Raw genomic sequence first — 57,671 nt, 5'->3', positions numbered from 1 at the left:
GATATTTTAATTTCAGATGGGGTTATTAAGCAGATATCCAATCATATTGCTGCCGAAGGGGTAGATAAGGTGCTAGAAAATACTTATATATCACAAGGTTGGACGGATAGCAGTGTTTGCTTTGGCGAACCAGGCTTTGAAGAGCGGGAGACCTTAGAGAATGGAATGCTTACGGCACAGAGAAGTGGTTTTACACACGTGCTCGTCAATCCGCTTACTCACCCGGTAGCCGACAACAAGCAAGCTGTAATGTATATCAAAGAAAAAACGAAGCATTTTGCTACTACCGCTCACCCTATTGGGGCACTAACGGTAGAAAGCAAGGGGGAATTTCTTGCCGAGCTTTACGATATGCAAAATGGAGGGGCTGTGGCTTTTGGCGATTATAAGAAGCCTATGCACAACAGCAACCTGCTGAAAATAGCCTTGCAATATACACAGCCTTTCGGTGGTATTGTTATTTCTTTTCCTAACGATGCTAAAATTATGGGTAAAGGTGTGGTGAATGAGCATATAGAAAGCACACGATTAGGACTAAAAGGCATTCCTGCTTTGGCTGAAGAACTGTGTGTAGCGCGTGATTTGGCTATATTAGAATACGCAGGGGGGAAGTTACATATTCCTACTATATCCACAGCAAAATCGGTAGCGCTTATTGAGGAGGCAAAAAACAAAGGATTGGACGTGACTTGTAGCGTAGCTATCCATAATATTCAGTTTACTGACGAGGTTTTAGAAGGGTTTGATACCAATTACAAGGTGTTGCCCCCTTTGCGCGATACTGAAAATGTAAAGGAACTAAGAGACGCCTTACAAAGAGGAGCGATAGACTTTGTTACGTCTGACCATAATCCGTTGGACATAGAACTCAAATTTAAAGAGTTTGACCTTGCCTCGTTTGGAACTATTGGGCTGGAGAATGTGTGGGGTGTGCTGAGTCAGTATACAACTGTTGAAAGAGCGGTAACACTGCTTACCTCGGCGCGCAAACGTTTCGGGATACCTACTACGCCCATAGCTGAAAATACAGAAGCTGACGTTACTATCTTTACTCCCGAAGGAGAGACTGTTTTTACCAAAGAGATGATATTATCGGCTTCGAAGAATAGTGCTTTTATAGGTGCCACGATGAAAGGAAAAGTATTGGGGATTATTGCCCACAGACAAGCAATATTGAACGATGGAGTTTAAGAAATGTCTTACCTTTGTTATAGGGAGCTTGATTTTATTATTTACAAACTGTTACTTTAAAACAAAGAAAAAAACAATGGAAACACATAAAAAACTACCTTTAGAATACGTAATTCGCGAACCACAGGTAAGGACTAAACGTTCGCCTGTAATATTTATGTTGCACGGTTATGGGAGCAATGAGGAAGACCTTTTCTCCTTTGCCGATGAATTACCCAAAGAATACACGATTATATCATTGCGTGCGCCTTATAATTTAACCTCATTTGGTTATGCGTGGTATATGATTAACTTTGATGAAGACCAAGCCTATTGGAGCGATAATGAGCAGGCTATTGAATCGCGTGAATTAATAATGAGATGTATTGATGAGGCTTGTAAGGTATATGATTTGGATACTAGAAACATAAACCTTTTAGGATTCAGTCAGGGGAGTATATTGAGTATGGCTATTGCGATATCTTATCCTAAGAAAATACGCAGAGTAATAGCACTGAGTGGTTACTTAAATGAGGATATCTTGAAAGACGGATATAAGAAAGAGAACCATTCGGCTACGCACTTTTACGTATCGCACGGCACCAGTGACCAAGTAATACCTGTGGAATGGGACAGGAAAACGCCTGAGTTTTTAAAATCGATAGGGGCTAAATGCACTTATGAAGAATTTCCGATAGGGCACGGTGTATCACCACAAAACTTTTATTCATTCCGTGAATGGCTTAGTAAATATTGATTTATGGACAAAGCAGCACTTAAATCAGAATATAATATATTCAAGCAAAAGGCTTATATTATTATCTATGGGACGAATACACGCTTAGGTAAACTATTTGACCTTGTGTTGTTGTCGCTCATTACTATCAGTGTGATAATGGTAATGCTTGAAACCGTAAAGGGTGTTGACTACCATTTGCACGGTTTGTTAGTGTTTATGGAGTGGGTGATAACCGTTTTCTTCTCACTTGAATATATCTTGCGTATTATTACCAATAAAAAGCCTTATAAATATATTTTTAGTATGTATGGCATTATAGACCTCATTGCTATTTTGCCGATGTACATATCTTTCTTCGCTCCTGGTGCAAAGGCAATATCAGTAGTTAGGGCTTTGCGCTTATTGCGTATTTTCCGTATCTTGGATTTAGCGAGTTTTATGAAGCAAGGGGAGGAGCTGAAAATGGCTTTGCGCACTAGCCGAGACAAAATTCTTATCTTCATTTATTTCATATCGGTGATTTGTATACTCTTAGGGTCAGTAATGTATGTAGTGGAAGGACACCAGAACGGGTTTAGCAGTATCCCACGCGGTGTTTACTGGTGTATTGTAACAATGACTACCGTAGGCTTTGGAGATATAGCTCCGCAAACTACATTGGGACAGCTGATAGCTTCGTTTGTAATGATATTGGGTTATGGCGTTATTGCGGTACCTACGGGTATTGTTACTGCTGAATATACCCATATGAAAAAGAAACATTCTATTGAGGGGAGCAAAAAGCAACACGAAGAGAATGAGGTTGCTGGAAAATTAGTTTGCAAACGATGTTCTTTTGATAAACATTTGCAGGGGGCTAAATATTGTAGCCAATGTGGTAGTGAGTTAATACTCCAAAAGAACAATCATGATGAAGCATAAAAAAATACTTTTGAGTGTGGTAGGACCTACTGCTATTGGAAAAACACGAATGGCTATAGCCTTAGCACAACACTTCGGTACTGAAATCATCTCTTGCGACTCACGACAGTTTTTTAAGGAGCTTTCTATAGGCACAGCGGTTCCTTCGCCCTATGAATTGGCTCAGGCAAAGCACCATTTCATTCAGCATAAATCTATTTTTGAGCCTTATTCGGTAGGCGATTTTGAGCGCGATGCTATTAGCTTGCTCAACACACTTTTTAGAACTCACGATGTGGTAGTAATGGTAGGAGGAAGTGGGCTTTATGCTAATGCAGTGCTCAGAGGGTTAGATGATTTTCCTGAAACCGATGAACAGATAAGAAAAGAGCTGAATGCGCAGTATAAAGCAGAAGGCATTGTTTTTTTGCAACAAAAGCTAAAAACTTTAGACCCTGTGCAATACGAGAAAATAGATACAAATAATCCGCAACGAATGATACGCGCCTTAGAAGTGTGTATGGTAGCAGGGAAGCCTTATTCGTCTTTTTTAAACAAAAAAGAAACGGTGAGAGACTTTGAGAGCATACAAGTAGGACTTACGGCAGAACGAGAGGTGCTTTACAATCGCATTGATGAGCGAGTAGAGCAAATGCTCGAAGGTGGGTTGCTTATAGAAGCACAAGATATGTTTCCGCACAAGGAACTCAATGCTTTGCAGACAGTAGGCTACAAGGAGTTATTTGCTTTTTTTGAAGGGAAGACCTCGTTTGGCTTTGCGATAGAGGAAATTAAGAAGAACACCCGTCGATTTGCCAAGCGACAATTTACGTGGTTTCATAAAGATAGTTCTATACATTGGTTTGATTATAGGACAACGGTGGAGGAAGTTCTTCAGAAAACCACAATGCAGAAATGCCAATTATTGAAGGTAAAAGATAAAAGGTAAAGTGCGAGGTCGTAGCGCGATAGGCAGGTGCGAGCCGCACAGGCAGATAAAGAAAAGACGAAGAAAAGACAAACAAAAGACGAACAAAAGACGAACAAATAACGAACGATGAACGAAGAATGAACGAAGGGAAGGCAGAGTTAAAACAAGCCTAAGAAGGAGGATAGAGGGAGATATTTTTAAGTAAGAAAGGTGCGTTTGATTTGAGGAATGATAGAAGTATTGTAAAAAATATTATCTTTGCACCAAAATTTGTAATTGATAACTAATGAAAAAACTGATTTTATTAGCTTTTGCGCTACTGGTATTGCAATCTTGTAGTGTAACGAATACCTTTACATTTCATAAAGATGCTACTATTTCTACGGATATGGCAGTGGATATGAGTGAAATGCTTGCTATGCAAGCAAAGGCAAAACAAGGAGAAAACAGTTTGAAAAACGTGAATATGCCCGAATTTCCGAAAGAATGGCAATCGGTTTACGACTTTCAAAAAACAGTAGAAAAGGATAGCATTCCTGCTGATAAAGCCGAATTGCTGAAACGCGCAGCTATTAAAGGACTTTTTAAAGACAATAAGGAAGTAGGTTTTCAGGTTAGGTTCGACCATTTTGCGCCTGAAGAATACGCTTCAATCACCGCCACTATTGATAGAGGGACACGCAATAACAACCCTTTGAGTATTTCGGCTTTTAAATGGGACGGCAAGGAGTTGCGCCTCAATATCGCTGCTTTGGAACAAAATACAGATGATGAAGAGCAAGCAGAGCGCGTAGCACAGATGAAGAAGATGTTTAATATTGATATCAATAATACGCTTGTATTTGAGGGCAAAATAAAGAAGATAAAAGGCAAACACCCTTATATTGAGAAAATAGATGCTCATACCGTGAAAATTGATTTAAAAGCCACTGATGGCAAAAAGAAAAAGAGACGCGATAAAGAGATTGTAATCGTTATCAAATAGTTCTTATCTCTTACCACTTAACTATTACTTAAAATGTTATATTATTTATTAGAAAACCTTGAAAAATATTACGACTTTCCAGGGTCGGGGCTTTATAAATACTTATCGTTTCGCGCAGGCTTGGCTTTAATGCTTTCCTTGCTTATTTCTACCATCTATGGGAAGCGTATTATTCGCCTCCTACAACGCAAACAGATAGGCGAGACGGTGCGTGACTTAGGGCTTACGGGGCAGAATGAGAAAGCAGGCACTCCTACTATGGGGGGGATTATCATTATTCTTGCCACGCTTATTCCTGTACTGCTGTTGGCTAAGTTAGATAACGTATATACCCTATTGTTACTCATCACTACTGTGTGGATGGGAGCTATTGGCTTTGTCGATGATTATATCAAGACTTTCCGCAAGAATAAAGACGGACTGAAAGGACGTTTCAAAATATTAGGACAAATAGGCTTAGGAATTATCGTAGGAGCGACGCTCTATTTCAATGATAATGTAACTATTAAGAGTGAGAAAACAGGTATTGGGCGAACACGTACTGAAGTAGTAGCAGAAACAGCCACAGAGAATTTTGTTCCAGAAGTGAAATCGACGAAAACTACTATTCCGTTTGTGAAGAATAACGAGTTTGACTATGCTGACCTCATTGCGTGGGCAGGAGATAATTATCATCATTATGTGTGGCTGGTGTTTATTCCCATTGTGATTCTTATTGTTACAGCGGTTTCTAACGGTGCGAACCTTACTGATGGTATAGACGGATTGGCAGCGGGAAGCTCGGCTATTATAGTCCTAACATTAGGGCTATTTGCGTGGATTTCGGGTAACATTATCTTCTCGGAATACTTAAACATTATGTATATCCCAAGAGTAGGGGAGATGACGGTATTCATAGCTGCTTTTGCAGGAGCTTTGGTGGGCTTTTTGTGGTATAATACCTATCCTGCCCAAGTGTTTATGGGCGATACAGGAAGTTTGACCATAGGCGGGATTATAGCTGTAATAGCCATAGCAGTACGCAAAGAACTCTTGTTGCCTGTGCTCTGTGGTATCTTCCTCATTGAAAACTTATCGGTGATATTGCAAGTGTTTTACTTTAAATATACGAAGAAAAAGTATGGTGAAGGTAGACGTATCTTCTTGATGTCGCCTTTACACCACCATTACCAAAAGAAGGGCTATCACGAGAGTAAAATAGTGATGCGCTTTCTTATTGTAGGGATTTTTTTAGCGGTGATTAGCATTGTAACGCTGAAATTGAGATAAGAGCTCTATTAAAAGCTTGGATATATTGGAGAATAAAAATGTGAAAAGCGCCTAAATAATCTGATTATTTAGGCGCTTGACTTTTATATTGAAGTTATTGCGTCTTTGAGTTGAGCTAAGGCTTGCCTTACCACACTACGCGGACAAGCTAAATTGATGCGCATATAGCCATTGCCTTCTTCACCATAAATACTACCGTCATTTAAGGCTAAGTGCGCCCTATTGGTACATAGAGCGACTATATCTTTTTGGTTGAGCTGTAATGCACTGAAATCAATAAACACTAAATAAGAGGCTTGAGGTATGATGACTTTTAGTTGAGGTATGTTTTCCTTGATATAACTTACCACTTCATCAATATTACCTTGAACGTAGGTGAGCATTTGTTGTAACCATTCTTCGCCTTTGTTATAGGCTGCTACAACGGTATTAAAAGCAAAGACATTGCCGGCAGCCAATTCGTTCCCTTCTACATAGCTCTCGAAGCGACGGCGCAGGGTAGGATTAGCAATTACCGCATAAGAGGTAGCTAAGCCTGCCATATTAAAAGCCTTACTGGGAGATGCAAATACAACGGAGTTCTGTTTAGCTTCTTCGCTTACTGAGGCAAACGGAATGTGCTCGTAGGGAAGTAAGGTAAGGTCGGCGTGGATTTCGTCAGCTACTATTATTACGTTGTTCTGAGCACAGATAGTTGCTACTTTTTCGAGTTCTTCGCGCGTCCATACACGTCCGCCAGGGTTATGAGGGTGACAGAAGAGGAAGAGTTTACAGCCTTTTATCTTTTTTTCAAAGAGTTTAAAATTGATATAATATTGCCCATCTTTCAGCTCTAATGGACAGTTTACTAATTCGCGATGGTTATTGCGGATTACCTGAGCAAAAGGATTATATACAGGTTGCTGAATCATCACCTTTTCACCACGCTGAGTAAATGCCTGTACTGCCATTGCCAAAGCAGGTACTACGCCAGGTACGAATGAAATCATTTCTTTGGTAATCGTCCACTTATGACGGCGCTTTTGCCAACTGATAATGGCTTCATACCAACTTTCGGGCTTCGCTGTGTAGCCAAACACTTCACATTCCATACGTTTTTTCATCACTTCCACTATGAAAGGAGGTGTTTTAAAATCCATATCGGCTACCCACATAGGAAGCAAATCGGTGCGTCCCCAGCGGGGGGCTAATGCCTCTAACTTGAGAGCATCGGTGTGTTTTCTGCAAACTACTTCGTCAAAATTATAATTCACTTTTTAATAATTAATGTTTAATGGTTAATGATTAATATGTTACGTGTTATCGGATATCTATTAGGAAACTCTTACTATTTGGGCACCGAGGGCTTTGAGTCGTCCGTCGATGTTTTCGTAACCACGGTCTATTTGTTCTATATTGTAAATGGTAGAGGTGCCTTTGGCTGAAAGAGCTGCAATAAGCAAGGCTATACCAGCACGAATATCAGGCGAGGTCATTAGGGTTGCGCGCAAAGGTGAACGGAAATCATTACCGATAACGGTAGCGCGGTGAGGGTCGCATAGTATAATTTTAGCACCCATATCTATGAGTTTATCGATAAAGAATAGCCTACTCTCAAACATCTTTTGGTGAATAAGCACTTCCCCACGTGCTTGGGTAGCGACTACCAGGACGATACTGAGTAGGTCGGGGGTAAAACCAGGCCAAGGGGCATCAGCTACGGTTAGGATAGAGCCATCAATATAATTTTGGATTTCATAGCCGTTAGTATGAGCGGGGATATGAATATCGTCGTTTTTCTTTTCGAAGGTAATACCTAATTTCTGGAAGATAGTAGGCATAATACCCAAATGCTCCCAGCCTACATTCTTAATGGTAATTTCACTGCGGGTCATAGCAGCCAAGCCTATCCAACTACCTATTTCAATCATATCGGGGAGGATAGTGTGTGTACAACCCTCTAAGCGTTCTACCCCGTTGATAGTAATGAGGTTGGAACCGATACCTTGTATATCGGCTCCCATAGCGTTGAGCATACGGCAGAGTTGTTGTACATAGGGCTCGCAAGCTGCGTTATAAATAGTTGTAGTACCTTCGGCTAATACGGCAGCCATAATAATATTGGAAGTACCCGTAACTGAGGCTTCTTCTAAAAGCATATAGCTTCCTTTTAGTTTCTTGGCTACTACGCTATAAGTAAAGTTATTCTCATCATATTCGAAGTGGGCACCTAATTTGATGAACCCTTCGAAGTGGGTGTCGAGGCGACGGCGACCTATTTTATCACCTCCCGGTTTAGGAATATAGCCTACTCCAAAACGCGTGAGCAGAGGGCCTACTATCATAATAGAACCTCGCAGGGCTTGCCCTTCGGTATGAAAAGCCTCGGACTTTAAATAGTCTATATTGATATCGTCGGCTTGAAAGCTATAAGTACCTTTCCCGAGCTTTTGGATTTTGACGCCTAAATTCTCGAGCAAAGAAATCAGTTTATTCACATCTTGAATATCGGGAATGTTGTGAATGGTAACTTTTTGGTCGGTGAGTAAAACCGCACAAAGTACTTGTAGTGCTTCGTTTTTAGCTCCTTGTGGTGTGATACTTCCTTTGAGGGTATGTCCACCTTCTATTTTAAAAACGCCCATTGTTATTTTTTTTATTGGTTGAGAATATTCTTTTAGCTTGCTGAGGTTGCGGTTGAGGAGTGCGTTTAGTTAGATTTTGCTTCGTGCGGATAAGGTCACGACTATTAGTAAGGTCTTCGTTAGCCTTTCTCAAATCAATTTGCCCGTTACTCAGTTCGTATAGATGTTCAAAAACTACACTATCGTCTACGCTTTCCTTATTCCAAGTGAGGAAGCATTTCTTCATATGGTTAGCGATAGAATACTCTAAAGCTTCACGTAGGTCGCCTTTTTCCCAATTTACGCAAGTGTTTATCATACGAATAATTACGTTGCCGTAGAAGCGGTAGCGGGGATGTGCTTGAGGGTATCTAAGTCTTTCGGGGTGTTTATGAAGTGTGGAAGGCGTGGGTTTTTCATAAGGGGAATCGACGTCTAACTGAAAATTGGACATTATAAAGAGCTGGTCCCAAAGTTTATGTTGGAAATCAGGGACGTCGCGCAAGTGAGGGAATAAGTTTCCCATTACGGCGACGATACTTCGAGCCGTTTTATTACGTGTATCGCGGTCTTTAAGGAGTACCGCTTTTTCTATCATTTTTTGAATGTGTCGCCCGTATTCGGGGATGATTAAGTGAGGGCGTTCGGTGTTATATTCTAAGGTCGTCATAATGATAATATTCCTTTTACTTTACCAGCTTCTTTGTAATAGGCAATTACCTCATCGGGGTTTTTAACGGTAAGGCTTACCGAAACACCTGTGTACTTATCGTTAGACGATGGGCGTGTGGTGATTTCGGCATCGGTATTTTTGAATACCTCTTTGAGCTGATTGAGTTTGGCTTCATCAGTAGGTATTACAAATTTATAGAGATAACGGGTGGGGAAGAGCGAAGTCTCGATGAGTTCATTCTTTAAGCGCTCGTAAAATTCGGCTAATTCTTGTTCTGTTTTCATTGAGTTGATTACTAATATTCGTATTCTGTGGTTTCTTCTAACTTACCGTTAGAGTCGTATTTTTTAATTTCTCTTATATTACCCTGTGCATTGTATTGGTATTCCCTGCGATATTCGCTAATAGAATCCTCTTTGCCTTCTTCTTTTGAAATGTGTCTCATTAAGGTAAGACAATTTTTAGAGATAAACTCTTCGGGGTAGAGCAAGTCGCCTAAATGACCATAAGCTTGATTGGGTTTATCGTTGTATTGATACTCCCAAATTTCGGCAGTTCGAGTGAATTTTTGTTCACTTTTCAACTTATTCCAATGGCTGTCGAAAGTAATTGTTTCAGTATGTCCGCCTACAATAGCAGCTGAAACAGTAGTGCCTGTATAAGTGTAGTTTGTTTCTCTAACACTTGGTTTAGAATCTGTGTATTGTAGCGAAGAGTAAATATACTTTATGAGCTTACCTTCAGAGTCGTAAGAATAGTTATGAGTATTCGTTCTAACGCCCCCTTCTACAATTTTAATCTTTTCTACCAATCTTTTATTTTCAAAGCGGTAAGTTTCTTTCTCATCGAGTATAGTGCGCCCCTTACGTGAGGTGGTGATTTCGGTAGGGTAACCATTAGCATCGTACTTGTAATCAATGATATAAGTAGTAACATTTCCGTTTTCTAAATCAGTTACTTTCTGAATAGATTTAGTAACCTTACCATTGACAATAGTAGACTCAGCAACCAATTGCTTTTTTCTTAAATGCTGGGTAGTAGTTACAATGCGAGGATATACCCCCACAGTAGGTTCAGGAGCTGGCTTAGGTTCTAAAGTAACGGGAGGCTTCTTGTCGTCAGGAGCCTCGTTGTCATTTTTACTACACGCAGTCAAGCAAGCAGTAACTAATAGGGAAAGAATTATTCTTTTCATTTTTTTGAAATTAAAAACTTGGTGCAAATATACAAAATAAATTTTAATTAACAATTATTTAATGCCAATAAACTAATAATGCCAGAAATACCGATAATTAACTTTGCCAGTGGAAAATGAGGAAATGAGGGAATTAGAAAATGAGAGAATTAGGAAATGGGTAGTGATAAGAATGGTTTTTTGACAGGTCTGATTTGTCGGACAAATCGGATAGGTTAGAGAGAGCGAAAGAAAACGGAGATTTTCAGAAGAAGGTTAAGAGCATTTTTAGTGAAAAAAGGCTATGAGGAGGGTGGGGTTAGCTTATAGAGAGCTTATAGGAAGCTTATACGAATCTTGGACGATTGGTATAGAAAGGGTATATAAATAGTTGATTCATAATATCATACAACAATGCAAAAAATGTTAAAAACGGGGTTTCGAGGCGAAAGAAAAGAGAAGAGGCACTAGGCCTTAGGCCATAGGCACTAGGGAGAAGTATGACGGAAAATCAAAAGAAACCTCCCCCTTTACACATACCCAGCTATTGCTGGCTACCTCAGAGAGGGGGAATGTGGGGAGTCGTTTATTCGGTAAGCCCCCGAACCCCCGAAGGGGGACAAGCTGGAAAAGGAGGCAAACCTCCCTCCTTACACATACTCTGCTCTCGTGGTGCACAGACCGAGCTATTGCTGGCTACCTCAGAGAGGGGGAATGTGGCGAGGGAAAAGTAAAGGTAAAATGGAGGTAAAATAAAAGAGGAAGGGATACAAGCTATTTGATTTTTTATTATCTTTGCGTGTTATAACTAAATAAAACAGTGATGAAAAGAATATTATTAGCGAGTACTTCTACTGTATATGGGGGTACTTATCTTTCTTATTTACAAGATGAATTGATTGATTTCTTTACAGGAATTGACGAAATATTGTTTGTGCCTTATGCACGCCCCAGTGGTATTACGCACGATGAATATACTCAGATTGCGCAACAGTTTTTCAATAGAGTAGGGAAGAGGATAGTGGGCTTACACACATTCGCTGACCCTAAAAAGGCTATTAGGCAGGCAAAAGCGATTTTTACAGGCGGAGGTAATACCTTCGTGCTGGTGAATCAGTTGTACGGATTGGAAGTGATGGACGTATTGCGTGAAGCAGTAGAAAATGGGACGCTTTATATGGGAACAAGCGCAGGGAGCAATATCGCTGGACAGACAATGCAGACTACTAATGATATGCCTATTGTTTACCCGCCTTCGTTTAAAACCTTAGGGCTTGTGCCTTTTAATATCAATCCTCATTACCTTGACCCAGACCCCAAAAGTAAACACAAGGGAGAAACTCGCGAAACGCGAATTAAGGAATTCCACGTTTTTAACGATACTCCTGTGATAGGTTTGCGCGAAGGTAGTTGGCTACGTATGGAAGATGAGAAGGTTAGCCTTAAAGGCGATTTGACGGCTAGAATCTTCCTAAAAGGGCAAGAACCTTACGAAAGTACGGAAATTTTGTTGTAGGCAAAGGAAGGAATGTACTACACTTATAATCAGATTGTTATATAAGAGGTTTGACGAAAAAGAAAATTAGGAGGGAATATTTTTACGAAGAAAAAGTGTTATTTATTTTTGTAAATCAATTTTTTGTAATACTTTTGAGCCGTAAAAACACTTATTAGACATTTAATTATGAAATTTTACTTTTGTTTTTTAGCCTTATCATTGGCACTTGTAGCGTGTAACGACAATGGTAACCAACTCACTCCTGAGCAGAAAGAAGCAAAATTGCAACATAAGTTGGACTCGATAGCTGAAATAAAATTCTCGGAAATAGTGAAGGAAGACGTAGACTCTTATCCTATTTTCAGAGGGGTATGTGATACAGCAACGACGAAGATAGGACAGAAAGAATGTTTTGAGAGGACTTTTACAACCCTTTTTCAAGAGCGTTTGAAAAAAGCCCCTTATGAAGTAACAGAGCCTGTTACCGATCGTGTATTACTGAATATAAAAGTGGATAATACAGGTAAAATAGTGCTTATAGATATAGAAGCCAATGATAAGACAAAAGAATTACTAAGTACTGATAGTGAAACCTTTGAAGACTCATTACGCGCTAATTTATCGGCACTCTCAGAGCAAGATGCTATCGTACCAGCTACCAAGAACGGACTGAACGTGAGTACGCAATTTAATTTGCCTATTGAAATTAACGTTAAATAATTGGTCTTAGCTTTTGGAACGCATTATTTTAGGTATCGACCCAGGCACTACTATTATGGGGTTTGGGCTTATTCAGGTGGAAAGAGATACTATGAAGCTCTTACAGCTGAATGAGCTTCAACTTAGTAAATACAGCAATCACTACTTAAAACTAAGTGTGATTTTTAATCGCACTTTGGAGCTGATAGATACCTATAAGCCTGATGAATTGGCTATTGAAGCGCCCTTCTTTGGCAAGAACGTACAATCGATGTTGAAACTCGGAAGAGCGCAGGGAGTGGCGATGGCAGCGGGGCTATCGCGTGAAATTCCTATTACTGAATACGAACCTAAAAAGGTGAAAATGGCTATTACGGGTAATGGTAGTGCCTCCAAGGAACAAGTAGCTAAAATGCTTCAACAACTTCTGAATATAAAAGAACTCCCCAAACACTTTGACGCAACTGACGGTCTGGCGGTGGCTGTTTGTCACTTTTTTAACGGAGGCAAGTCGCAAAAGCAACAAAGTTATAGTGGTTGGGACGCTTTTGTAAAACAAAATCAAGACCGTATAGGTTAAAAAATACTTCATTTTGTATAGCTTATACATTCATATTCCCTTTTGTAGGCGTGCTTGTTATTATTGTGATTTCCATTTTTCGACTACTCTGAAAAGAAAAGGAGAAATGGTAGATGCCCTTTGTGAGGAACTCATTTTCCGCAAAGGGGAAGCCGTAGGTAGTGAGTTACAGACTATCTACTTAGGAGGAGGGACGCCCAGTATCCTTTCGTATGAGGAATTACAACAACTTTTTCGCACCATCTTCACACATTACAAGGTAAATACCACAGCTGAAATTACCTTAGAAGCCAATCCTGATGACTTTTTTAGAGCTACTTCTCCCGAGCAATTTTTGGAACAATTACGCTCTTTGGGTATCAATAGGCTCAGTTTAGGAGTGCAGTCGTTTTTTGAAGAGGACTTGCGATTGATGAACAGAGTGCATACGGTAAGCCAAGTAGAAACTTTATTACAAATAGCTCCACAGTATTTTAATAATATCACGATTGATTTGATTTACGGCATTCCCCGAATGAGTGAGGAACGCTGGCAGGAGAATATCAATAAGGCACTGTCTTTCGATATTCCGCATATCTCAGCCTATGCGCTTACGGTAGAAGAAAAAACAGCTTTGTACAAGTTTATTGCTACGGGGAAAATCGCGCCAATAAGCGATGAGCAGGCTTACACTCACTTTCAAATGTTGATAGATACTCTGGAAGCAGAGGGGTTTATACAATACGAATTTTCAAACTTTGGCAAAGAAGGGTATTTTAGCAGGAATAACACGGCTTATTGGTTTGGCAAGCTCTATATGGGAATAGGTCCTTCAGCCCACAGTTTTAACGGGAAGGAGCGTAGTTGGAATATTGCTCATAACATTAAGTATATACAACAAATACAGCAAGGGATTTTGCCACAGGAAAAAGAAGAACTTACCCTTAATAACCGATATAACGAACTCATCATCACGCGTATACGCACGATGGTAGGGATTGATTTAGAAGAAGTGAGAACAGTATTTGGGGAAGGTTACCGCCAATATTTGTTACAACAAGCACAGAAGTACCTTGCCGATGAGCTTTTAGTTATAGAGGAAAACCATCTGAAAGTAACGCGCAAAGGCAGATTCCTCTCAGATGGTATAGCTTCGGATTTATTTAGGGTGGATGACCTCACTTAGTGGTTTGAAGGTAGGGTTTAGATTTCCGTCGATATGGTATTCCAAAAGTAGGTCACCCCACAATTCACCATCAGTAAATTCACAAATCACCCACTTTTCATTCAGTATTCTTATTTTATTAAACAAGAACTTCCCATTGCTTTCAGATTTGATGTAAGGGTTTTTAGTGTCCTTTACGTTCATCTCCATTAAAGCATTGACAACAATTTGTGAAGGATTGTCAATTTTCAAATCTTCGAAATACTGTTGTGCTAACTCGTTTGTTTCGAGGCTGAAATTAAGCGCTTCGACGCGTTGTTCATCGAGTTTCTTGATAGAATCGGTGAGTTTTGAAATCTTCTCAGCTGATTCTTTCATCGCTGTAACATTTGCATTGCTATCTGTTTGGTTGCAACCGGCTAAAAGGGCAAAGGCTCCTAAAAGCGTAATAAAAATTCGTTTATTCATTATGATAAGGTTTTTGTTCGCTTAGATTTAGCACTTTTACTTTGGGTTTTCGACGCAAGTAAGCGTGCAAAAGGTGACGGTTTATTAATGAATTGGGTAAAGGAGTGATGAGGTTTTGTAACATCTCTAATTGAGTAAGCTGGAAATTTAGATTAAAGAAGGCATAGCCTTGAATATTGCCATCGACTACTAAAATAATGCTTTTCTCGCCTATTACTCTACCTTTATCTACAATAGCTACGTTTCGGTGCACAAGTCCGTATTTTGAAAGTACCTCAGAGGCGCGTGTGTTATACTCCTCTACGGTTTCGTTATTGAAATCTACTTCGTTTAAATGGTACTCTTCAGTGATTTGATTTAAAAAGTGCTCGGCTTGTTCTTTGGTTTCAAAAGTAGTGATAATTTCGTTTTGAGTGGATAATAATTCTATTGAAAAACAAAGATATCCCTTAGTATTAAAGTGAGAAGTGAGTGCATAAGTGATATTTATTTCTTTTTCAGGATTTCGCCTATTACATTTTGGGAGGTTGAGGTGTATTTCTTCTAACCTTTTTAAAGTAGCAATGAGTTCATTGCCTGTTTCTTGATAAGTAACTCGATAAGTATGACGTTGCAAGTATCTATCGCGTTTGGAAGGAGAAGTGAAGAGCCTGTTTACTTGTTGTTTGATATTTTTGTGTTTCCCGATGTAAATGACCTTACCTTCTTCGTTATGCATATAAAAAATCCCTAATGTTTCAGGGAGAGTGTCGAGTATTTTCAGATGACGAGAAGCCATTTCTAAACGAATATCTTGCTTGACAGAGGTAGTAATGATATCCTTTTTGGTGTCCTTTTCGAGTAGGTATTTAAAGAGTTTTAGGGTAGCCAAGGCATCACCAGAGGCGCGATGCCGGTCGCTTACAGGAATACCTAAGGAGCGCACTAACTTACCTAAACTATATGATTCTTTATTGGGAATGAGTCGCTCGGATAGTTCTACGGTGCAGAGCGTTGTACGGACAAAGTCGTATCCTAAGCGGCGAAATTCAGTTTGCAAGATGCGGTAATCGAAGGCGGCATTATGACCTACGATAATGCAATCGGTGGTAATTTCGACAATGCGTTTGGCAACCTCATAGAATTTAGGAGCATTGCGCAACATTTTGTTGTTGATGCCTGTGAGTTTAGTAACGAACTCTTGAATGGGGCGTTCGGGGTTTATCAATGATATGAACTGGTCGGTTATTTCGTGCCCGTTGAACTGATAGATGGCGATATCGGTAATGCCCTCTTCATTGTATTTACCTCCTGTGGTTTCTATGTCGAGTATTGCGTACAAATGCTTAGGTGTTAGGTTTTATGGATTAGGTATTAGAAAAGAAAAAAGCAAAGAGGAAGGAAGGTCTTACTCTTTGCTTTTATAAGTTTGTTTAACTGATTAGCGAACTTCTTTAATACGGGCTTTTTTACCAGTAAGTCCTCTAAAATAGTAAATGCGAGCACGTCTTACTTTACCTTTTTTGTTTACTTCAATTTTTTGAAGGGCAGGCATATTGATAGGGAAGATACGTTCTACACCTACAGTTCCTGACATTTTACGAATAGTAAAAGTAGCGGTTACGCCGTGACCTTTGCGTTGAATAACAACGCCTTTAAAAAACTGAGTACGTTTTTTATCACCCTCTTTAATCTCGTAATACACAGTGATAGTATCACCAGCTGAGAAATCGGGGAAGTCTTTTTTCTCGATAAAGTTGTCTTGTACGTACTTTAATAATGGTTCCATAAAAAATATAAATAATTATGTTATCAATGGGCAACATTCACGACTCTCGCCAGAGGTTACTCCAAATCGGGGGCAAAGGTAGTACTTTTTTTTGAATTAGCAAGATACCTGTAAAAGAAAAATTTTGTAATGTGCTAATGAGATGTGATAAGTTACTTAAAAAAGCAAATGTACTACTGGGGGTGCTAATACAGCGGTAAAGATGCCGTTAAAAATCATTCCTAAACTAGCATATACTGCGTATTTTTCACTTAGGTTGAACGCCGCCATAATACCCAAAGCGTGAGAAGCGGTACCTAATGAAATGCCTTTAGCCATAGGGCTTTTGATGCGGAACCAATTCAGGAAGGTAATACCAAAAAGATTCCCTAAGAAACCAGTGGTCATTACCGCCATTACTGTAATAGGTTCAATGCCATTGAGCATACGCGATACTTCTAACGCAATGGGGGTAGTAACTGATTTTGGGGCTAATGAAATGGCGATATCGTCTTCGAGCCCTAACCATTTGGCTACCAAACAAACTGTAAGTACCCCTACTAAACTACCTACAAACTGAGAGAGCACTAAGGGTATCAGCTGTTTTCTTATCTTAGAGAGCTGTAAATAGAGAGGTACGCCTAAGGCTACAATAGAGGGTTTGAGCCAAAAATCGATATACTTACCGGCTTCTTCGTATTTTTCAGGAGAAATGCCAAAGATTATTAGATAAGAAATAAGCACTAAAACAGTGATTAATACGGGATTTAAAAGAACCGAATTATATTTGCGTTGCAAAAGTAATACGCCATAATAGAGGATAAAAGTAATAGCCAAAAGGAAGGCTTCGTTTTCTACAAAAGGTTTCATTATTTTAATTTTTTACGGAAGAATTGATATACGTGACCAGTTATAATAATCACTACTATGGTACTGATGATAATAGAAAGGAAGATAGCTAAAAAGTTTTCACCTATCTGTTTAAAGTATGCCATAATGCCAATACTTGGGGGTACGAAAAACAATCCTAAATTAGAAATTAATAAATCTGAAAGAGCTTTTATAGACTGTAATTTCACCCAACCAAGCTCTAAAAATAGGGTGAGAAAGAGCATTCCTATGATACTTGAAGGAAAAGGAATGTGTGTGAGAGCAACGATGAGTTCTCCTAAGCCTAAACAGCCGAAAACGATTGCAAAATAACGTATTAACATAATAATTTTGTACTTAAAAAACGGTTGCAAAAGTACTATTTCTTTTTTTAATAGTGTTAAAAAAAATATAAAAATTTGCTTGTTATATATTTTTTTACCTACATTTGCGGAGTAAAAATCATAAGTTATGAGTAATAATTACGACAAACCTATTTTTATGGACTCAGCGTCCAATGGAACAGATGGAGGGCAATCGTATCCTTCATATCCCAATGATGATGACAGACCGAGAGGTGGTGTTTTATCGAAAATTTTAATTGCTATTTTGGCTTTGGTAGCAGGAGGCTTAGGTTATTATACCTATTCTCTTAACAAAAACAAAGAGGCAACGGAAGCAGATCTTAACTCTCAGAAAGAGCAAGTGCTTAAAGATTTGAACGCTTTGAAAGGAAGCTACGACAAAGTAGTGGACGATAACAAAAACGTGAATCAGGATTTGCTTGATGCGCGTGACAAGATTGGCAAGTACATCGATTCATTGCAGAATATGAAACTTAATGTTTCGGCATTGGCTCGTTTTAAAAACCAAGCGTTTGCTCTTGCCAAAGAGCGTGATTTCTTAATCAGAAAGAACGACTCATTGGCACGTGCCAACACTGCTATCAGAAAGGATTTAGACAGTGTGTCAGTAAAATTAGACGACACAAGTGCTAAAGCCGATTCACTTGCTCGTCAAGCCAATAGCTTAAAGAAAGTGGTAGAAGCCGGTTCTGCACTTCAAATTAGCAAACTTACAATAGAAGCTGTAAAAGGCACTAAGAACAAAATTACCGAAAGAGGTCGTGCAGCTGAGAAATTAAGAGTTTGCTTTACTGTAGGAGCTAACAGAATAGCAAAATCAGGCTCAAGATACTTCTATGTGAAAGTAGTTTCACCATCGGGAGTTACCTTAGGAGCTAACGACTCTACCTCAGAGGGAGAAAACACAGTGAATTATAGTACAGCTACTCACTTCATCTACGACAATAAGAATGTGGATGTGTGTGACTTTATCAGCAGAACAGGAAAAGAGTTTGATAAAGGCACTTATAAAGTAACTGTTTATGATGACCGCCTCAACGAAGTAGGTTCAGCAAATTTATTATTGAAATAGCAGTTTCTTAATATAAAAAATAAAAACAGTTCCATAAATAGTATGGAGCTGTTTTTTTTGAATAATATTTGGAAGTACCCTACTTGTTTTGTACTTTTGCGACATCTTAATAAAAAATATACCAATCTTATGAGAACCAACTTATTAATTATGTTATTATTTTTAGGAACGCTACTCAAAGCACAACCTCAAGATGTATCAGTAGTGTTTCATAAACCAGCAAATCATTTTACTGAAAGTATCCCTATTGGGAATGGACGTTTAGGAGCTATGCTCTTTGGAAAGACTGATGTAGATAGAATTGTACTCAATGAAATCTCGTTGTGGTCAGGAGGGACACAAGATGCTGATGACCCTAATGCACACAACTATCTGAAAGAAATTCAGAAATTACTTTTAGAAGGGAAAAACTTAGAAGCACAAGCACTCTTACAACAGCATTTTGTAGCCAAAGGGAAAGGCTCTTGTTTGGGGCAAGGAGCTAACTGTAGCTATGGTTGTTATCAAGTATTGGCAGAACTGCTTTTAGATTGGAAAACCACGTCGCCGATTCAAGATTACAAACGAGTATTACGCCTTGATGAAGCAACAGCTGTTACTTCGTTTAAACGAGATAATAACTCAATAGAACAAACAGCTTTTGCTGATTTTAAAAACGATGTGATATGGGTGAAAATAAAAGCTACCTCACCGCTTAATTTAGATATTTCACTCTTCCGCAAAGAGAATGCTACAATTACCTATCAGAATAATAAAATCAGTCTTAATGGTGTGTTACCCAACGATGGTAAAGAAGGAATGCACTTTGCATCGGTAGTTGATGTACAAACTGATGGAAAGATAGAGAGTACCCATAAAGCTATTGCTATACAGTCGGCAAAAGAAATTACTTTAAGGATAAGTGCTGTAACTAATTATAACTTTAACAAGGGAGGACTTTTGGATATTTCAGTAACTAAAAAGGCTAATGAGTATTTGCAAAAAGCCCCTATGAGTTTTGATAAAGCGAAAGCTGAGAGTAGTATTGTTTTTCAGCGATTGTTTAACCGCAATCGCTGGTATGGAAAAGCGAATGCCAATACGGAAGGTCTTACTACTTTTGAGCGATTGGAACGCTTTTATAAAGGTGAGCAAGATGCTTTATTACCTATTTTGTATTACAATTTTGGACGCTATTTGCTTATCTCCTCTTCACGTGAAGGGCTTTTGCCTGCCAATTTGCAAGGTTTATGGGCTGAAGAGTATCAAACGCCTTGGAATGGTGATTACCATTTAAACATCAATATACAGATGAATTATTGGCTTGCTGAGCCTACCAATTTGTCGCAGCTTACTGAACCTTTACAAAGGTTTACTAAAAATTTAGTACCCAATGGAAGCAAAACAGCGAAAGCCTATTACAATGCTAATGGGTGGGTGGCTCACGTTATTAGCAATCCTTGGTTTTATACTTCGCCAGGTGAATCGGCGACGTGGGGTTCTACTCTTACGGGAGGCGCTTGGTTATGCGAACATATTTGGCAACATTATCTCTTCACTAAAGATATTAACTTCCTAAGAGAGTATTACCCTGTGCTTAAAGAAGCTACAACCTTCTTTGAGAGTCTGCTTATTAAAGACCCCAAAACGGGTTATTGGGTAACAGCCCCTTCAAACTCTCCTGAAAATGCTTATGTATTACCAGAACTGAAAGACGGTAAAAAACAAATAGGAACTACTTGTGTGGCTCCTACTATGGATATGCAAATAGTGCGAGAACTATTTACTAATACAAGTGATGCTGCTAAGATATTAGGTTTAGACAGTAAGAAACGCACAGAGTGGGAACGTATCAGCAGAAATACAGTTCCTAATCGCATAGGTAAAGAAGGAGACCTTAACGAATGGCTTGACGATTGGGAAGATGCTGAACCACAACATAGGCACGTTTCTCATCTTTACGGCTTATACCCATATGATGAGATTACTCCTTGGGATACACCAGATTTAGCCAAAGCCGCTAAAAAGACATTAGAAATACGGGGTGATGCAGGTACGGGGTGGTCACGTGCGTGGAAGATAAACTTTTGGGCACGACTACAAGACGGCAATCACGCATTACTTTTGTTGCGCCAATTATTACACCCTGTAAACCCTAATATAACTGACGGACAAGGAGGAGGCACTTATCCTAATTTGTTTTGTGCGCACCCTCCGTTTCAAATAGATGGGAACTTTGGGGGTACAGCGGGCATTGCTGAAATGCTCTTACAGAGTCACGGGAAGGGTAATGTTATTCGCTTTTTACCTGCTCTTCCTTCTCACCCCAATTGGGAAAACGGCGTTATGAAAGGTATGAGAGCTCGCAATGGTTTTGAAGTAAACTTTGAATGGCAACAATTCAAATTGGGGAAAGCTGAAATTACTTCGCTAAATGGAGGAGAATGCAGTGTGTTATTACCTGCTAATAAGAATGTTTATAGTAAAGGAAAGATGATTGTAAAAGGAAGTAATAAAGATAAAGTGATAACGTTCAGAACAGAGAAGAACAAAACATATAATATTTATTAAAAGAGCTCAATAAAAGGAAAAGAGCCTGTACAAAAAGTTTTGTTTTGTGAGGACGATTTGCCAATCGCCCCTACAATATAACTAAAAGAAATTGATTATTGAGGTAATCAACTTTGCCAAAGGTGCGAGCCACACAGGTAAAAACTTTGGCAAAGTGTAGCGACGCATAAAAGAAAAATACGCACTAAGATTTTCTTAGTGCGTATTTTTTATTTGTATATCTATATCACGAGGTGAGCGTTGAGAGGGTGTTTTATGACTTCCTTTTTATTTTGTGTAAAAGTCTACTATTTTGCGAATAGCACGTTCACACACGGGGCAGAAGCCTTTTGGTTCGTTAGATTTCATACGACAGTCTTGTGCAGGACTGTAAATGCCTTTACTGGTGTAACCTCCTCCTTCGAAAGCACCTACAACATCTTTATATTTAGGAGTGCGAGGAGTAGGGATAGGAGTCTTCTTTTTTACCATATCCTTCCATTTGCTCTCAAAATTCACCAATGAGGTAATGTTTTCTTCCCAAGGTTCAATTTTAGTATTGTACATCTCTTGAAAAGTGGGATCCCAATCGTAGTAATATTCATCGGCGAGACCTACAAAACCGTGTCCGAACTCGTGTATGTATACCTTTTCAGAAAGGTCGTTATCAGCAGTGCCTAAATTTAGGTGATTGTAGAAACCACCGCCACCATAAGTTTCAGTATTTACTAAGATATAGAGTTGGTCGTAAGGGACTACTGAGGCAGCATCGGCTATTTCACAAATACTGTTGGTGGTGAGGTAGCGTTCTTGATTGAAAGTGTAGAAGGAAGAGTTAAATGCAGTGTTTTTAAAAATGTTTTTTCCAGGTACATCGGTGCCACTTTCTTGAGAAGGTACGGCTATGGCATATACATTGAAATTGTTTTTGAGTTTATCGAAAGGGGAAATGGTGAACATATAGTCGGTCATACGTTGCGCATCGGCATAGAATTTCTCGGTTTCGGCTTGGGTGTATCCTTCTGCTAAGATGGCTATATCTACTTTTTTGGAAGCCTCACCATTATACAGTATTTTCTTCACAGGGAAGGCAACGGTCTTTTCTTCTTTTATAAAATAGTCGTTAGGGTCAATCTCACGAGAAGCAATCGTTTCGAAAACGCCTTCGCGGTTTCGTTTATCGATGTGCAGAGACAGTTTCTTTTTAGGAAAAGGAATTTGCATAGCGTGATAAAAGAGTCGTTTTTCAGTCTTGGCTTCTTCAATTTCCATCCACTCATCGGCGAGGGAGTTGAAGCCTTTTGAGAAGACAAGAGTTTCGCCGTCGAATAGTTGAAGGCGCAGGTTTCCTAAGTTCGGAAAAACAAAGTGAGTGTGCGAGCCTCCCCAATGAGGTTCACTTTTGAGCTGTTGAAAAATTACCTCTATACGCTGGGCATTGGCTAATAGATTAAAGTCGATTCTAAGGCTTCGGGAGCAATCGAAAACGGTACTATTTTGAGCGAAAGCAGACTGTACGATAAAAAAAACTAAAAATAAGTGTTTCATATTATAAAATTTTACTACATTTGCATATCCATTAACAATTTTCAATCTCAATAATAAGGCAAGAGAGAAGGGGGATACCATACAGAAAAATATACTATCTTATAAGTACCTTATACAAACCTTATACGAATCTTGGAAGATAGACGAAGGCATAATGAACCAATTCCGAACCTTACTTATCTATAAATCGAAGATAAGATAGAATAATATTCTATTTTCACTAAATGAATTAGCAAAAACAACTTTATCAAAGGTATCTTTTCTATTGAGAAGCCAAAGGTACTAATAAAACTTTAAATACCAAAACAAAATGGAACATTTAGCTATTTTTAGAATGTCGGCGATGGGAGATGTAGCCATTAGTGTGCCGGTTGTAACAGCTTTTTCGGAGCAATATCCCGATGTAAAAATCACTTACCTCACGCGACCGTTATTTGCACCGATGTTTTCACATATTCCTAACTTGGAAGTATTCACTCCTGAAATTAATGGAAAACACAGTGGTTTATCGGGGCTGTACAAACTGTATAAGGAATTGATGGCGAAGGGAATTGACGGTGTGGCAGACATTCACAATGTGTTGCGCACTAATGTACTGAAATTCTATTTTAAGGGTAGCAAAATACCTTTCAAGCAAATAGACAAAGGACGTAGAGAAAAGAGAGCACTTACCAGCTATAAGTGTAAAGTTTTTGAGCCTTTAAAGCCTTCGTATGAGCGGTATGCTGATGTGTTTGCTTCTTTGGGTTTCCCGATTGACCTAAGTGAACCATATATTTTACCGCCAGAAGAACCGAGTGAAACGGTACAGAAATTACTGTGTGAAGGAGTGCATATAGGGGTTGCTCCGTTTGCGTCGTACATAGGTAAACAGTATCCATTTGAAAAGATGTGCGAGGTGATAACGGCACTTTCTCAACGGTATGACAGTGGCAAGATTTACATCTTTGGAGGAGGAAAAGAAGAGGAAGAGCAGGTGAGCAAAATAAACTTACCTAATGCTGAAAATATGGTAGGGAAGCTCTCGTTTAAACAAGAGTTGGAGCTCATTTCGCACTTAGATATAATGATAGCAATGGACAGTGGGAATGCGCACCTATCGGCGATGTATGGAATTCCGACGCTTACCTTATGGGGAGTGACGCACCCTTATGCGGGGTTTTATCCTTATTTGCAGCCTAAGGAGAATGCTCTTTTGGCAGATAGAGAGCGGTATCCACTCATTCCTACTTCGGTATATGGGAAGAAATACCCAAAAGGTTATGAGAAAGCCATAGAGACTATTACGATTGAAGAGATTATGGCGAAGACAGAAGCTATACTAAGTGACTTAACAGAAGAGAAATAATTAAAACAGATGAAATATATGAAAAGAATAATTACATTTATCCTTGTAACATTAGTTGTAGGCATAGGATACAGCCAAAAGAAGACAGAAAAAAGCAAAGAAGTTATCACCGAAGACAGAAAAGTAGCGAATTATGACGCCATAGAAGTTTCGGGAGCTTATAACCTTGTGCTTACAGAAGGAGAGGTAGGCAAAATAAAAGTGAAAGGACAGAAAGAGGTACTTTCGTATTTAGAGACCAAAGTCTTCAACAATGTGCTTTATATAAGCATTGATAGGAAATACTCACTCAAAACCTCTATTACTGTGTACGTACCTATCGACACTCGTTTAAAGAGAGTAATAGGGAAAGGGGCTGTGGATATATCTACAGAAAAGAAGTTGCAAGTGGGTTCTTTGTTAGTAAAATTAGAGGGTAGTGGAGACCTTGAAGCATCGATAACGGCTACTTCACTTGATTTACAAGTGGCTGGAGCAGGAGGTATAGACATTGCAGGAGAAACCAAAAACCTAAGTGTATACGTGAAAGGTGCTGGCGATGTAGATGCTGATGAGCTTAAAGCTGAAAAAGCTACTTTGCGCATAGCAGGAGCAGGAGGCATATCGGCTTATGTAACGCAAGAGGTAGATGCTTCTATCGCAGGAGCAGGAGGCATTACTGTGAAAGGAAATCCGCCTGTATTTAAGAAAAGTGTGAAAGGGATAGGGCGTATTAAAATAGAAGAATAACGTAGATATGAAGAAAATTATCATTATCAATGGCCCCAACTTGAACCTGTTGGGCATTCGAGAGCCTTCGGTTTATGGCAATCAGACCTTTGAGGATTACCTAAAAGAATTGCATAGGAAATATCCGGATATTGAATTGTATTATTTCCAAAGCAATTACGAGGGGGCACTGATAGACAAGTTGCACCAAATAGGTTTTGAGTATGACGGTATTATATTGAATGCAGGAGCCTATACGCATACCTCGATAGCCGTTGCTGATGCGGTGGCAGCCATTACAACGCCCGTAGTAGAAGTGCATATTTCTAATACTTTTACCCGTGAAACGTTTAGACATCAGTCGTTTTTATCGCCGGTGGTGAAGGGTGTAATAGGAGGTTTTGGCTTGAAGAGCTATGAATTGGCACTACAGAGTTTTATAGATTAAACGGATTAGGCTTTTATTGTTTTGATGAAGAAGTATATCCTCAAAAGTTTAAAGATATTGGGTGTGCTGATAGCATTGCTATTGGCATTCATTATCATTTTTCCAATGGTGTACCCTGAATACGTAACTGAGAAAGTTAAGAAGCTTGCCAATGATAATCTGAACGGAGAAATCAACTTTTCTAAAGCTAAGTTATCTTTCTTTACCCATTTCCCATCGCTTACGCTTAACCTTGATAACTTCTTGATGAAGGGCTCTAAACCCTATGAGAATGATACGCTTGTGGCAGTAAAGCAAATTTCTTTGGGGATAGACGTAAAGGATTTGTTGTTCTCTAAGAAGATAGACATAGAGGAGATATACCTTAAAAATGCTTTTGTGCATATAAAAGTAAACAAACAAGGCGAGGCTAATTATAACGTTTACAAATCGTCGGGAGAAGAAAGTACCTCGGAGAGTGATGATACACGGGTGAATTTACAGCGTATTGAGCTGAGAAATACCCGACTGATATACGATGATAAATCGACAGAGATTTACCTTCAAGCCAATGGTTTTAATTACTTAGGAAAAGGAGGCTTAGAGGCTTCTATCTTCGATTTGCGTACCAAAGCAGAAATACAATCATTGGATTTTCTTTTTGCAGGGGAAACCTACTTTAAGAACAAACACGTAAGCGCAGAGCTAATTACCCAGATTAATACAAATTCATTGGCTTTTATCTTTCAGCAAAACAACTTAAAGATAAACCGATTGCCTGTGGATTTTAAAGGGAAGCTAAACTTTTTAAACAATGGGTATGATATTGACTTAGAAATACAATCTAAGGATAGCAACCTTGATGACTTCTTTACCGCCTTGCCTCCCCAATTTACACAATGGCATAAGAAAGCCACTCTTAAAGGAAAGACCGATGTGTTCTTTTCGATGAAAGGGCAATATATAGCCTCACAGAATTTAAGTCCCGATATTTATCTAAAAATGAAGGTAAGAGATGGTTATGTAGGCTATAAGCGAGTACCAGCTCCGGCTGAGAATGTGTACTTGAACATAGAAACGAGATTGCCTTCGCTAAACGTAGATAAAGTGGCAGTAAAGCTCGATTCGGTTTACTTTGATATAGGTAAGGAGTATTTCTCGGGTATTGTAAGTCTTGATGGGATAAAGCCTCCTGTAATTGATGCTAAAATGAGAGCAAACATCAATGTGGAGAATGTGATGCACTTGATGGATATGAAGGACTTCCAACTGAAAGGAATGCTCTTGGCAAACGTGAAGAGTAAGGGTACTTATGCTCCTGAACAACGATTGTTCCCTATCACGAAAGGGCTTTTGGAGTTCTCCGATGGTTATGTAAAGACGCCTTACTACCCTAATCCGGTTACTGATATTCACTTCAAAGGGAATATTGAGAACACTGATGGCTCGATGAAAACTTTGGCAGTAAATGTGTCTCCTGCGACGTTCTTGTTTGAAGGAAAGCCTTTTACGGTGAATTTATCGATGGAGAATTTCGACGATATCCGATATGATATACAAGCCAAAGGAGAGTTAGACATAGCCAAAATTTATAAAGTATTCTCACAAAAAGGCTTGGAATTAGAAGGTTATGCCAAAGCCGACCTTACCTTACAAGGCACTCAGAGCGATGCCACTAATGGGCGTTATCATCTTTTGCACAATAAGGGAGTGATAGAACTGCGTAATATCAAAACTACTACAGAATACTTGCCTAAACCGTTTATCATTCAGCAAGGGGTCTTTCACTTCAATCAAGACAATATGCACTTTACTGACTTCCGTGCTACCTATGGGAAATCGGACTTTTTGATGAACGGACGGATGAGCAACGCTATTAACTTCTTCCTATCAAACAACCAAGTGCTGAAAGGAAACTTTACGGTAAGCTCTAACTATCTTGATGTAGATGAGTTTATGTATACTTCCGCCCCTGCTCAAGAGACAAAAGAAGCGAAGGAAGCAACGGTTACCAATGATACTCCAACTGAAAAGGGAGTGGTGATTGTACCTAAACTTTTTAACTTTAATTTAAATACCAATCTTAAAAATGTAGCTTTACAAGGGCTTACTATTCATAATTTGAGAGGTAATACTCAGCTTAATAGAGGAACCTTAGCTTTACAAAACGTGAGTTTTAATATTATAGGAGTTTCTACACAAATAAATGCTAAATACGCAGATGAAACACCTAAACGCGCTAATTTTAGTTTTAAGATTAAAGCCAAAGACTTTGACGTGCAAAGAGCCTACAAAGAAGTGAAGATGTTCAGAGAAATGGTGGCAATGGCAAAAGATGCCAAAGGTATTATTTCATTGGATTACGCCGTAGAAGGGAAGCTGAATGATGAGATGTTACCTATTTATCCTTCAATAAAAGGAGGAGGAGTGCTATCGGTGAAGAACGTGCAACTAAAAGGGTTTAAGCTTTTTAATGTTATCAGTGATAGAACTGGTACAGACGGACTGAGAGATGCTAATCTTTCGACTATTGACATCAAGAGTAGTATAAAGAACAATCTTATCACGGTAGAGCGGTTTAAGTTTAAGGTTTCAGGGTTTAGACCACGTATAGAAGGGCAGAGTAGCTTTGACGGTAGATTGAACTTTAAGATGCGTTTGGGCTTACCACCCTTGGGGATTATTGGAATTCCTATAAAAGTAACGGGAACACAAGAAAACCCTAAAATAGGTTTAGGCAAAAAGTCCAAAGATTTAGAAGAAACGGAATACGACCCTAATAACACAGAAGCTATCAATGAAGAAGAACAAAATGGTGAAACTATACAAAAAGAGAATTAACACCCCCATAGGTGAGATGCTTGCCATAGCTACTGATGAGGCAATTTGTATGCTTGACTTTGTTGATAGTAAAAACTGGCTTAAAGACCAAGAAATACTCGTAAAGCATTACGGGGCAACACAAGTAGATGAGGATAGTTTGTTGTTATCGGAGTTGGAGAAACAATTGAGAGAGTACTTTGCCAAAGAGCGTAAAGAGTTTAGTTTACCGCTGGCTTTGGTGGGGACTTCTTTTCAAGAGGAAGTATGGAAAGTGTTACAAACTATTCCGTATGGGGAAGTGCGTTCGTATAAAGAACAGGCTACGGCTGTGGGGAATCCCAAAGGCGTGAGAGCTGTTGCTAATGCCAATGGGAAAAACCGTATTTCAATCGTTATTCCTTGTCATCGTGTTATAGGTTCAGACGGGACACTTACAGGCTATGCTAGTGGAATTGAGAGGAAGCAATTTCTGTTGGATTTAGAAAGGAGTAACGTTTAATTATTTTATCGTTATGGAATTTAGAACTATTGTGCCTATACCCAAGACTACTAAAAGCATTACTTATCACTCGCAGATACTGAGTATAGGTTCTTGCTTTGCTGTGAATATGGCACAAAAGTTTAGTTATTATAAAATTCCTGTTACGGTAAACCCTTTTGGGATACTCTTTCACCCCTTAGCTATTGAAAATGTGCTTAACAGAGCAATAGAACACACTCCTTATGAGGCTGAAGATTTCTTTTTGCACAATGAACTTTGGCACAGTTTCGACTTTCATTCGGATATGAGCAAACCGAATTTAGAGGAAGCTGTTCATCTTGCCAATATACAACAAACAGCACTTTATAACGCACTACAAAAAGCCGATTTCTGTTTTATCACTCTTGGTACAGCTTGGGTATACATCTATAACAGTACTGATAAGATAGTGGCAAATTGTCATAAAGTGCCTCAACAACACTTCTCAAAACGACTATTATCAGTAGAAGAGATAGGGGAGAGCCTTACCCATATTATAGCACTGTTGAAGAAGGTGAATAAGGACTTGCAATGTGTTTTCACTATTTCGCCTGTACGACACTTGAAAGATGGTTTTTTAGAAAACCAAGTGAGCAAAGCACATTTGCTGGTAGCACTTTATTCGGTACTTTCATCAGAGGAGTGCACTTATTTTCCAGCCTATGAATTGCTTTTAGATGAACTTCGCGATTACCGCTTTTACGCTAATGATATGGTACACCCATCGGAAATAGCCATAGACTATATTTGGGAACGCTTAGTAGAAACCTATATAGATAAGGCTACTCAGGCAGATATGAAACAAGTAGATGCCATACAGAAAGGGTTGCAACATCGTCCGTTTAACCCTAAAACAGAGAGTTATCGGCAGTTTCAAATACAATTACGACAGAAAATAGAGGTTTTTAAAAAGAAATACCCTCATATTGAGATATAAAAAAGCTATCTAATAAGAACTATTAGATAGCTTTTTGTTTATTGTTATGTAAGCCCATTACAATACTTGAATTTCATCGATGAAGAGGAAACCAGGTTTACCAGCTGCTCCTTGATGGAAAGAAGGAATTTTGTTTACTCCATTTATCTTCACTTTTAGATAGGTTACTTCTTTTTCAGGGAAAGAAAGAGAGTAAGTTTTTATTTCTTTGAGAGGTTCCTTAGGAAGCGCATAGTTTTCTTTAGCGAGTAAATCATAACTTTTACCGTCCTTAGACCCCGATACTTCAAAGCTGGTTGGAGGGTAAATCCAATCACCTGTTTCAATAAGAGCATTGAAGCGCACTTCTTTTACAGGAGTATTTTCTTTTAGGGTAATCACCACTTCACAAGGTGCTTCACTAAAACCTAACCATTCTCCAGAGCGTGAATTAGTACCCCCTTTTCTACCATCAACTAAGGTAATAGCGCCCCCAAAAGTATAGTTGTAACTAGGTTTACTGAGGAACTCAATAGGGCGTACGGTTGCTTTGTTGAAAAGGAACTGTTGTTCGAAGCTACTTTCGGTTTCCTGACCGAATACTTTAGCTTTTAGATGTGTATCTTGAGTGAGTTTTAAAGGTTCTTTATACACGTTAGAACTCTTAGTAGGTTCACTCCCATCGGTAGTGTAATAGATAGGTGTGTCTTGTAAACAAGAGAGTGTTACTTGTATATCACCTACCTCAGGTTTTACTTCGGCACGAAGATCGAATATGTGTTTAGCATAGTTATAACCTTCTAACTGGTAGATAGGAAGTAAGCGCATTAAGCGTTGTAAAAACTGATTGTAGTCTTTAGGTTTTGCAGGGTCTTCCCATTGTACTTCGGCTAAGGCTGCAAAACGAGGCAATACCATATATTGTACGTGTTTGAAAGTCTTGATATACTCTGTCCAAACATTGGCTTGTACTCCTAAGATGTGTTTTTGTTGTTCTTTATTAAGCGCATCGGGGTAAGGATTGAAAGAGTAAACACGTTCTACCGGTACATAACCACCAATAGCAAGAGGTTCTTTATCGGTTTTATCTGTTTGATAATAGTCGAAGTAGCAATAAGAAACAGGGGTCATAATAGCATCGTGGTTAGACTTGGCTGCTTCTATAGCGCCCCCGATACCTCTCCAAGACATTACAGTAGCATTAGGAGCTAAACCTCCTTCAAGGATTTCGTCCCAACCAATGATTTTGCGACCTTTTTTAGCTAATACATCTTCAGCGAATGTAATTATGTGACTTTGTAAGTATTCTTCGGCTGTGTGTTTAGCATCACCTTTAATACCTAACTCTTTTATCTTAGCTTGGCATTTAGGGCATTTCTTCCAGCTATCTTTAGGACATTCGTCACCTCCTATATGGATATATTCTGAAGGGAATACTTCAGTTACTTCTTCTAATATATTTTTAATGAAATCATAAGTTTCGGGGTTGCCAGCACAAAGTACATCTTCGGCTATGCCCCAAGTTTCTCTTACTTTATAAGGGCCTCCTGTACAGCCTAATTGTGGATAAGTAGCCAAAGCAGCAACCATATGTCCTGGGAGGTCTATCTCAGGAATAACGGTAATATTGCGGTCGGCGGCATATTTTACAATGTCTTTCATTTCTTGCTGAGTATAGAAGCCTCCGTGAGGTTTACCATCGAAGGTGTCCCACTGTTTGTTTACCATAGTTTGGCTACGAGTGCTTCCTACCACAGTAAGTTCGGGGTATTTTTTAGATTCAAAACGCCAACCTTGATCATCGGTGAGATGCCAATGGAATTTATTGATATTGTGGAGTGCTAACATATCGATATAAATGCGCACAGAGTCGGCATTAAAAAAGTGACGGGCACTATCTAAATGTGCACCACGATAAGCGAAATAGGGTTTATCGGTTATTTCTTTGGCAGGGAAGATGACTTTGCCTACTTTTTGTACCGGAATGGATTTTCTCAAGAGTTGTACTCCATAGAAAGTACCCGCTTTAGAAGCTCCATTTACAGTAATGTTCTTGGCATTCACCACTACTTGGTAAGCCTCTTTGTTGTTGTTTTGGTAATTTTGCAACAAGGCAATAGTGTTGGTCTCATTGTTTTGGTTAGGAGTGATATTCACTTCAATTCCTGCTTGTTTTTTGATATACTCTTGCAAGAATCCAGCGTACTGCTGTAAAGAAGCATCACCTTCTGGATAGGTGATTTTGGTATCAGCCGTAAGCACGAAAGGTTTATCGGCATCAGCTTGGGGAGTGGTAATCATTTCGGGTAGTGGAATTACCTCATAATTAGCAGTACTCTCTCCTTGATTGTTTGTAGTTGATTTACACGAAATAATCGTTATCAATAACAAAAGTGCGGAAGTTAATTTTATCTTCATTACATTTAAAATTTGAATTAATGGGACAAAGGTATAAAATTTTTTTTGAATATTTTTTGGTTAGGTGATATTTTTTTTGCACCTTTGCAAATATTTTTGGAAAGTGATTTAAAACTGCTCAGAAAGCTAATAGGTAAAAGCTGAAAAGTTTAATACCATAATGCCAAAAATGCCAATAATACCAAGTTAATGACGGTGCGAGCCACACAGGCAGTCGTAATTAGCAAATTAGCAAATTTGAGAATTAGCAAATGAGAAATGAAGTGTAAAAAGTTTTTATAAGAAGGGAATAAGGTTGAAAATCGAAGGCTATTTGAAGCTAAGACGGACAAATGACGGTGCGAGCCACACAGGCAGATAAAGAAAAGACGAACAAAAGACGAACAAAAGACGAACAAAAGACGAACAAAAGACGAACAAAAGACGGTGCGAGCCGCACGGGCAGATAAAGAAAAGACGAAGGAAGAGTCAATTTAAGAGGGACTCATAGCGGAACATAATAGAAAATATACTATTGTAAGAATACTAATAGACTTTTATATACATCAAAAAACCAATGAAAAAATTTGATAAAGAAGTGTACCTAAAATGGTACGAGGATATGCTTTTTTGGAGGAAATTTGAAGATAAACTCGCTGCAGTTTATATTCAACAAAAAGTAAGGGGGTTCTTGCACCTATACAACGGTCAAGAAGCGGTGGCTGCAGGTTGTTTGCACGCTATTGACCCTACCAAAGACAAAATGATTACTTCTTACCGTTGCCACGTACATCCCATAGGTTTGGGCGTAGACCCTAAACGTATTATGGCTGAATTGTACGGTAAAGGTACAGGTACTTCTCTTGGATTAGGAGGCTCTATGCACATCTTTTCGAAAGAACACCACTTCTATGGTGGTCACGGTATCGTAGGAGGACAGATTGCATTGGGTGCTGGTTTGGCTTTTGCCGATAAGTACTTCAATAGAGAGGCGGTTACACTTACCTTTATGGGTGATGGTGCGGTGCGCCAAGGAGCTTTTCACGAAACAATGAATATGGCTATGTTGTGGAAATTGCCTGTGGTTTTTATTGTAGAAAACAATCACTACGCAATGGGTACATCGGTAGAAAGAACTGCTAACCACGTGGATATTTGGAAACTCGGGTTGGGTTACCAAATGCCTTGCCAACCCGTAGATGGTATGCACCCTGAAACAGTAGCCGAAGCGGTGTATGAAGCAGTAGAACGCGCTCGCCGTGGAGAAGGACCAACTTTGCTTGACATTCGTACTTATCGTTATCGTGGACACTCAATGTCGGATGCGCAACACTACCGTACTAAAGAAGAGGTGGAAGAGTACAAAAAACAAGACCCAATCACCAATGTACTTGCGGTTATCAAAGAGAAGAAATATGCTACCGATGCTGAGTTAGAAGCTATCGACGAACGTGTGAAAGAACGTGTGGCTGAGTGTGAGAAATTTGCAGAAGAATCACCTTATCCAGAAACACATATTATGTATGATGTGGTTTACGACCAAGAAAATTACCCTTTCTTGCCCAGTAGATTATAATAAAAAAGGAAACACTAATTAAATATAACAACATAAATGGCAGAAATTATTACTATGCCACGCTTGAGCGACACTATGGAAGAGGGTGTTGTAGCAAAGTGGCTTAAAAAAGTAGGCGATAAAGTAAATGAAGGCGATATCTTAGCAGAAATCGAGACGGATAAAGCTACAATGGAATTTGAATCATTCCATACAGGAACCTTATTGTATATAGGTTTAAAAGAAGGAGAAAGTGCTAAAGTAGATACCTTATTGGCTATCATAGGTAAAGAGGGTGAAGATATTTCGGCACTTATAGCTGGAGGAGCTCAAGCATCGGCTCCTAAAGCTGAAGAAGCTAAACCTGTTGCTGAGGTAACTACGGCTCCTGTTGCTGGTGCTACTATACCAGCAGGAGTAGAAGTGGTAACAATGCCTCGACTCAGTGATACAATGACGGAAGGTACTGTGGCTTCTTGGCTCAAAAAGGTAGGTGATACTGTAAAAGAAGGTGATATCTTAGCTGAAATTGAAACCGATAAGGCTACAATGGAGTTTGAATCATTTTACTCAGGTACTTTATTGTATATAGGTTTAAAAGAAGGAGAAAGCGCAGCAGTAGATTCATTATTGGCGATTATAGGCCCTGCGGGTACTGATGTGAACGCAGTTTTGGCAGCCGTGAAAGCTGGCGGAGCTTCAACTTCGGCTCCTTCAACTCCTAAGGCTGAAAGCAAACCGGCTGAAACAGCCACATCAGCTACTACTTCGGTAGCTAATGCAAACGACCGCGTATTTGCTTCTCCTTTGGCTAAGAAAATAGCACAAGATAAAGGTATTAACCTTACTGAGGTGAAAGGAACAGGTGAAAATGGACGTATTGTGAAGAAAGACGTAGAAAACTTTACACCAAGTGCTAAGGTTGCTACGGCTACTACGGCTACACCTGCAACCGCTAGCGCAGCTATCCCAACTGTAATTCCTGTGGGAGTGGAAGTAACTGAAGAGGTGAAAAACTCACAAATGCGCAAAACGATTGCGAAACGTTTGGCAGAATCTAAATTTACTGCACCTCACTACTATTTGGCAATAGAAATTGATATGGATAACGCGATGGAATCTCGCGCTCAAATCAACAATTTGCCAGACACCAAAATATCTTTCAACGATATGGTAGTGAAAGCCTGCGCAATGGCACTTAAAAAACACCCTCAAGTAAATACTTCTTGGAAAGGCGATACCACCCTTTACAACAAGCACGTGAATGTAGGGGTGGCTGTGGCTATTGAAGATGGCTTGGTAGTACCTGTTATCAAGTTTACGGATACTTTAACGCTTACTCAAATAGGCGCCTTGGTAAAAGACTTGGCTGGTAAGGCACGCAACAAGAAACTTACTCCTGCCGAAATGGAAGGAAGTACTTTCACTGTGTCTAACTTGGGTATGTTTGGGGTAGATGTATTTACTTCTATCATCAATCAGCCTAACTCTGCTATTCTTTCAGTAGGAGCTATTGTTGAGAAACCTGTAGTGAAAAACGGACAAATAGTAGTAGGTCACACTATGCAAGTAACTCTTGCTTGCGACCACCGTACTATCGACGGGGCTACTGGAGCTCAATTCTTACAAACACTCAAAGCTTATATTGAGAATCCTGTAACAATGCTCGCATAACGAGTGTTGGGGACAGCATATTACAAAAGGGTTACCTATGTGGGTAGCCCTTTTTTGTTATGAGAATAGATGAAAAAGGTAACACTGCAATAGATTGATAATTAATATGATAAAAAGAAGAACGTAAAATAATAATCGATTTCTTTACGAAAGATTTTGAAAGTATAGAAATCTTATTTATCTTTGCTATAAGAAAACAAAAAAAATAATTGCAATGAGTGTATTAGTTAATAAGAATTCAAAAGTAATAGTACAAGGTTTCACAGGAAGCGAAGGTACTTTTCACGCTGAACAAATGATTGCATACGGCACTAATGTGGTAGGAGGAATTACCCCTAATAAAGGAGGTCAAACACATTTAGGAAAGCCAGTGTTTAATACGGTAGCCGATGCTGTGAAAGCAACAGGAGCTGATGTATCTATTATTTTTGTGCCACCCGCTTTTGCAGCTGATGCTATTATGGAAGCTGCTGATGCAGGGATAAAAGTAATTATCACTATTACAGAAGGGATTCCGGTAGCTGATATGGTGAAAGTAGCAGCCTACATAAAGAATAGAGATTGCCGCTTGGTAGGTCCTAACTGTCCAGGAGTGATTACGCCTGAAGAGGCAAAAGTAGGCATTATGCCAGGTTTTATCTTTAAGAAAGGACACGTGGGGATAGTTTCAAAATCAGGGACACTTACCTATGAGGCAGCTGACCAAATTGTAAGACAAGGATTAGGGATTACCACAGCTATTGGTATTGGAGGAGACCCTATTATTGGTACTACTACTAAGGAGGCTGTAGAATTATTGATGAATGACCCAGAAACTCATTGTATTGTGATGATAGGTGAAATAGGTGGACAGTTAGAGCCAGAAGCAGCCCGATGGATAAAAGCCAATGGCAATAAAAAGCCTGTGGTTAGTTTTATAGCAGGTGAAACAGCTCCTAAAGGAAGAACAATGGGACACGCCGGGGCTATAGTAGGAGGTGCTGATGATACTGCTGAAGCTAAAAAACGTATTTTACGTGAATGTGGTGTTCACGTAGTAGATTCGCCTGCTAAAATAGGGGAAAAGGTAGCTGAAATAATGAAAAAATAGCATTTGTTAATAATTTATGAAAAAACTAATACTTATTGTTTTGTTTAGCACTATTATTTCATTTTTTAATTCATTATTTGCACAAAAGAAGCTTCAAGATGTAGATGTGTTTAAAAGAAACCCTTCTGAAGTAATTTCGTTTGACGATGCACGTACTGAAGCTGAAAAAATATTACAATACCTAATACAAGAACAAATTATACCAGGAGCCTCTGTAACTGTAGCCAAACAAGGAAAAATAATATGGCAAAGAGGTTATGGATATGCTGATATTACCCAAAAGACAACTATTGACCCTAAGAATACGCTATTTAGGGTAGCGAGTATGTCGAAAGCTATTACAGGAATGGTACTGGCTAGACTGCAAGAACAAAAGAAGTTTGACTGGAATACTTCAATCTATGAATATATACCTGATTACCCGCAAAAGCCTTTTGATTTTACTGTGAAACAACTTGCAGGACACTTAGCAGGCATACGCACTTATAGGGCTAATGAATATACTTTAAATAAAGCTTACAGTATTGAACAGGGAGTGAATTTATTTAAAGATGACATATTACAGTCGGCACCAGGAACAAAGTTTTTGTATAGTAGCTACGGTATAAATTTGATTTCATTGGCTATAGAAAAGTGTTTGAATGAGAAGTTTGAGAATGTGGCTAAAGAGGAAGTGTTTAAGCCTTTGAATATGTGGCGCACTTTCCCTGATAGAGGGAAAATAATTAAAGATGAGGCTACACCTTATTCAAGGTCTAAAAAAGGAGGACTCACCAAAGCTCCTGATGTGAATAACTACTTTAAGCTGGCAGGAGGAGGCTTTCTTTCTACTTCTAACGATATTGCTAAAATGGGAATTGCTATAGAGCGCCATAATTTTCTTTCTCAGCCTATAGAAAACGAGATGCTAAAAAAGCAATGTACTTTTGATGATACTGAAGTGAGTTATGGTATATGTTGGCAAAACCAGCGAGACTGGAATGGGCGTGATTATTTTGGTCACACAGGAATGGGAGTGGGAGGTTACGGTTGGCTATCAGTATACCCAAATGAGCAACTGGTAATTGTATTGCTGTTTAATGTAACTGACCCGCAAATTAATATCTACTTACAACGCTTAACCGACTTTATTATTGAAGGGGCAGAGCGTATTCCTAATCAGTATTAAAAAATCCTTTTGTGATACCAAAGATATCACAAAAGGATTTTTTAGAAATGAAAATTGATTAACAAAATTCATTATAGGCTTGTTGGAGATTTTCAGCGATAGCTTCAGCCATTCTACCTTCGATGTGATGGCGTTCCAACATATGCACTAATTCACCATCTTTAAACAGAGCTATACTAGGAGAGGAGGGAGGAAAAGGAAGCATAAAGTTACGAGCTTCTTCAGTAGCCTCTCTATCGACCCCAGCAAAAACAGTGGTAAGATGGTCGGGTTTCTTAGCGTTTTGCAAGCTGTAGATTACTGCAGGGCGCGCATTACGGGCAGCACAACCGCATACAGAGTTTACTACCACGAGGGTAGTACCTGCTCTTTTCAGTGCTTCTCTTACAGCCTCAGCTGTTTTTAATTCTTCAAAACCAACCGCTGTTAGTTCTTCTATCATTGGTTTTACCAATTCAGGTGGATACATAATACTTCGTTTTTAAAATTGGGGACAAAGGTACTAAAAAAAATTATATTACTAATTATTTTGCCAATTGGATTTAATGTAGTACTTTTGAGCTATTAACTAATATTATTTTAAATGGCAAAAATTACGACTGCTCAAGAAGCCTTAAAGGTTGTAAAGAGTGGTGACTTTGTTTATATTCACGGAGGCGCTGCTGTACCTGAAATACTTGTAGATGCTCTTGTAGAGCGTGCATCAGAACTACGCAATGTAAGTATAGGGCACATTCACATTGAGGGAGACGCTCCTTATGCTGACCCTAAATACAAGGATAGTTTTTATGTAAATTCTTTTTTTCTATCGAGGAATGTGCGAGATATTATGAAAAATGGGAATGGTTCTTATACCCCTATTTTTTTAAGTGATATGCCTTTATTATTTGATAGGAAGCACGTTAAAGTAGATGTAGTGCTTATACAAGTATCGCCTCCTGATAAGTTTGGTTTTTGTTCTATGGGCGTGAGTGTAGAGGCTTGTAAATCGGCGATACGCAATGCAAAATATGTGATTGCAAAAGTAAACAAGCAAATGCCTCGTACTTACGGTGATGCTCTTCTACATATTGATGAAATAGACTTCTTAGTAGAACACGATGCTCCTATCTTCTCATTGCATCTTACAGAACCTGATACTATTGAAAAACAAATAGCCCGACATATTATACCTCTTATTGAGGACGGTAGTACATTGCAATTAGGAATTGGTAACATTCCTAATGCTACTTTGGGAGAGATGGGACACCTAAAAAACTTAGGTATTCATACAGAACTGCTCACAGAAGGAGTGCTTGATTTGGTGAAAAAGGGTGTGATTAATGGTTATGAAAAGAAGATAGACAAAGGCAAGATTATAGCTTCGTTTGTGATGGGAACACAAGAGTTATATGATTTTATTGACAAAAATCCATCAGTGGAAATAGCTGAAGCTTCGTACACTAATGAGGTGTCGGTGATACGTCAGAACCCGAAAATGATATCTATCAATTCGGCAATAGAGGTGGATCTTACAGGGCAGGTGTGTGCTGATTCTATTGGAACGGCTATTTATTCAGGATTTGGTGGACAGATAGACTTTGTAAGAGGTGCAATGCTTAGTGAAGGAGGTAAATCAATCATTGCGTTTCCTTCGACCACAAACAAAGGAGAGAGCAAGATTGTGCCTTTTCTTAAACAAGGGGCAGGTGTGGTAACCACTCGTGCTCACGTGCAGTATATCGTTACTGAATATGGTGTGGCTGAGCTTTTTGGCAAGAATTTATGTGAAAGGGCTAAGGCATTGATTGCAATAGCGCACCCTAACCATCGTGAAAACTTAGAGAGGAGTTTTATGATGAAGTAGGGTAGTACGAGCCGTACAGGCGGGGGTAATTAGAGAATTCGAAAATGAGAGAATTGGAAAATTTGGAAAAGAGGAAATATTATCAGTTTATTCAACTTTGCCAAAGTTTGAGATGAAAAAGCGATGTGTTGGGACGGTTAGGAGTATTCGGAAGGAAACGGAGAAGAACGGAAGGGAGCTGAGAAGAATTTTGGTGAAAAAAGGCTGTAAGAGAGGTGGGGTTAGCTTATAGAGAGCTTATAGGAAGCTTATACGAATCTTGGACGATTGGTATAGAAAGAGTGTATAAGTAATTGACTCATAATATAATACAACAAGGCTAAAAATGGCAAAAACGGGGTTTCGAGGCGAAAGAAAGGGAAAAGGCACTAGACCTTAGGTCATAGGCAATAGGGGGGAGTATGACGGTAAAGACGGAGTAAAGAAGAAAGTAAGAAGGAGGTAATTTTTATGGCACACCTATTGTAATATATAGGAAGCAATGTACATTTTGTAGTATATAAGAAATTGATTTTAAACTGTATAGATATAATGAGAATATTTATATAGACAAGTGACTACTGACAAAATGGCATATAGTAACGATCTAAATATGAATATAGGAAATTTTGACAGCCTTTTGGCTGAACATATAGACGAAGATACAGAGTTTATTCCGCTTCTTACTTTGGAAGATGAAGAAGAGATAGAACGCGAACGCATACCACACGTGTTACCTATTCTTCCCTTGAAAAACACTGTGCTATTTCCAGGAGTAGTAGTGCCTATCAGTGCGGGGAGAGATGCGTCTATTCACCTTATCAACGAGGCATATGCTACTACTAAGACTATTGGTGTTGTAGCTCAATTAGACGAGAAGACCGAAATACCTGAGGGCAAAGACCTCTTTCGTTTTGGTACGGTAGCCCGTATTCTCAGAGTATTGAAAATGCCCGACGGCAATGTAACTATTATCATTCAGGGTAAAAAGCGCTTCGAGATAGAGAGTATTGTAGAAGAAAAGCCGTACATCAAAGCGATGATAAAAGAGATGCCAGATGTGAAACCCGATGCGAACGATAAGGAGTTTGAAGCGACTATTGAAGCTGTGAAAGACCTCTCTATCAAGATTGTACAAGAAAATCCGAATATCCCTTCGGAAGCGGCTTTTGCTATTAGGAATATAGAGAGCACATCGTTCCTGATTAACTTTATATCGTCCAATATGAATGCTACTGTTTTGGAAAAGCAAGGCGTATTGGAAATTGACGAACTAAAAGAGCGCGCTACGGCTATCTTAAAATATTTGAATATCGACTTGCAACGCCTTACCTTGCGTAACGAAGTACAGTCGAAAACGCGTATTGATATCGATCAGCAACAGCGTGAATACTTCTTGCACCAGCAGATGCGTACTATTCAGGAAGAATTAGGAGGCGTGTCGTACGAGCAAGAGATGGAAGAGCTGAAAAAGAAAGCTAAAACCAAGAAGTGGGACGACAAGATAAAAGAGCTCTTTGAAAAGGAATTGAGCAAATTGCAACGTACCAATCCTAATAGTCCGGATTATGGCATTCAGCGTAATTACTTAGAAGTATTATTGGAATTGCCTTGGAATGAGTATTCTAAAGACAACTTTGACCTAAAACGCGCTCAGAAAATTCTCGATAAGGAACACTACGGATTAGAAGAGGTGAAACGCCGTATCATAGAGTATTTGGCGGTGCTTAAACTCCGTAATGATATGAAATCACCTATCTTGTGCTTTTATGGACCTCCTGGGGTAGGGAAGACCTCCTTAGGACGCTCTATTGCCAAAGCTTTGAGCCGTGAGTACGTGCGTATGTCGTTAGGAGGTTTGCACGATGAGGCTGAGATACGCGGTCACCGCAAAACCTATATCGGGGCAATGCCGGGGCGTATTTTGCAACAGCTTAAAAAAGCTAAGACTTCTAACCCTGTATTTGTATTAGATGAGATAGATAAATTAGGAAACAATAGTTACCAAGGCGATCCTTCTTCGGCTATGCTAGAAGTGCTCGACCCTGAGCAAAATAAAGAGTTTTACGACAACTTCCTCGAGATGGGTTACGACCTTTCTAAGGTGATGTTCATCGCTACTGCGAACGACCTTTCGACCATACAGCCTGCTTTGCTAGACCGTATGGAGCTTATCAACGTAACGGGTTATACCATAGAGGAAAAGACCGAGATAGCTAAACGCCACTTATTACCTAAGCAACTCAAAGAACACGGTATGAAAACTACTGACTTGCAATTAGGCAAAAAGGAAATAGAACGTATTGTGGAAGGTTATACTCGCGAATCGGGAGTACGCGCTTTGGAAAAAGAAATAGCGAAAGTAGTACGCTATGGAGCTAAAAACTTAGCAATGGAAGAAGCCTACGACCCTAAACTTACCATAGAGACCATAGAAAAAATATTGGGACCTGCCCGCTTAGAACGCGATAAATACGAAGATAATGAGGTAGCTGGCGTAGTTACTGGATTGGCGTGGACGAGTGTAGGAGGAGATATTCTGTTTATAGAATCTGCTTTATCGAAAGGTAAGGGGGTGCTTAATATCACAGGTAATTTAGGTCAGGTGATGAAAGAATCGGCTACTATTGCTTTGGAATACCTAAAAGCCAATGCTGAGCGCTATAACCTCAATGTGAAACTCTTTGATAGTTACGATGTGCATATACACGTACCCGAAGGGGCAACCCCTAAAGATGGTCCGAGTGCGGGTATTGCGATGCTTACCTCACTAATGTCGCTCTTTACTCAAAAGAGAGTGAAAAAACACTTGGCAATGACCGGAGAGATTACTTTGCGTGGAAAGGTACTACCGGTAGGTGGACTCAAAGAGAAGATTTTGGCAGGGAAACGCGCAGGTATTAAAGAATATATTTTGTGCAAAGACAACGAGAAAGATATCTTGGAAATCAAGCAAGAATACCTTAAAGGGCTTACTTTTCATTATGTAACGGATATGGAAGAAGTGATACGTTTGGCAATTACCAACCAAGATGTAAAACACAAAAAAGTTTTAACCTTTGAGTAATAATTAGTACTTTTGCACTTTCATAAGATAAATAACAATGAATAAAAATCAAGAAGAAGATATATTAGGAGATAACCATATAGCAACTTCGGCAGTTACACCACTCAGAGCAGATGCTTTTCAGATGAGTGAAACCGAAAAAATAGCAGAAATAGAAACTCACGTACGTGCTATTTTACATACTTTGGGAATGGATTTAACCGATGATAGTTTGAAAGGCACTCCCAAGCGTGTAGCTAAGATGTTTGTAAAAGAGATTTTTGGAGGCTTATTACCAGAGCGCAAACCTTCGATGTCTACTTTTGAGAACTCTTACCATTATGGTGAGATGTTGGTAGAGAAGAATATCGTGGTGTATTCCACTTGTGAACACCACTTGTTACCTATTGTAGGGCGTGCTCACGTGGGCTATATTTCTAACGGTAAAGTGTTAGGGCTTTCGAAGATGAATCGTATTGTAGAGTACTATGCGAAACGTCCGCAAGTGCAGGAACGCCTTACTATGCAAATAGTACAAGAGATGCAACGCGCTCTCGGCACCGAAGATGTGGCTTGTATTATAGATGCCAAACACCTATGTGTGAACTCTCGCGGTATAGAAGATATTGATAGCAGTACGGTTACTGCTGAGTTTGGAGGTAAATTCAAAGACCCTGAGGTAAGAAAGGAGTTCTTAGAATATATCAAATTAGACACGAGATTCCATTAAACTAATGTAAGTTTGATGTAATGAGGTGATGTTGTGCCTCAGAACGCTGTAGCACGGCAGGTAATAGAAAATAATATTTGTTATATTGAGCAGATGTTAATTAAAAGAATATAATACCCCTAAAAGTTTAGATACTTTTAGGGGTATTTTTTATGAATAAAGATTTTAGGTGCGATTGGCACGGGCGGAGTAATGAGAAAATTAGAAAATGTGGAAATTAGAAAATGTGGAAAAGGGAGGGTGGGTTTGCTTGGAGTTCTAGGAGAGGCTCGGAGAGACGTTGAGAATCTTTTGGGGTGAGATAGCCAAAAGGATTAATATATTAGGGGGAACGTTACTATTAGAATGTAAAGTGAAAAAAAACGTAAAAAAACTTGCATTATTCAAAAATATTTCTGACCTTTGCGGTCATATAACCAAAACCTGTTGTACAATGCTAAAGTATCTTATCTTCTTTTTAGGTACCCTTAGTATCTATGCTCAAAAAGAGTACTGTTTTCAGTACGACAGCGCGGGTAACCAGCGCAGTGCACTTTTGTGCCTCAACGGCAAAGACGACGCTACCGATGAGGAGCTCTTTGACGAACTGCCTGAGGCTTTGAAATCTTCAGAGACTGATAATTCTTCTAAAATTACTCTGCAAGGAGCACCTAACCCTGTAACTGATAACTTGGCGGTATATTGGCATCACAGTGAAAATGGAGTGCTGACGCAACTTGTTGTGTTTTCGGTAGACGGCAAGATGATGTTTAGGACAGATCAAATTCCTGCGAATGAGCCTTTTCACATCAATGTATCGACTTGGTCGGTGGGGTATTACTTTTTGGTAGCTACGTTTTCTGACGGCAGTAGGAAGGTGTTTAAGGTGGTGAAACAATGATATTAATGGTTAATGATTAACGGTTAATGGTTAATGGTTAATGTTAAGTTATAAATGATTAAGCATATGAAAAAGTTGTTATTATTACTATCTGTTTGTTATACGTTAGTTTGCTTTTCACAAGAAGAATTACCCTATAGAACTATTCCGTGGGAATCTTTCAGTGAAGGCAATACTTATACTCCTACAGAAACAATGCTTTCTTCGGGGAGCAGTATTACCGCAAGAGGAGGAGGTGCTAATACTGTGGGCTTGACTACGGGTGAACTGAGTGTATCAGGCACAGGTGCTGCAGTGTATACCGTGCCTATTGTGGTACCTAAAGGCATAGGAGGTGTAGCACCTACGTTGGCATTGACCTACAATAGCCAGAGTGGTAACGGCATTGCGGGTTACGGTTGGCACTTAGCGGGGCTTTCGGTGATAAGCAGAGTGGGGAGCACAATGTATCACAACGACAACATTACCGAAGTAAACCTTACGGAAACAGACCAGTTTGCGTTGGACGGACAGCGATTGATGCTGAAAGAAGGCAAACACGGCGAGAGTGGATCGGTGTACGAGACTGAAACTTTCTCGCAAGTACGTATTAAGGCAGTGGGCAAGAGCAAGAACGTGGCTTTTGGACCTGATTACTTTGAGGTACTTTACCCTGATGGCTCTAAAGCGTATTATGGAAGAAATCACAAGGGAAATAGAGCACAAAGTGTATTGGAATATGCACTTTCTCATTGGGAGAATGCACAAGGGATAAGCATTGAGTATTATTACACCATAGAAAATAACCATATGGTTATAAGCCGTATTGAATATGGAGGAAAGGACAATGCGCTTCATACGGTTAGTTTTAAATATATAGCTCGTAATCGTACAGAGAATGCCTATGTAGGAGGTATAGCGTCTATAAACGATAAGATATTATCGGCTATTATTGTAACTGACAATAATACCCCTTATAGAGATTATGAACTGAAATACAACGTTAATAGTTTAGATTATAATCGATTGGTATCAGTAGAGGAAGGTGTAGAAGGAGAAAAACGCACTCCAATAATTTTTCAATACTGGGATACCGTAAACCCTAATGAAGAGTTTAAAATAAATAAAGGTGCTATAGGGCAAACAACAATATCACAGGTAAACAATGTTAATTCTACTGTTGTGCCTCTTGACCTTAATGGCGATAATTATACCGATTTTGTACTATATCCTACTACAGGAGAAAGAGCTAACAGAGATTTATATATTTTTGAGGAATATAGAAGAACACCTTTATACTCTCCTATAGAGGTTGATATGGGACACACTTTTAAGGAACTATTTCCTGTGAAGATTCTTAAAAAAGATATGCTTGTTTCTAGTATTTCTAAGGGGCAAGGCATTGTAACTGCCCAGTATGAAGAAAACAGGATATTACTAAGACCTTATATAAGAGGGACAAACTCTTTAATTCCTAAGGAGCCAATACGTTTCTATTTTCCTGCTTATCCTAATGAAGAAGAGCATTGTAGAGGTTTTGCGAGCGATGTTCGCCCCGTACCTCCTATAACTTATGACTTATACAATAAAGATTTCAAATTAGTATCGGGAGACTTTACTGGCGATGGGCTTACTAATATTATAGCGATTGAATATCCTTTTAAAATATGTGAGTCACGTATGAAAAGGTTGGTAGAACAAAGAGAAACGATATGTACTTGTGAATATAGAGATGTAGGGGGAGGAGTTCATCTTATAGATTTAAATCAAGAACTAAGATATAATAGCCACACTAAGAAAATAGGATATGTATATTTACAAAAAGGTGATTTAGTTTGGACAATGGATGTAAATGGTAATGGGAAAACCGATATTATTGTCATTACTAAAGGAGCAATGTACATATATGAAATAACAAAGCCTTATCCTTATGACTTAAAGCTTATCAATCAGTATCACAGTCCCTATATAAAAGTAGATGAGTTTCACCCTATAGCTGGTGATTTTAATGGAGATGGAAAAATAGACTTTCTGCTTCCTACTGCTGATAGGAGTAATCGATTTGAGTTATTAGTTAATGAAGGGATACGTTTTTTTCCTTTAGAACAATATTTTGACTTTACTTTTAATAAACTATATGTAGAAAAAGTTATAGTTCGTAGAAAAATTTTTCATACAACCTATGGCTATCATAAGCATAGCTATAGCCTTATACCTATTGATATTAACAGTGATGGAAAGACTGATATTATACAATATTATACTCTAATAGATCACAAAGGAGACGAAATAGTAAGTACTTTTAATGTGTTTGCGAATGTATTTGAGGTAGGGAGGCTTTCTTTTAAGAAAAAAGGAAAAACTCTTGCTTTGGAAGGAGGAAATCAGGCAAGACCTCATATCATATTCTCGTCAGTTGATGAGCGCGATAGGATCATAGATATCTCACTCTTTTCAGGAAATAAGATTAGGAACTACTCTTTATATGAAAACAATAGAGAAGATATGTTATTGAGAAAGGTGAATAATGGAGAGACAAACTACTCAGTTACCTATCAACCAATGGCTACTGTTTCTAATAAAGGGAAGGATATGTCAGTTTACTATGGCAAACAAGAAACTGAAAGATATCCTTATATGACTATTAGCAATATACGTTCTATAGGATTAGTTGCTAAATTAGAACGAGAAGGTATAAAAATTCCTAAAGCAGAGCGTAGGTTTGCTTATTATAATGCTGTTAGCCATATGCAGGGGTTAGGTTTTCTTGGTTTTTCGGGTATTGGAAGTACAGATTGGTATGAGCCTAATGACCAATATGGATTAGGGAAAACTTTATACCAGCATAAAGTGATGAACCCACATTTAAGAGGAGCTTTGACAGAAGAATACACCTTAGAAGGAATGCGGTATGATATTATAGAATCAACACTTAAAGAACAAAATATACAGCATACCATTTACCAATACAATGACCTTAGTCCTAGCAAGGTCTTTAAACTACAACTTACCCAGCAAACCACTGAAGATAAACTTTCGGGACTAACGACTACCAATAATTTTAGTTATGATGCGGACGGTAACCTCACGGAACAACGCACCCAAACGGACGGCTATAGCCAAAGTACGCGCGTGAGCTATTTACCAAAGAGCGAGAGTCCGTATTTTTCAGGCTTACCTCAACAGAAAGAGACGACCACCACCTTGTCAGGCGATAGTTTTAGCACCGCTGAAACTTTTGCTTATGAGAAAGGTTTGCTCACTACCCATAAAACCCAAGGCAATGGTACGGGTTGGCGTACTACTTCTTATGGTTATGATGAGTACGGCAACGTAATAGAACAAACTGCCACTGCTGAAGACGGACAACAACGTACCGAACGCTATACCTATGACCCAAGCCACCGTTTTGTAACAGCTCATACCGACCACGAAGGACAGGTAACCAAGTTTAGCTATAACAATAGAGGTCTGCTGGAAAGCGAAACGACTCCATTAGGACAAAGTACTCTTTACGCCTATGACCTTTGGGGTAGACCTACCCAAACCACGAATTTCTTAGGCAAGAAAACCACGATGCGCTATAGCTTTGACGGAAGTATTTTTAAGAACATTACCGAGAACGAAGAAGGTGCTTACAGTGCAGAGAGCTATAACACTTTAGGCTGGTTGTTAGAAAAAGAGAGTAACGATGCTTTTAACAACCACTATGCGGTTAGCTACGAGTACGACGGTATAGGGCAACTAATGAGCGTGAGTGCCCCTCACCCAGGAGGTGCTTCTCAAAAGGCGAAGAGGACAGAATACGATGTATATGGACGACCTACCACTATCACCAGTCCCGAAGGTAAAATAACCCGTTTTACCTACGACAAACTCAAAACTACCGCTGATGACGGACAGCAACAAGTGATAAGCACCCGCGATGCCCAAGGTAACATTGTAGAACACCAAGATACGGGCGGTACTGTGCGCTATAGCTACTTTGCCAATGGTAGCTTAAAAACAGCCGACTATGGAGGTGCCATACAAAAGATAACCCAAGACGGCTGGGGACGCAAAACAAGCCTTACCGACCCTTCGGCAGGGCGATATACCTATCAATACGACACGTGGGGTAACCTCACCGAAGAAACGACCCCTAAGGGTAAGACCACCTTTAGCTATGAACAAGGTACCGACCGCCTGAGTGAAAAACATATTACGGGCGATTATACCGATATGCACATACGCTATACTTATAACGCCGACAAACTGCTCACCCAAATAGACAACCAAAACAAAGACGGCAATAACGACAGTTACCGCTATGAGTATAACGGACTCAAACAATTGGTTCAAACTACCGAAACCAACCCGCAAGCGGTATTTACTAAAAACTATACTTATGATGCCTTTGGACGTGTACAACAAGAAACCACTACCGCCCAAACGGCAGGCAAGCGTGTGAGCAGTGCCGTGCAATACCGCTACGAGAATGGGGAACTCATAGAAATGAAAACAGCCAGCGGAGCGACCCTTTGGAAACTGAGCGCAAGTAACGAATACGGACAACCGCTGAGCCTTCACAAAGGAAAGACCCAAGAGAATTTCCAGTACAACAGTCATTTTCCTAAAATGCAAACTGTACAACGGGAAGATACTCCGCTGAACGTATTGCAATACGATTTCAACCCACAACGAGGACTGCTGAATCATCGTACTTATAGTTTTTATAACCAAAAAGAAGAATTTGCGTATGACACCACCGACCGCCTCACCCGCTGGGGCAATGCCACCCACCAATACGACGAACGGGGTCGCATTACCGAAAACAGTGCCATAGGTACCTATGAATACACACGCAATGGCTACCAACAGCAAAAACTCACTACTAATGAAGCAGGTGAGACGTATTTAGAAAAACACCCACTGCCCACTGTAAGGTATAACGCTTTTAAAGCCCCAGAGCAGATATATGTAAAGGATAAAGAGCGAATAAGCTATGAATACAACGCCTTTGGTGAACGTTCACATTGCTATTATGGCAATGCCGAAGTAGAAAAAGCCAAACGCCCAATGCTTAAACACTACAGCCACGACGGTAGTGTAGAGATAGTATGTAACAAAACCGATAACAGCACCAAGTTTATATTTTACTTAGGCGGTGATGCCTATAGTGCTCCTGCTATACTCATTTCGGACGGAGAAACCTCAAAACTCTATTACCTACACCGCGACTATCTGGGAAGTATTGTAATGCTCACTGATGAGAACGGCAATATAGCTGAAAGAAGCCATTTTGACCCTTGGGGACAACCCATAAAAGTAGAAGATGGAGCGGGAAAAGTGTTACAAGGTTTAACTTTATTAGATAGAGGTTTTACAGGGCACGAACACCTGCAAACGGTAGGACTTATCCATATGAATGGACGGTTGTACGACCCTGCGTTACACCGTTTCTTACAACCCGATAACTATGTACAAGACCCTTTTAATACTCAAAATTTTAATAGATATGGGTACTGTTTGAACAACCCACTGGTGTATGTGGATGAGAATGGGGAGTTTCTATTAGGAACTATCTTTACGCATATGTGGGAAACAGTTGAAAATGTTTTTACTCACGGAGTTAATTTTCATCATTATAGTTATGAAAAAACGGAAAGAGCGTGGGAAATAGACAAAGGTATGTTTACAGGTGATTTTGGGCAGATATTGAACAAGTGGACTTGGGGAGCTGTAAATACGCTTGCAGGTAACTTCTTAGGACAAGAACTTAACCGTTGGGGGTTGGTGAATGGTGTTTCACATTTAGATGGTGCTGTAGCATTGAGTGGCGTAAATTCAGAAGGGAGAGCATTTACTATTGGAAACTATATTTTTGGACCGGATAATTTTAAAGCAGATTGGAGAGACCATTTATTTGTGCACGAATATGGACACTATATACAAAGCCAATACTTTGGAGCTTTTTATTTGCCTATTGTAGCTACCACAAGTTTAGCAAGTACTCAAAAAATAGGAGGTTCAGATCATAGTACACGTTGGTTTGAGGTACAAGCCAGCAAAATGGGAGCAGAGCATTTTGATAGATTATATGGCTCTGGCGCAAAAGGATATAAGAAAGGAAGTTCTGACTTTTTTGATAAGGAATCTTTTGTGAATGGAAAATGGTCTCCCTACATAAATCCAAGATTAGGATCTTCTTACCAAGGTAGCAAAGGGAATCCTATTGATGGAGCTCGTTTTACAGGTTGGGATGTAGCAGTTCCTATTTTAACCCCTATTGTAATTAGTACAGTATTAAAATTAATATTTTAGATATGGAAAAGACATTGTTAATAATTATATGTATACTATTTTTAGGTTGTCCCTTTAAGAATGATAAATTAGGAGAGTTTTACATATTTAATAATTCTTCTGAACGGATATATTTTCAAGGAAGTAATACAGAATATTTAACATCTTCAATTTATTTATATCCTGAATTATTTATAGAAAGTAAATCTAGAGGAGATAAAGTGCCTGTATATGAAGATGAGAAGAATTATAGATTTATATTTTTTATATGGAAGGAATCTACTATAAAACGTTACTCTTGGAAAGAAATACAGCAAAATAATATCTATGATAAGAAATATAGTTTGACACTAGACGACTTTCGCAAGATGAATTGGATAATTGTGTATGAATAGAAAAATCTTAAAATTAAAAAATGTTTATAAAAAAAAATTCAATTGGGTTAATTCTTTTGTTGTTTATAGAGTGTGTAGAAAATACTATAGATAAAGAAGTATTAGGAAAACTTTTAATTGTTAATAATTTTTCCGAAGGAATATACCTACAAATAAGGGCTACAGATAAGGAATTAAATGTAGTAAATTTTGCTTCTGTTTATAAGAACAACTACTTGAGACCTAATCATACAGAGAATAGCACAAAAATTCGTCAGAGAGACTTCTTAAATAAAAATTATAAATATGTGATTTTTATTTGGAAAGCTTCTACTATTGAGCGATATTCTTGGCAGGAATTAAGTCAGAATAATATTTATGATAGAAAATATGTCCTAAGTTTAAGAGATATTCGAGATATGAACTGGCAAATAGTATATGATGGCAATTAGAAATTTAGGTAATTTCTACATAGATGAAAACCGAACTTTTATGGGAGGACTTTGGCAGGGAATTAGTAGATATACTTGGGAACATCCACAGACTGTTTTAGGCAATGATCTTTCTCAACTTAGAAATATTTTTGGACAAGTAGATAGAGTAGAATATCTTGGAGGAGCTACTTTTTCTATTAATGAAAAAAGTAAAAAAGAAGATGGTATTTCTATAGGAAACTTTATAAATATAAACATTAATGGTAAAATAGAGGGTGATTTTACCGAATATGTATTAACTCACCCTCTTTTTATGCACGAATATGGGCACTATATAGATAGCCAAACATTTGGATTGACATATATGCTTAATATAGCAATACCAAGTTTTTTTAGTGCAATGAGTGATGAAAAAGAAGATGGAATTTATAAGCATAACTATAGATGGTATGAAATGAATGCTAATAAAAATGCTAATAAATATTTCAATAAACATTATGGAAATAGAGTAGATTGGAGTTTATATGAACCTCCAAAATATACATATCCGAGAAAACGAAAAAAAATGAGCTTATGAAAAGATTATATTTAACACTTATATCAATATTTTTCTCAGGATGTGAATTATATATGGATAAAGGGGAAGATGTTTTATATATAGAAAACAATAGCACTTATACTATAAGTGTTTATCCTGCAAAATTAGGATTTGATTTTCTATATCCTGATACCTTAATAACTATGAAATACAAACCTAATACATTAGAAAAATTAAAAACTGGTAGATTTGGAACAGGAGATTGGCAAGATGATTTTAAATCTTTTCCTAAAGATACTTTATCAATTTTTATTTTTAGTACTGATACCTTAAATAAATATAGCTGGGAAGAGGTACGGAGAGATTATAAAATACTAAAGCGTTATGACTTAAGTTATGAAGATTGTAAACTTTTGAAGTTTCGTGTCCCCTATCCTCCTACTCCTGCAATGTCACAAATGAAAATGTATCCTAAATATGGAAGGTAAAAGTGATACTCATTTCGGACGGTGAAGCGCAAAAATTCTATTACTTACATAGAGATTACTTGGGTTCTATAGTAATGCTCACCGATGAGAATGGTAATATAGCCGAGCGCAGACACTTTGATGCTTGGGGACAACCCATAAAAGTAGAAGATGGAGCGGGAAAAGTGTTAAAAGGTTTAACTTTATTAGATAGAGGCTTTACAGGGCACGAACACCTACAAACGGTAGGACTTATCCATATGAATGGGCGGTTGTACGACCCTGCGCTACACCGTTTCTTACAACCCGATAACTATGTACAAGACCCTTTTAACACTCAAAACTTTAATAGGTATGGGTACTGTTTGAATAACCCACTGGTGTATGTAGGCCAAAATGGAGAGTTTATAGGAACTATTCTTACTTATATGTGGGAAATTATTGAAAATACTTTTACTCATGGAGTGAATTTTCATCATTATGATTATGAAGAAACAGAAAAGGCTTTTGAAATAGATAGAGGTATGTTTACAGGTGATTTTTGGCAAGTAGTATCAAAATGGACTTGGCAGTCTCAACAAGTGTTCTTAGGAAATTTTGTTAATCACGTATTAAATATAAGTGGTAATGTATTGGATGTTACCCATCTTGATGGAGCTGTAGCAGTATCAACAACCATAAAAAAAGGAGCTTTTACATTAGGAAATTACATAACGGGGCCTCGAGGTTTTAAAGCCGATTGGAGAGACCACCTATTTGTACACGAGTATGGACATTACCTGCAAGGACAAATTATGGGGCCTTTGTATATGACAACCGTAGCTATACCAAGTTTTATGGATGCTTGGATACAGCCTGAGAAACACGATTCGCGTTGGTATGAAACTATGGCAAATAGTTTGGCAGGAAAATATTTTAATAAAGTTTATGGTTCCGGAGCAAAAGGATATACAGAAGGAAGTGAGAATTACTTTGACTTAAAGTCTTTTAAAGAAGAAAACACATCTTCACCATATATGAATCCTAGAAATAGGAATTTTAATCTAAATGGGCATTCGTCTAAATTTACCCTTCACTTTTCTGATTTTTTCTATTTTTCATTTGGTAGAAGTTTTATGTAAATTTTAGATGTTATGAATTATATAAAAAGAATAACTATTCTTGTATTAGTTTTATCTTTATTCTGTGCTTGTCCGGATAAAGATAAGGATAATATAGATGCTACTATTTGTATCAAAAACAATACAAATAAAGACATTTATTTTTTGTATAGGGGTTCCATTTCTATTTTAGATAGAGCTCCCACTAGAGATTTTTTAATCATTAGTAATGGCACTTTAGAATTTGGAGGTTATTTTAAAGGTAGAAATTATTCTAATAATGATAAACTTTACATATGGTTATTTGATAGGAAGCTTATAGATTCTATTCCTTGGGGGCAAGTAAAAAGAGATAATCTCTATCTGAAGCGTTATGATTTAACCACACAAGATTTAGAGCGTATGAATTGGGAGATTGTTTATGATGGGAGTTAAACATTATAATACACATATGATAGTTTTATTTAAGATTTAAATGCTATGAACCATATAAAAAAAATAATTATTCTTACATTAATTTTATCTTTATTCTGTGCTTGTCCTGATAAAGATATAATAGATTCGACTATTTACATCAAAAATGAAACCAATAAAGATATTTATATTTGGGTAAAAGGAGAGCCTCCTATTTTAGATTGGAAACCTAATGATAATTTTTTAATTCTTAGTGGTAAGGTTTGGGAACTTGAAGGAGATTTTAAAAAAAGAAATTATTCTAATAATAATAAATTTTACATATGGATATTTGATAGGAAGCTTATAGACTCTATTCCTTGGGAACAAGTAAAAAGAGAGAATCTTTATTTAAAGCGTTATGATTTAACCACACAAGATTTAGAACGTATGAATTGGGAGATTATATATGATGGGAGTTAGAAATTTAGGTAATTTTTACATAGATGAAAACCGAACTTTTATGGGAGGACTTTGGCAGGGTATTAGCAGGCATACTTGGGAGCACCCACAAACTTCTATAGGTAGTGATTTTAATCAACTGATGAATATGATAGGAGAAGTAGATAGAGTAGAGTATCTTGGTGGAGCTACTTTTTCTATTAATGAAAAAAGTGGAGAAGAAAAAGGAGTTTCTATAGGAAGCTTTATAAATATTGATATTAAAGGTGAAGTAGAAGGTGATTTTACGGAATATGTGTTAACTCACCCCTTATTTATGCACGAATACGGACACTATATTGATAGCCAAAGAATGGGATTGACCTATCTAATAAATGTAGGGATACCAAGTATTTTTAGTGCAATGAGTGATGAAAAAGAAGATGGAATTTATAAGCATAACTATAGATGGTATGAGATGAATGCTAATAAAAATGCTAATAAATATTTCAATAAACATTATGGAAATAGAGTAAATTGGAGTTTATATGAACCTCCTTTTGATAAATATCCAACTAAAAAACCTAAAAAGAAAAAAATATGAGAACAGTATATATTATATTTATATTTTTGTTACTCTTTAGTTGTGAGTGGCCTTATATGGATAGAATAGATCCTTTGTATATCAAAAATCAAAGCAATTGTGCAATAAGTATTTATCCAGCAAGAAGAGATTTTGATTTTGTATATCCAGATACATCAATTACTTTATTGAAAAATCATAGAGTATTAAAATTTAACCAGTCAACTAATTTTGCTTCTGCTGATTGGAAAGAAGAAATAGAGTTTCTCCCTAAAGATACTTTATCAATTTTTATTTTTAGTACTGATACCTTAAATAAATATAGCTGGGAAGAGGTACGGAGAGATTATAAAATACTAAAGCGGTATGATTTAAGTATTCAAGATTTAGAGCTTTTAGATTATAAAGTGTATTACCCTCCTACTCCTGCAATGTCACGAATGAAGATGTACCCTAAATATGGGAGGTAAGGGTTGTACAACGCCTTTGGCGAACGTTTGCACTGCTATTACGGCAATGCAGAAGTAGAGAAAGCCAAACGGCTATATAACTAATTAAAAAGATATAAAACCCCTAAAAGTTTAGATACTTTTAGGGGTATTTTTTATGAATAAAGATTTTAGGAAAGAGTAAAGGTAAAGAGTAGTAGTTTAAATATTGAATTTTAAAAGTTTATAGATGAAATAAGGGACTATTTTTTAGCTGTGAAATAGAAAGATATTATACGTAAATTTGATATATTGAGTTAAAAAAAAGGAGTAGATTATTTTATATCAAAAATAAATTTGTATATTTGCACCTAATTTAATAAAACTAACTAATATTATTTAGATATGTCAAACGACATCCGCATTCGAAAAGGGTTAGACATACACTTGGAAGGCGAAGCTGATAAGACTACACAACAGCTTCCGCTTGCCTCTTTGTATGGTATTAAACCCAGTGATTTTCATGGTGTTATTCCTAAGCTATTACTGCGCGAGGGTAATGAAGTGAAAGCAGGTGAAGCACTATTCTTTTCAAAGAGTGATGAGCGTATTTTGTTCCCTTCTCCGGTAAGTGGTACCATTAAAGAGATTGTACGAGGTGAGCGTCGTAAAGTGTTGGAAATACACATTGCGCCCAGTCAAGAACAAACTTTCAAAGACTATGGAAAGAAAGACGTAGAAGAGATGCAGGGCGAAGACATCAAGGCACACCTTCTTTCATCAGGTTGCTGGCCTTTTATCAAACAACGCCCTTATGACGTGATTGCCAATCCCGACGGGAAGCCCAAGGCTATCTTTGTGTCGGCTTGCAAAACCAATCCGCTCGCTCCCGATTACGACTATGTGCTCAAAGGAAAAGAGCAAGCTCTGCAAACCGCTCTTACCGCCTTAGCTAAACTCACCACAGGGAAAGTACACGTGTCCGTTTTCAAAGACAGCTCGTTGTCACCTTTCCGCAACCTTAAGGGCATAGTGGTGCACAATGTGTCAGGACCTCACCCAGCAGGGAACGTCAGTACACAAATAGCCCAAATCAGTCCGATAAACAAAGGTGAAGTGGTATGGGTGGTAACGCCTCAAGATTTGGTGGTGATAGGAGAACTTTTCTTAACAGGTAAAGTGAACCTCACCCGTACAGTAGCTCTTACAGGTTCACGCATTGAGAAGCCTCACTACGTTACAGCCCTTGCTGGCGCTCAGATAAGCGGGGTAGTAAGTAACCAAGTAAAGGACGTGGTTGCTACTCGTATTATCAGCGGTGATGTGCTTACTGGTACTAAGGTGAGTGAAACAGACTTCTTAGGTTTTTACGACGACCAAATTACAGCAATTCCGGAAGGAAATGACTATGATTTGTTCGGTTGGGCAAAACCAGTAGCCAACAAGATTTCCCTTACACGTTCGCTTACTTTCTCGTGGTTGAACCCTAAGAAAAAGTACGACCTCAATACCAATACCAATGGTGAACAACGCGCTTTTGTGGTAACAGGTATGTACGAAGAGGTTTTCCCATTGGATATTTATCCTATGCAACTGCTCAAAGCCTGCTTGTATAAGGATTTGGACGAGTTGGAAAACTTAGGAGCTTACGAAGTAGCACCAGAAGATTTTGCACTTACTGAATTTGTATGTGTATCTAAACAACCACATCAGCAAATTATCAGAGATGGACTTGATTTAATGATGGCAGAATTAGGTTAATTCATACAAAAGTAAGTAAACAGTTTTAAATAATTGAAATATGTCTAATTATTACAAACCTTCAGGGAAGTTTTCACCTATATCATTTGTGTATTTCATATTAGTATGTACAGTAGCGTTGCCTATATTAGCAACCATCTATGCGTACTTAATATGGTATATCCCAATTATATATCTCAACTTCTTAGTAACATTTGGTTTTGGTTTTGCTATAGCCATTACTGTTGGTTATTTAGTAGTTAGATTGGGTAAAGTACGTAATTATGGCTTAGCTATTTTGTTTGCTGTCATAGCATCACTTGTCGCTTATTATCTGCAATGGGTAGTATGGGCTGATTTGGCTATTAATACGAGTGAAGTATATGGTAATAAACAAATAGGTGTAGCTGTAAGTAATGTGCAAATTGAACAATTGCTGTACTTATTAGGGCATCCGTCAGACCTTTTTGGGTTGATAGGACTTATCAATGAAGAAGGGACGTGGGCTATAAAAGGGAATACTGTGAGTGGAGTTTTCCTTACCATTATTTGGGTAATTGAATTCTTAGTAATTATGATTATGGGAATAGTTGCCTCTGTAGGTAGAGCTAAAGAACCTTTTAACGAACTTGCAGATGAATGGTTTAAAGAAGAAGAATTGCCTGCTTTTTCTTATATAGAAAATGTAAGCGACTTTAAACAACAAGCTGAACAAGGCAATTGGGAACAACTTTCTACAATTATTCAAAGAGGTGATAAAGGAACTAACCATAGTGTTTTTACTTTGTATGCCTCGGCTAATGAGTATTATCTTTCAGTTTCTAACGCTACGACAAAAAAG

The 57,671-nt window shown here is 38.4% G+C and carries 52 protein-coding genes (2 of these 52 cut by a window edge); 39 read left to right on the top strand and 13 right to left on the bottom strand.

Annotation, left to right across the window (positions count from 1 at the left end):
* From COCH_RS00480 to mraY, 6 genes are all read left to right on the top strand, one after another.
* Window positions 1-1,191, top strand: the 3' portion of a protein-coding gene (locus COCH_RS00480) for a dihydroorotase (RefSeq protein ID WP_012796886.1). 66 nt of this gene lie to the left of the window's left edge; the window shows 1,191 of its 1,257 coding nt (coding positions 67-1,257); its start codon lies beyond the left edge, outside the window; the stop codon is at window positions 1,189-1,191.
* The gene (locus COCH_RS00475) at window positions 1,181-1,927 is read left to right on the top strand and encodes an alpha/beta hydrolase (RefSeq protein WP_009420501.1); all 747 of its coding nucleotides are present in this window, start codon (window positions 1,181-1,183) and stop codon (window positions 1,925-1,927) included. The genes COCH_RS00480 and COCH_RS00475 overlap by 11 nt, the downstream gene beginning before the upstream one ends.
* A gap of 3 nt (window positions 1,928-1,930) precedes the next feature.
* Window positions 1,931-2,830, top strand: a complete 900-nt coding sequence (locus COCH_RS00470; protein WP_012796885.1) for an ion transporter — start codon at window positions 1,931-1,933, stop codon at window positions 2,828-2,830.
* Window positions 2,820-3,758, top strand: a complete 939-nt coding sequence (gene miaA / locus COCH_RS00465) for a tRNA (adenosine(37)-N6)-dimethylallyltransferase MiaA (protein ID WP_012796884.1) — start codon at window positions 2,820-2,822, stop codon at window positions 3,756-3,758. The genes COCH_RS00470 and miaA overlap by 11 nt, the downstream gene beginning before the upstream one ends.
* 268 nt (window positions 3,759-4,026) lie before the next feature.
* Window positions 4,027-4,725 (top strand): hypothetical protein, encoded by a 699-nt coding sequence (locus COCH_RS00460; RefSeq protein WP_012796883.1) that lies wholly within the window; start codon window positions 4,027-4,029, stop codon window positions 4,723-4,725.
* A 33-nt stretch (window positions 4,726-4,758) separates the two neighbouring features.
* Window positions 4,759-5,994, top strand: coding sequence for a phospho-N-acetylmuramoyl-pentapeptide-transferase (mraY, locus tag COCH_RS00455; RefSeq protein ID WP_012796882.1), 1,236 nt, complete (start codon window positions 4,759-4,761; stop codon window positions 5,992-5,994).
* Between the two features lie 83 nt (window positions 5,995-6,077).
* Here mraY and COCH_RS00450 read toward each other — a convergent pair whose 3' ends face one another.
* From COCH_RS00450 to COCH_RS00430, 5 genes are read right to left on the bottom strand one after another with little or no spacing between them, the layout of a single operon-like run.
* Complete coding sequence (locus COCH_RS00450) at window positions 6,078-7,247, bottom strand: MalY/PatB family protein (RefSeq protein ID WP_012796881.1); 1,170 nt, start codon at window positions 7,245-7,247, stop codon at window positions 6,078-6,080.
* 60 nt (window positions 7,248-7,307) lie between these two features.
* A complete protein-coding gene (gene murA / locus COCH_RS00445) occupies window positions 7,308-8,618 on the bottom strand; it encodes a UDP-N-acetylglucosamine 1-carboxyvinyltransferase (protein ID WP_009418046.1) in 1,311 nt (436 codons plus the stop codon).
* Window positions 8,605-9,267 carry a DUF4290 domain-containing protein gene (locus COCH_RS00440; protein ID WP_012796880.1) on the bottom strand — a complete coding sequence of 221 codons (663 nt, stop codon included), beginning with the start codon at window positions 9,265-9,267 and terminating at the stop codon, window positions 8,605-8,607. The genes murA and COCH_RS00440 overlap by 14 nt, the downstream gene beginning before the upstream one ends.
* Window positions 9,264-9,554 (bottom strand): DUF493 family protein, encoded by a 291-nt coding sequence (locus tag COCH_RS00435; RefSeq protein ID WP_009410743.1) that lies wholly within the window; start codon window positions 9,552-9,554, stop codon window positions 9,264-9,266. Before COCH_RS00435 ends, COCH_RS00440 begins: the two co-directional genes overlap by 4 nt.
* An 11-nt stretch (window positions 9,555-9,565) precedes the next feature.
* Window positions 9,566-10,465, bottom strand: coding sequence for a hypothetical protein (locus COCH_RS00430; protein ID WP_012796879.1), 900 nt, complete (start codon window positions 10,463-10,465; stop codon window positions 9,566-9,568).
* Window positions 10,466-11,016: 551 nt separating this feature from the next.
* Between COCH_RS00430 and COCH_RS12620 the strand changes: the two genes are divergently transcribed.
* The 5 genes from COCH_RS12620 to hemW all read left to right on the top strand — a co-directional run bounded on the left by COCH_RS12620 (window position 11,017) and on the right by hemW (window position 14,386).
* A complete protein-coding gene (locus COCH_RS12620; protein WP_012796878.1) occupies window positions 11,017-11,178 on the top strand; it encodes a hypothetical protein in 162 nt (53 codons plus the stop codon).
* An 89-nt stretch (window positions 11,179-11,267) separates the two neighbouring features.
* Window positions 11,268-11,960 carry a dipeptidase PepE gene (gene pepE / locus COCH_RS00425; RefSeq protein WP_012796877.1) on the top strand — a complete coding sequence of 231 codons (693 nt, stop codon included), beginning with the start codon at window positions 11,268-11,270 and terminating at the stop codon, window positions 11,958-11,960.
* 168 nt (window positions 11,961-12,128) lie between these two features.
* Window positions 12,129-12,662, top strand: coding sequence for a hypothetical protein (locus COCH_RS00420; protein ID WP_002672833.1), 534 nt, complete (start codon window positions 12,129-12,131; stop codon window positions 12,660-12,662).
* A 13-nt stretch (window positions 12,663-12,675) separates the two neighbouring features.
* Window positions 12,676-13,221, top strand: a complete 546-nt coding sequence (gene ruvC / locus COCH_RS00415) for a crossover junction endodeoxyribonuclease RuvC (RefSeq protein ID WP_002672831.1) — start codon at window positions 12,676-12,678, stop codon at window positions 13,219-13,221.
* A 13-nt stretch (window positions 13,222-13,234) separates the two neighbouring features.
* Window positions 13,235-14,386, top strand: coding sequence for a radical SAM family heme chaperone HemW (gene hemW / locus COCH_RS00410; RefSeq protein WP_012796876.1), 1,152 nt, complete (start codon window positions 13,235-13,237; stop codon window positions 14,384-14,386).
* On the opposite strand, the gene COCH_RS00405 is transcribed toward hemW, so the two are convergent.
* From COCH_RS00405 to COCH_RS00385, 5 genes are all read right to left on the bottom strand, one after another.
* Window positions 14,360-14,833, bottom strand: coding sequence for a hypothetical protein (locus COCH_RS00405; RefSeq protein WP_002672826.1), 474 nt, complete (start codon window positions 14,831-14,833; stop codon window positions 14,360-14,362). The two genes, hemW and COCH_RS00405, sit on opposite strands and share 27 nt — an antisense overlap.
* The gene (locus COCH_RS00400; RefSeq protein WP_012796875.1) at window positions 14,826-16,154 is read right to left on the bottom strand and encodes an exonuclease domain-containing protein; all 1,329 of its coding nucleotides are present in this window, start codon (window positions 16,152-16,154) and stop codon (window positions 14,826-14,828) included. Before COCH_RS00400 ends, COCH_RS00405 begins: the two co-directional genes overlap by 8 nt.
* A gap of 99 nt (window positions 16,155-16,253) precedes the next feature.
* Entirely contained in the window at window positions 16,254-16,601 is a 348-nt protein-coding gene (gene rplS / locus COCH_RS00395) for a 50S ribosomal protein L19 (RefSeq protein WP_002672812.1), read from the bottom strand.
* 156 nt (window positions 16,602-16,757) lie between these two features.
* Window positions 16,758-17,450 (bottom strand): LrgB family protein, encoded by a 693-nt coding sequence (locus tag COCH_RS00390; protein ID WP_012796874.1) that lies wholly within the window; start codon window positions 17,448-17,450, stop codon window positions 16,758-16,760.
* Entirely contained in the window at window positions 17,450-17,794 is a 345-nt protein-coding gene (locus tag COCH_RS00385; protein ID WP_012796873.1) for a CidA/LrgA family protein, read from the bottom strand. The genes COCH_RS00390 and COCH_RS00385 overlap by 1 nt, the downstream gene beginning before the upstream one ends.
* A gap of 127 nt (window positions 17,795-17,921) precedes the next feature.
* Here COCH_RS00385 and COCH_RS00380 point away from each other — a divergent pair, with 127 nt between their 5' ends.
* A complete protein-coding gene (locus COCH_RS00380; RefSeq protein WP_002672807.1) occupies window positions 17,922-18,887 on the top strand; it encodes a hypothetical protein in 966 nt (321 codons plus the stop codon).
* 129 nt (window positions 18,888-19,016) lie between these two features.
* Window positions 19,017-21,437, top strand: a complete 2,421-nt coding sequence (locus COCH_RS00375) for a glycoside hydrolase family 95 protein (protein WP_394330118.1) — start codon at window positions 19,017-19,019, stop codon at window positions 21,435-21,437.
* A gap of 267 nt (window positions 21,438-21,704) precedes the next feature.
* Here COCH_RS00375 and COCH_RS00370 read toward each other — a convergent pair whose 3' ends face one another.
* Window positions 21,705-22,964, bottom strand: coding sequence for a M64 family metallopeptidase (locus COCH_RS00370; RefSeq protein ID WP_041546873.1), 1,260 nt, complete (start codon window positions 22,962-22,964; stop codon window positions 21,705-21,707).
* 310 nt (window positions 22,965-23,274) lie between these two features.
* Here COCH_RS00370 and COCH_RS00365 point away from each other — a divergent pair, with 310 nt between their 5' ends.
* Genes COCH_RS00365 through COCH_RS00340 form a run of 6 tightly spaced genes read left to right on the top strand, consistent with a single transcriptional unit; the run spans window position 23,275 to window position 29,727 of the window.
* Window positions 23,275-24,312, top strand: a complete 1,038-nt coding sequence (locus tag COCH_RS00365; protein ID WP_012796870.1) for a glycosyltransferase family 9 protein — start codon at window positions 23,275-23,277, stop codon at window positions 24,310-24,312.
* Window positions 24,313-24,321: 9 nt separating this feature from the next.
* A complete protein-coding gene (locus tag COCH_RS00360; protein ID WP_012796869.1) occupies window positions 24,322-25,041 on the top strand; it encodes a head GIN domain-containing protein in 720 nt (239 codons plus the stop codon).
* A gap of 7 nt (window positions 25,042-25,048) precedes the next feature.
* Complete coding sequence (gene aroQ, locus COCH_RS00355) at window positions 25,049-25,468, top strand: type II 3-dehydroquinate dehydratase (protein ID WP_012796868.1); 420 nt, start codon at window positions 25,049-25,051, stop codon at window positions 25,466-25,468.
* A gap of 24 nt (window positions 25,469-25,492) precedes the next feature.
* Entirely contained in the window at window positions 25,493-28,288 is a 2,796-nt protein-coding gene (locus tag COCH_RS00350; RefSeq protein WP_012796867.1) for an AsmA family protein, read from the top strand.
* Entirely contained in the window at window positions 28,245-28,769 is a 525-nt protein-coding gene (locus tag COCH_RS00345) for a methylated-DNA--[protein]-cysteine S-methyltransferase (protein ID WP_002672798.1), read from the top strand. Before COCH_RS00350 ends, COCH_RS00345 begins: the two co-directional genes overlap by 44 nt.
* Before the next feature lie 13 nt (window positions 28,770-28,782).
* A complete protein-coding gene (locus tag COCH_RS00340; protein WP_012796866.1) occupies window positions 28,783-29,727 on the top strand; it encodes a GSCFA domain-containing protein in 945 nt (314 codons plus the stop codon).
* A 57-nt stretch (window positions 29,728-29,784) separates the two neighbouring features.
* On the opposite strand, the gene COCH_RS00335 is transcribed toward COCH_RS00340, so the two are convergent.
* Window positions 29,785-32,124: a beta-N-acetylhexosaminidase gene (locus COCH_RS00335; RefSeq protein ID WP_012796865.1), complete on the bottom strand. Its 2,340-nt coding sequence runs from the start codon at window positions 32,122-32,124 to the stop codon at window positions 29,785-29,787.
* A gap of 556 nt (window positions 32,125-32,680) precedes the next feature.
* On the opposite strand from COCH_RS00335, the gene pdhA reads away from it, so the two are divergent.
* From pdhA to COCH_RS00315, 4 genes are all read left to right on the top strand, one after another.
* The gene (pdhA, locus tag COCH_RS00330) at window positions 32,681-33,679 is read left to right on the top strand and encodes a pyruvate dehydrogenase (acetyl-transferring) E1 component subunit alpha (RefSeq protein ID WP_012796864.1); all 999 of its coding nucleotides are present in this window, start codon (window positions 32,681-32,683) and stop codon (window positions 33,677-33,679) included.
* Between the two features lie 36 nt (window positions 33,680-33,715).
* A complete protein-coding gene (locus COCH_RS00325) occupies window positions 33,716-35,332 on the top strand; it encodes a pyruvate dehydrogenase complex dihydrolipoamide acetyltransferase (protein WP_012796863.1) in 1,617 nt (538 codons plus the stop codon).
* A gap of 214 nt (window positions 35,333-35,546) precedes the next feature.
* Window positions 35,547-36,422, top strand: a complete 876-nt coding sequence (gene sucD, locus COCH_RS00320; RefSeq protein ID WP_002672787.1) for a succinate--CoA ligase subunit alpha — start codon at window positions 35,547-35,549, stop codon at window positions 36,420-36,422.
* 16 nt (window positions 36,423-36,438) lie between these two features.
* A complete protein-coding gene (locus COCH_RS00315) occupies window positions 36,439-37,590 on the top strand; it encodes a serine hydrolase domain-containing protein (RefSeq protein ID WP_012796862.1) in 1,152 nt (383 codons plus the stop codon).
* Window positions 37,591-37,648: 58 nt separating this feature from the next.
* On the opposite strand, the gene COCH_RS00310 is transcribed toward COCH_RS00315, so the two are convergent.
* Entirely contained in the window at window positions 37,649-38,059 is a 411-nt protein-coding gene (locus COCH_RS00310) for a BrxA/BrxB family bacilliredoxin (RefSeq protein WP_009410210.1), read from the bottom strand.
* A gap of 114 nt (window positions 38,060-38,173) precedes the next feature.
* Between COCH_RS00310 and COCH_RS00305 the strand changes: the two genes are divergently transcribed.
* The 16 genes from COCH_RS00305 to COCH_RS00230 form a co-directional block, all read left to right on the top strand.
* Window positions 38,174-39,436, top strand: a complete 1,263-nt coding sequence (locus COCH_RS00305) for an acetyl-CoA hydrolase/transferase family protein (protein WP_012796861.1) — start codon at window positions 38,174-38,176, stop codon at window positions 39,434-39,436.
* A 592-nt stretch (window positions 39,437-40,028) separates the two neighbouring features.
* A complete protein-coding gene (gene lon, locus COCH_RS00300) occupies window positions 40,029-42,482 on the top strand; it encodes an endopeptidase La (RefSeq protein ID WP_049756999.1) in 2,454 nt (817 codons plus the stop codon).
* Window positions 42,483-42,519: 37 nt separating this feature from the next.
* On the top strand, window positions 42,520-43,191 hold the full coding sequence (folE, locus tag COCH_RS00295; RefSeq protein ID WP_012796859.1) for a GTP cyclohydrolase I FolE: 672 nt from the start codon (window positions 42,520-42,522) through the stop codon (window positions 43,189-43,191).
* A gap of 433 nt (window positions 43,192-43,624) precedes the next feature.
* Window positions 43,625-44,071 carry a T9SS type A sorting domain-containing protein gene (locus tag COCH_RS00290; protein ID WP_012796858.1) on the top strand — a complete coding sequence of 149 codons (447 nt, stop codon included), beginning with the start codon at window positions 43,625-43,627 and terminating at the stop codon, window positions 44,069-44,071.
* A 66-nt stretch (window positions 44,072-44,137) separates the two neighbouring features.
* Entirely contained in the window at window positions 44,138-50,353 is a 6,216-nt protein-coding gene (locus COCH_RS00285; protein WP_143713196.1) for an RHS repeat-associated core domain-containing protein, read from the top strand.
* 2 nt (window positions 50,354-50,355) lie between these two features.
* On the top strand, window positions 50,356-50,727 hold the full coding sequence (locus COCH_RS00280; RefSeq protein ID WP_012796856.1) for a hypothetical protein: 372 nt from the start codon (window positions 50,356-50,358) through the stop codon (window positions 50,725-50,727).
* Window positions 50,728-50,747: 20 nt separating this feature from the next.
* On the top strand, window positions 50,748-51,158 hold the full coding sequence (locus COCH_RS00275; protein ID WP_012796855.1) for a hypothetical protein: 411 nt from the start codon (window positions 50,748-50,750) through the stop codon (window positions 51,156-51,158).
* Window positions 51,145-51,717, top strand: a complete 573-nt coding sequence (locus COCH_RS00270; RefSeq protein ID WP_041546586.1) for a hypothetical protein — start codon at window positions 51,145-51,147, stop codon at window positions 51,715-51,717. Before COCH_RS00275 ends, COCH_RS00270 begins: the two co-directional genes overlap by 14 nt.
* A complete protein-coding gene (locus COCH_RS00265; protein WP_012796853.1) occupies window positions 51,714-52,166 on the top strand; it encodes a hypothetical protein in 453 nt (150 codons plus the stop codon). Before COCH_RS00270 ends, COCH_RS00265 begins: the two co-directional genes overlap by 4 nt.
* 2 nt (window positions 52,167-52,168) lie before the next feature.
* Window positions 52,169-53,266 (top strand): RHS repeat domain-containing protein, encoded by a 1,098-nt coding sequence (locus COCH_RS12280; RefSeq protein WP_223375685.1) that lies wholly within the window; start codon window positions 52,169-52,171, stop codon window positions 53,264-53,266.
* Between the two features lie 12 nt (window positions 53,267-53,278).
* Window positions 53,279-53,680: a hypothetical protein gene (locus COCH_RS00255; protein WP_012796852.1), complete on the top strand. Its 402-nt coding sequence runs from the start codon at window positions 53,279-53,281 to the stop codon at window positions 53,678-53,680.
* 45 nt (window positions 53,681-53,725) lie between these two features.
* Complete coding sequence (locus tag COCH_RS00250) at window positions 53,726-54,121, top strand: hypothetical protein (protein WP_012796851.1); 396 nt, start codon at window positions 53,726-53,728, stop codon at window positions 54,119-54,121.
* Window positions 54,108-54,683 (top strand): hypothetical protein, encoded by a 576-nt coding sequence (locus COCH_RS00245; RefSeq protein ID WP_223375684.1) that lies wholly within the window; start codon window positions 54,108-54,110, stop codon window positions 54,681-54,683. The genes COCH_RS00250 and COCH_RS00245 overlap by 14 nt, the downstream gene beginning before the upstream one ends.
* Window positions 54,680-55,132 carry a hypothetical protein gene (locus COCH_RS00240; protein ID WP_012796849.1) on the top strand — a complete coding sequence of 151 codons (453 nt, stop codon included), beginning with the start codon at window positions 54,680-54,682 and terminating at the stop codon, window positions 55,130-55,132. Before COCH_RS00245 ends, COCH_RS00240 begins: the two co-directional genes overlap by 4 nt.
* Before the next feature lie 363 nt (window positions 55,133-55,495).
* Window positions 55,496-56,851, top strand: coding sequence for a Na(+)-translocating NADH-quinone reductase subunit A (locus COCH_RS00235; RefSeq protein ID WP_012796848.1), 1,356 nt, complete (start codon window positions 55,496-55,498; stop codon window positions 56,849-56,851).
* Window positions 56,852-56,891: 40 nt separating this feature from the next.
* Window positions 56,892-57,671, top strand: partial view of a hypothetical protein gene (locus tag COCH_RS00230; RefSeq protein ID WP_012796847.1) — the 5' portion only. The gene runs 96 nt beyond the window's last position; only the first 780 of its 876 coding nucleotides appear in the window; it begins with the start codon at window positions 56,892-56,894; its stop codon lies beyond the right edge, outside the window.

The organism is Capnocytophaga ochracea DSM 7271 (genome assembly GCF_000023285.1).
Lineage (GTDB): Bacteria > Bacteroidota > Bacteroidia > Flavobacteriales > Flavobacteriaceae > Capnocytophaga > Capnocytophaga ochracea.
This window is presented reverse-complemented; position numbering and strand designations above follow the sequence as displayed.

Coding starts and splice junctions, on each gene's coding strand:
- COCH_RS00475 (WP_009420501.1), top strand. CDS start 1,181: ATGGAGTTTAAGAAATGTCTTACCTTTGTTATAGGGAGCTTGATTTTA.
- COCH_RS00470 (WP_012796885.1), top strand. CDS start 1,931: ATGGACAAAGCAGCACTTAAATCAGAATATAATATATTCAAGCAAAAG.
- miaA (WP_012796884.1), top strand. CDS start 2,820: ATGAAGCATAAAAAAATACTTTTGAGTGTGGTAGGACCTACTGCTATT.
- COCH_RS00460 (WP_012796883.1), top strand. CDS start 4,027: ATGAAAAAACTGATTTTATTAGCTTTTGCGCTACTGGTATTGCAATCT.
- mraY (WP_012796882.1), top strand. CDS start 4,759: ATGTTATATTATTTATTAGAAAACCTTGAAAAATATTACGACTTTCCA.
- murA (WP_009418046.1), bottom strand. CDS start 8,618: ATGGGCGTTTTTAAAATAGAAGGTGGACATACCCTCAAAGGAAGTATC.
- COCH_RS00440 (WP_012796880.1), bottom strand. CDS start 9,267: ATGACGACCTTAGAATATAACACCGAACGCCCTCACTTAATCATCCCC.
- COCH_RS00435 (WP_009410743.1), bottom strand. CDS start 9,554: ATGAAAACAGAACAAGAATTAGCCGAATTTTACGAGCGCTTAAAGAAT.
- COCH_RS00430 (WP_012796879.1), bottom strand. CDS start 10,465: ATGAAAAGAATAATTCTTTCCCTATTAGTTACTGCTTGCTTGACTGCG.
- COCH_RS12620 (WP_012796878.1), top strand. CDS start 11,017: ATGTGGGGAGTCGTTTATTCGGTAAGCCCCCGAACCCCCGAAGGGGGA.
- pepE (WP_012796877.1), top strand. CDS start 11,268: ATGAAAAGAATATTATTAGCGAGTACTTCTACTGTATATGGGGGTACT.
- COCH_RS00420 (WP_002672833.1), top strand. CDS start 12,129: ATGAAATTTTACTTTTGTTTTTTAGCCTTATCATTGGCACTTGTAGCG.
- COCH_RS00405 (WP_002672826.1), bottom strand. CDS start 14,833: ATGAATAAACGAATTTTTATTACGCTTTTAGGAGCCTTTGCCCTTTTA.
- rplS (WP_002672812.1), bottom strand. CDS start 16,601: ATGGAACCATTATTAAAGTACGTACAAGACAACTTTATCGAGAAAAAA.
- COCH_RS00390 (WP_012796874.1), bottom strand. CDS start 17,450: ATGAAACCTTTTGTAGAAAACGAAGCCTTCCTTTTGGCTATTACTTTT.
- COCH_RS00385 (WP_012796873.1), bottom strand. CDS start 17,794: ATGTTAATACGTTATTTTGCAATCGTTTTCGGCTGTTTAGGCTTAGGA.
- COCH_RS00380 (WP_002672807.1), top strand. CDS start 17,922: ATGAGTAATAATTACGACAAACCTATTTTTATGGACTCAGCGTCCAAT.
- COCH_RS00375 (WP_394330118.1), top strand. CDS start 19,017: ATGAGAACCAACTTATTAATTATGTTATTATTTTTAGGAACGCTACTC.
- COCH_RS00370 (WP_041546873.1), bottom strand. CDS start 22,964: ATGAAACACTTATTTTTAGTTTTTTTTATCGTACAGTCTGCTTTCGCT.
- COCH_RS00365 (WP_012796870.1), top strand. CDS start 23,275: ATGGAACATTTAGCTATTTTTAGAATGTCGGCGATGGGAGATGTAGCC.
- COCH_RS00360 (WP_012796869.1), top strand. CDS start 24,322: ATGAAATATATGAAAAGAATAATTACATTTATCCTTGTAACATTAGTT.
- aroQ (WP_012796868.1), top strand. CDS start 25,049: ATGAAGAAAATTATCATTATCAATGGCCCCAACTTGAACCTGTTGGGC.
- COCH_RS00350 (WP_012796867.1), top strand. CDS start 25,493: ATGAAGAAGTATATCCTCAAAAGTTTAAAGATATTGGGTGTGCTGATA.
- COCH_RS00345 (WP_002672798.1), top strand. CDS start 28,245: ATGAAGAAGAACAAAATGGTGAAACTATACAAAAAGAGAATTAACACC.
- COCH_RS00340 (WP_012796866.1), top strand. CDS start 28,783: ATGGAATTTAGAACTATTGTGCCTATACCCAAGACTACTAAAAGCATT.
- COCH_RS00335 (WP_012796865.1), bottom strand. CDS start 32,124: ATGAAGATAAAATTAACTTCCGCACTTTTGTTATTGATAACGATTATT.
- pdhA (WP_012796864.1), top strand. CDS start 32,681: ATGAAAAAATTTGATAAAGAAGTGTACCTAAAATGGTACGAGGATATG.
- COCH_RS00325 (WP_012796863.1), top strand. CDS start 33,716: ATGGCAGAAATTATTACTATGCCACGCTTGAGCGACACTATGGAAGAG.
- sucD (WP_002672787.1), top strand. CDS start 35,547: ATGAGTGTATTAGTTAATAAGAATTCAAAAGTAATAGTACAAGGTTTC.
- COCH_RS00315 (WP_012796862.1), top strand. CDS start 36,439: ATGAAAAAACTAATACTTATTGTTTTGTTTAGCACTATTATTTCATTT.
- COCH_RS00310 (WP_009410210.1), bottom strand. CDS start 38,059: ATGTATCCACCTGAATTGGTAAAACCAATGATAGAAGAACTAACAGCG.
- COCH_RS00305 (WP_012796861.1), top strand. CDS start 38,174: ATGGCAAAAATTACGACTGCTCAAGAAGCCTTAAAGGTTGTAAAGAGT.
- lon (WP_049756999.1), top strand. CDS start 40,029: ATGAATATAGGAAATTTTGACAGCCTTTTGGCTGAACATATAGACGAA.
- folE (WP_012796859.1), top strand. CDS start 42,520: ATGAATAAAAATCAAGAAGAAGATATATTAGGAGATAACCATATAGCA.
- COCH_RS00290 (WP_012796858.1), top strand. CDS start 43,625: ATGCTAAAGTATCTTATCTTCTTTTTAGGTACCCTTAGTATCTATGCT.
- COCH_RS00285 (WP_143713196.1), top strand. CDS start 44,138: ATGAAAAAGTTGTTATTATTACTATCTGTTTGTTATACGTTAGTTTGC.
- COCH_RS00280 (WP_012796856.1), top strand. CDS start 50,356: ATGGAAAAGACATTGTTAATAATTATATGTATACTATTTTTAGGTTGT.
- COCH_RS00275 (WP_012796855.1), top strand. CDS start 50,748: ATGTTTATAAAAAAAAATTCAATTGGGTTAATTCTTTTGTTGTTTATA.
- COCH_RS00270 (WP_041546586.1), top strand. CDS start 51,145: ATGATGGCAATTAGAAATTTAGGTAATTTCTACATAGATGAAAACCGA.
- COCH_RS00265 (WP_012796853.1), top strand. CDS start 51,714: ATGAAAAGATTATATTTAACACTTATATCAATATTTTTCTCAGGATGT.
- COCH_RS00255 (WP_012796852.1), top strand. CDS start 53,279: ATGAATTATATAAAAAGAATAACTATTCTTGTATTAGTTTTATCTTTA.
- COCH_RS00250 (WP_012796851.1), top strand. CDS start 53,726: ATGAACCATATAAAAAAAATAATTATTCTTACATTAATTTTATCTTTA.
- COCH_RS00245 (WP_223375684.1), top strand. CDS start 54,108: ATGATGGGAGTTAGAAATTTAGGTAATTTTTACATAGATGAAAACCGA.
- COCH_RS00240 (WP_012796849.1), top strand. CDS start 54,680: ATGAGAACAGTATATATTATATTTATATTTTTGTTACTCTTTAGTTGT.
- COCH_RS00235 (WP_012796848.1), top strand. CDS start 55,496: ATGTCAAACGACATCCGCATTCGAAAAGGGTTAGACATACACTTGGAA.